At 65.8% G+C, this 57,671-nt stretch carries 49 protein-coding genes (2 of these 49 cut by a window edge); 28 read left to right on the top strand and 21 right to left on the bottom strand.

The window, feature by feature from the left end; genetic code table 11:
* A protein-coding gene (gene hemL, locus BM113_RS12985; RefSeq protein WP_089788501.1) for a glutamate-1-semialdehyde 2,1-aminomutase crosses the window boundary here: on the top strand, positions 1-348 show its 3' end. 999 nt of this gene lie to the left of the window's left edge; 348 of the gene's 1,347 nt are visible here — the last part of the coding sequence; the start codon falls outside the window, past its left edge; the stop codon is at positions 346-348.
* Positions 349-454: 106 nt separating this feature from the next.
* Positions 455-1,147, top strand: a complete 693-nt coding sequence (locus tag BM113_RS12980; RefSeq protein WP_394327719.1) for a hypothetical protein — start codon at positions 455-457, stop codon at positions 1,145-1,147.
* Positions 1,148-1,155: 8 nt separating this feature from the next.
* On the opposite strand, the gene BM113_RS12975 is transcribed toward BM113_RS12980, so the two are convergent.
* From BM113_RS12975 to BM113_RS12960, 4 genes are all read right to left on the bottom strand, one after another.
* Positions 1,156-2,001 (bottom strand): ABC transporter permease, encoded by an 846-nt coding sequence (locus tag BM113_RS12975; RefSeq protein WP_089788500.1) that lies wholly within the window; start codon positions 1,999-2,001, stop codon positions 1,156-1,158.
* Positions 1,998-2,957, bottom strand: coding sequence for an ABC transporter ATP-binding protein (locus BM113_RS12970; protein WP_089788612.1), 960 nt, complete (start codon positions 2,955-2,957; stop codon positions 1,998-2,000). The genes BM113_RS12975 and BM113_RS12970 overlap by 4 nt, the downstream gene beginning before the upstream one ends.
* 71 nt (positions 2,958-3,028) lie before the next feature.
* Positions 3,029-3,673, bottom strand: a complete 645-nt coding sequence (gene merB, locus BM113_RS12965; protein ID WP_089788499.1) for an organomercurial lyase — start codon at positions 3,671-3,673, stop codon at positions 3,029-3,031.
* 77 nt (positions 3,674-3,750) lie between these two features.
* Positions 3,751-6,066, bottom strand: a complete 2,316-nt coding sequence (locus BM113_RS12960; RefSeq protein WP_089788498.1) for a nitric-oxide reductase large subunit — start codon at positions 6,064-6,066, stop codon at positions 3,751-3,753.
* A gap of 403 nt (positions 6,067-6,469) precedes the next feature.
* Between BM113_RS12960 and hemC the strand changes: the two genes are divergently transcribed.
* The 5 genes from hemC (at position 6,470) to BM113_RS12935 (ending at position 11,968) form a co-directional block, all read left to right on the top strand.
* Positions 6,470-7,603 (top strand): hydroxymethylbilane synthase, encoded by a 1,134-nt coding sequence (gene hemC / locus BM113_RS12955; RefSeq protein WP_089788497.1) that lies wholly within the window; start codon positions 6,470-6,472, stop codon positions 7,601-7,603.
* Position 7,604: 1 nt separating this feature from the next.
* A complete protein-coding gene (cobA, locus tag BM113_RS12950) occupies positions 7,605-8,444 on the top strand; it encodes a uroporphyrinogen-III C-methyltransferase (protein WP_089788496.1) in 840 nt (279 codons plus the stop codon).
* A gap of 1 nt (position 8,445) precedes the next feature.
* The gene (locus BM113_RS12945; protein ID WP_089788495.1) at positions 8,446-9,198 is read left to right on the top strand and encodes a uroporphyrinogen-III synthase; all 753 of its coding nucleotides are present in this window, start codon (positions 8,446-8,448) and stop codon (positions 9,196-9,198) included.
* Positions 9,199-9,325: 127 nt separating this feature from the next.
* Positions 9,326-10,417, top strand: a complete 1,092-nt coding sequence (locus tag BM113_RS12940; RefSeq protein ID WP_089788494.1) for a CapA family protein — start codon at positions 9,326-9,328, stop codon at positions 10,415-10,417.
* 81 nt (positions 10,418-10,498) lie between these two features.
* Positions 10,499-11,968, top strand: coding sequence for a RecJ family nuclease (locus BM113_RS12935; RefSeq protein ID WP_089788611.1), 1,470 nt, complete (start codon positions 10,499-10,501; stop codon positions 11,966-11,968).
* A 27-nt stretch (positions 11,969-11,995) separates the two neighbouring features.
* Here BM113_RS12935 and BM113_RS12930 read toward each other — a convergent pair whose 3' ends face one another.
* On the bottom strand, positions 11,996-12,748 hold the full coding sequence (locus BM113_RS12930) for a CehA/McbA family metallohydrolase (protein ID WP_089788493.1): 753 nt from the start codon (positions 12,746-12,748) through the stop codon (positions 11,996-11,998).
* 727 nt (positions 12,749-13,475) lie between these two features.
* Positions 13,476-13,871, bottom strand: coding sequence for a hypothetical protein (locus BM113_RS12925; protein WP_029601430.1), 396 nt, complete (start codon positions 13,869-13,871; stop codon positions 13,476-13,478).
* Between the two features lie 106 nt (positions 13,872-13,977).
* Here BM113_RS12925 and BM113_RS12920 point away from each other — a divergent pair, with 106 nt between their 5' ends.
* Positions 13,978-14,295 carry a DUF5783 family protein gene (locus BM113_RS12920; protein ID WP_089788492.1) on the top strand — a complete coding sequence of 106 codons (318 nt, stop codon included), beginning with the start codon at positions 13,978-13,980 and terminating at the stop codon, positions 14,293-14,295.
* A gap of 475 nt (positions 14,296-14,770) precedes the next feature.
* On the opposite strand, the gene BM113_RS12915 is transcribed toward BM113_RS12920, so the two are convergent.
* Entirely contained in the window at positions 14,771-16,039 is a 1,269-nt protein-coding gene (locus BM113_RS12915; RefSeq protein ID WP_089788491.1) for an amidohydrolase, read from the bottom strand.
* 186 nt (positions 16,040-16,225) lie between these two features.
* Here BM113_RS12915 and BM113_RS12910 point away from each other — a divergent pair, with 186 nt between their 5' ends.
* The gene (locus BM113_RS12910; RefSeq protein WP_089788490.1) at positions 16,226-17,671 is read left to right on the top strand and encodes a metallopeptidase TldD-related protein; all 1,446 of its coding nucleotides are present in this window, start codon (positions 16,226-16,228) and stop codon (positions 17,669-17,671) included.
* 43 nt (positions 17,672-17,714) lie between these two features.
* Here BM113_RS12910 and BM113_RS12905 read toward each other — a convergent pair whose 3' ends face one another.
* From BM113_RS12905 to BM113_RS12880, 6 genes are all read right to left on the bottom strand, one after another.
* Positions 17,715-18,764 (bottom strand): ABC transporter ATP-binding protein, encoded by a 1,050-nt coding sequence (locus BM113_RS12905; protein WP_089788489.1) that lies wholly within the window; start codon positions 18,762-18,764, stop codon positions 17,715-17,717.
* A 1-nt stretch (position 18,765) separates the two neighbouring features.
* Positions 18,766-19,818 carry an ABC transporter ATP-binding protein gene (locus BM113_RS12900; protein ID WP_089788488.1) on the bottom strand — a complete coding sequence of 351 codons (1,053 nt, stop codon included), beginning with the start codon at positions 19,816-19,818 and terminating at the stop codon, positions 18,766-18,768.
* On the bottom strand, positions 19,819-20,802 hold the full coding sequence (locus BM113_RS12895; protein ID WP_089788487.1) for an ABC transporter permease: 984 nt from the start codon (positions 20,800-20,802) through the stop codon (positions 19,819-19,821).
* Positions 20,803-20,804: 2 nt separating this feature from the next.
* Complete coding sequence (locus BM113_RS12890) at positions 20,805-21,782, bottom strand: ABC transporter permease (protein ID WP_089788486.1); 978 nt, start codon at positions 21,780-21,782, stop codon at positions 20,805-20,807.
* A gap of 51 nt (positions 21,783-21,833) precedes the next feature.
* Complete coding sequence (locus tag BM113_RS12885; protein ID WP_245758049.1) at positions 21,834-23,495, bottom strand: ABC transporter substrate-binding protein; 1,662 nt, start codon at positions 23,493-23,495, stop codon at positions 21,834-21,836.
* Positions 23,496-24,337: 842 nt separating this feature from the next.
* Positions 24,338-25,732 carry a M28 family peptidase gene (locus BM113_RS12880; protein WP_089788484.1) on the bottom strand — a complete coding sequence of 465 codons (1,395 nt, stop codon included), beginning with the start codon at positions 25,730-25,732 and terminating at the stop codon, positions 24,338-24,340.
* Between the two features lie 445 nt (positions 25,733-26,177).
* On the opposite strand from BM113_RS12880, the gene BM113_RS12875 reads away from it, so the two are divergent.
* The gene (locus BM113_RS12875) at positions 26,178-26,543 is read left to right on the top strand and encodes a NifU family protein (RefSeq protein ID WP_089788483.1); all 366 of its coding nucleotides are present in this window, start codon (positions 26,178-26,180) and stop codon (positions 26,541-26,543) included.
* Positions 26,544-26,628: 85 nt separating this feature from the next.
* On the opposite strand, the gene BM113_RS12870 is transcribed toward BM113_RS12875, so the two are convergent.
* The 4 genes from BM113_RS12870 to BM113_RS12855 form a co-directional block, all read right to left on the bottom strand.
* On the bottom strand, positions 26,629-27,552 hold the full coding sequence (locus BM113_RS12870; protein ID WP_089788482.1) for a ketopantoate reductase family protein: 924 nt from the start codon (positions 27,550-27,552) through the stop codon (positions 26,629-26,631).
* Between the two features lie 170 nt (positions 27,553-27,722).
* Positions 27,723-28,061: a DUF7130 family rubredoxin-like protein gene (locus BM113_RS12865; RefSeq protein ID WP_089788481.1), complete on the bottom strand. Its 339-nt coding sequence runs from the start codon at positions 28,059-28,061 to the stop codon at positions 27,723-27,725.
* A 144-nt stretch (positions 28,062-28,205) separates the two neighbouring features.
* Entirely contained in the window at positions 28,206-31,859 is a 3,654-nt protein-coding gene (locus tag BM113_RS12860; protein ID WP_089788480.1) for a DNA polymerase II large subunit, read from the bottom strand.
* Between the two features lies 1 nt (position 31,860).
* Complete coding sequence (locus tag BM113_RS12855; RefSeq protein ID WP_089788479.1) at positions 31,861-32,280, bottom strand: PPC domain-containing DNA-binding protein; 420 nt, start codon at positions 32,278-32,280, stop codon at positions 31,861-31,863.
* 495 nt (positions 32,281-32,775) lie between these two features.
* Between BM113_RS12855 and BM113_RS12850 the strand changes: the two genes are divergently transcribed.
* The 13 genes from BM113_RS12850 to BM113_RS22330 all read left to right on the top strand — a co-directional run bounded on the left by BM113_RS12850 (position 32,776) and on the right by BM113_RS22330 (position 48,337).
* Positions 32,776-34,404: an ABC transporter substrate-binding protein gene (locus tag BM113_RS12850; protein ID WP_245758048.1), complete on the top strand. Its 1,629-nt coding sequence runs from the start codon at positions 32,776-32,778 to the stop codon at positions 34,402-34,404.
* Between the two features lie 153 nt (positions 34,405-34,557).
* Complete coding sequence (locus BM113_RS12845; RefSeq protein WP_089788477.1) at positions 34,558-35,631, top strand: ABC transporter permease; 1,074 nt, start codon at positions 34,558-34,560, stop codon at positions 35,629-35,631.
* On the top strand, positions 35,631-37,364 hold the full coding sequence (locus BM113_RS12840; protein WP_089788476.1) for an ABC transporter permease: 1,734 nt from the start codon (positions 35,631-35,633) through the stop codon (positions 37,362-37,364). The genes BM113_RS12845 and BM113_RS12840 overlap by 1 nt, the downstream gene beginning before the upstream one ends.
* Positions 37,364-38,806: an ABC transporter ATP-binding protein gene (locus BM113_RS12835; RefSeq protein ID WP_089788475.1), complete on the top strand. Its 1,443-nt coding sequence runs from the start codon at positions 37,364-37,366 to the stop codon at positions 38,804-38,806. Before BM113_RS12840 ends, BM113_RS12835 begins: the two co-directional genes overlap by 1 nt.
* A gap of 8 nt (positions 38,807-38,814) precedes the next feature.
* A complete protein-coding gene (locus BM113_RS12830; protein WP_089788474.1) occupies positions 38,815-40,152 on the top strand; it encodes an ABC transporter ATP-binding protein in 1,338 nt (445 codons plus the stop codon).
* Positions 40,153-40,205: 53 nt separating this feature from the next.
* Complete coding sequence (locus BM113_RS12825; RefSeq protein WP_089788473.1) at positions 40,206-40,682, top strand: DUF7555 family protein; 477 nt, start codon at positions 40,206-40,208, stop codon at positions 40,680-40,682.
* Between the two features lie 102 nt (positions 40,683-40,784).
* A complete protein-coding gene (locus tag BM113_RS12820; RefSeq protein ID WP_245758047.1) occupies positions 40,785-41,336 on the top strand; it encodes a DUF7529 family protein in 552 nt (183 codons plus the stop codon).
* Between the two features lie 236 nt (positions 41,337-41,572).
* Entirely contained in the window at positions 41,573-43,243 is a 1,671-nt protein-coding gene (locus BM113_RS12815) for an ABC transporter substrate-binding protein (RefSeq protein ID WP_089788471.1), read from the top strand.
* Positions 43,244-43,354: 111 nt separating this feature from the next.
* Positions 43,355-44,353: an ABC transporter permease gene (locus BM113_RS12810; protein ID WP_089788470.1), complete on the top strand. Its 999-nt coding sequence runs from the start codon at positions 43,355-43,357 to the stop codon at positions 44,351-44,353.
* 2 nt (positions 44,354-44,355) lie between these two features.
* Positions 44,356-45,351, top strand: a complete 996-nt coding sequence (locus BM113_RS12805; RefSeq protein WP_089788469.1) for an ABC transporter permease — start codon at positions 44,356-44,358, stop codon at positions 45,349-45,351.
* A gap of 7 nt (positions 45,352-45,358) precedes the next feature.
* Complete coding sequence (locus BM113_RS12800; protein ID WP_245758046.1) at positions 45,359-46,570, top strand: ABC transporter ATP-binding protein; 1,212 nt, start codon at positions 45,359-45,361, stop codon at positions 46,568-46,570.
* 64 nt (positions 46,571-46,634) lie between these two features.
* Positions 46,635-48,020 (top strand): ABC transporter ATP-binding protein, encoded by a 1,386-nt coding sequence (locus BM113_RS12795; RefSeq protein ID WP_177209170.1) that lies wholly within the window; start codon positions 46,635-46,637, stop codon positions 48,018-48,020.
* 161 nt (positions 48,021-48,181) lie between these two features.
* Positions 48,182-48,337: a hypothetical protein gene (locus tag BM113_RS22330; RefSeq protein WP_177209163.1), complete on the top strand. Its 156-nt coding sequence runs from the start codon at positions 48,182-48,184 to the stop codon at positions 48,335-48,337.
* A gap of 54 nt (positions 48,338-48,391) precedes the next feature.
* On the opposite strand, the gene BM113_RS12790 is transcribed toward BM113_RS22330, so the two are convergent.
* On the bottom strand, positions 48,392-48,976 hold the full coding sequence (locus BM113_RS12790) for a DUF7974 family protein (RefSeq protein ID WP_089788466.1): 585 nt from the start codon (positions 48,974-48,976) through the stop codon (positions 48,392-48,394).
* Positions 48,977-49,042: 66 nt separating this feature from the next.
* The gene (locus BM113_RS22325) at positions 49,043-49,204 is read right to left on the bottom strand and encodes a DUF7556 family protein (protein ID WP_007141198.1); all 162 of its coding nucleotides are present in this window, start codon (positions 49,202-49,204) and stop codon (positions 49,043-49,045) included.
* 162 nt (positions 49,205-49,366) lie between these two features.
* Between BM113_RS22325 and BM113_RS12785 the strand changes: the two genes are divergently transcribed.
* The 3 genes from BM113_RS12785 to BM113_RS12775 all read left to right on the top strand — a co-directional run bounded on the left by BM113_RS12785 (position 49,367) and on the right by BM113_RS12775 (position 52,738).
* Positions 49,367-50,218, top strand: a complete 852-nt coding sequence (locus BM113_RS12785) for a CBS domain-containing protein (protein ID WP_089788465.1) — start codon at positions 49,367-49,369, stop codon at positions 50,216-50,218.
* The gene (gene glyS / locus BM113_RS12780) at positions 50,211-51,989 is read left to right on the top strand and encodes a glycine--tRNA ligase (protein ID WP_089788464.1); all 1,779 of its coding nucleotides are present in this window, start codon (positions 50,211-50,213) and stop codon (positions 51,987-51,989) included. The genes BM113_RS12785 and glyS overlap by 8 nt, the downstream gene beginning before the upstream one ends.
* Before the next feature lie 158 nt (positions 51,990-52,147).
* Complete coding sequence (locus tag BM113_RS12775) at positions 52,148-52,738, top strand: diacylglycerol/polyprenol kinase family protein (RefSeq protein WP_089788463.1); 591 nt, start codon at positions 52,148-52,150, stop codon at positions 52,736-52,738.
* A gap of 19 nt (positions 52,739-52,757) precedes the next feature.
* Here the strand turns inward: BM113_RS12775 and BM113_RS12770 are convergent, their stop codons facing one another.
* A complete protein-coding gene (locus BM113_RS12770; protein WP_089788462.1) occupies positions 52,758-53,417 on the bottom strand; it encodes a helix-turn-helix domain-containing protein in 660 nt (219 codons plus the stop codon).
* A gap of 84 nt (positions 53,418-53,501) precedes the next feature.
* Between BM113_RS12770 and BM113_RS12765 the strand changes: the two genes are divergently transcribed.
* Together BM113_RS12765 and BM113_RS12760 are read left to right on the top strand one after the other, a co-directional pair.
* Positions 53,502-54,491 (top strand): hypothetical protein, encoded by a 990-nt coding sequence (locus BM113_RS12765; protein ID WP_089788461.1) that lies wholly within the window; start codon positions 53,502-53,504, stop codon positions 54,489-54,491.
* Positions 54,492-54,567: 76 nt separating this feature from the next.
* Complete coding sequence (locus tag BM113_RS12760) at positions 54,568-57,048, top strand: DEAD/DEAH box helicase (protein ID WP_089788460.1); 2,481 nt, start codon at positions 54,568-54,570, stop codon at positions 57,046-57,048.
* 46 nt (positions 57,049-57,094) lie between these two features.
* Here BM113_RS12760 and BM113_RS12755 read toward each other — a convergent pair whose 3' ends face one another.
* On the bottom strand, positions 57,095-57,671 hold the 3' portion of the coding sequence (locus tag BM113_RS12755) for a phosphatase PAP2 family protein (RefSeq protein WP_089788459.1). The gene runs 281 nt beyond the window's last position; only the last 577 of its 858 coding nucleotides appear in the window; the start codon falls outside the window, past its right edge — the gene reads right to left on this strand; its stop codon occupies positions 57,095-57,097.

Genomic DNA, 57,671 nt, shown 5'->3' with positions numbered 1-57,671 from the left:
CTGACCGAGATCGTCGCCGACCAGGCACCCCAGTACACCGTCACCGGCACCGACAGCATGTTCAAGGTGATCTTCACCCGGGACGGCCCCGGGGCGAACGCCCTCGAGGAGCAGTGCGAGGCCGGCTGTCGGCAGGACCCCACCTGCCCGCGCTACGATTACTGTCCGAAAAACGCGGGCGACGTCAAGAACGCCGACACGGACCGCTGGCGGCGGATCTTCTGGGGCCAGATGAAAGAGCAGGGCGTGTTCCTCTCGCAGAACCAGTTCGAGTGCCAGTTCGTGAGCTACGCCCACACCGAGGAGGACGTCGAGCGGACGCTCGAGGCGTACAAGGAAGCGCTGTAGCGGTGCGGGCCAGACGGCCCTCCCGTCCCTCACGGCGGAACCGGAGCGGGCCCCAACGGTTCCCGCTCTCGCGACCCCGACCCGACGGTCGCACGGTCGAGATTCGATGATTCAGGTGCCGACGCACGTCGACGACATCGGCTGGGCCCGGCTCGCGGAGCGGCTCTGCTATCTCTTCCCGCCGGTCGTCGGCGTCGGCGCCGTCGGCGTGCTCGAGGACCTCGACCCCGGCGTCCCCGGTCTCTCGTGGGGGCTGTTCCTCGTCGGGACGGCCGGCTACACGCTCCTGACGCTCGGGATGACGCTGGCGCTGTTCTTCGACGCGGACCGGATCCGGCGCCAGCCCCGGGCGAGCGGTAACTGGCGTCCGCGGCCGTGGATCAACGCCGCGTTCGCGCTCCTGTGGGCGCCGGCCGCGGGCGTCGTCTACCTGGCGCGACGACACCGCCGGTTCGGGACGCCCCCGGGGTGGTCGGGCTGGTGGGTCGTCGTCGCGCTGTCGCTCGCGACGACGCTGTTCGGGCTCGTCGCCGCGGGCGTCTCGATCCTCCTCTCGATCCCCGGCCTGCTGGTGACCGGGGCCGGGCTCGCCGGTGCGGTCGCGTTCGGGGCGTTTCCGGTCGCGATCCACCGGGACGCGGCCTACGTCTGTACGGAAAGCGACTCGTGGCGACCCAATCCGGGGGTGTACCTCGCGCTGGCGTTCCTCTCGCTTTCGGTCCCGCCGGTCCAGCCGGCCCTCGCGGGGTACTACCTGTATCACCGTCGCGAGGCGATCGGTGTGCCGGCCCTCGACTGAGGCCGTCGTCAGGTGATGTCGGCCCGCTCGAACCGGTACCAGCCGATCGCCACCGGAACGACCAGCCACCCGAACAGGATCGCGACCGCGATTTCGGGCTGGACGTACCAGGAGAGCGACTCGCGTGCCGGGAGGCCGATCGCCTCGGTGAGTTCCGCGGGGAGCACGAGCATCGTCGACGCCAGATAGGCGCGGGTCGGGTTCGAGAGAATCCCGAGGAACTGGATCGCGTCCGCGCCGAGGCCGAGGCCAAGCAACTCGTTCGCGACGTACTCGAGCGCCGCCAGCCCGGAGACGTCGTCGAACAGCGTCACCAGGTTCGTCGCGAAGTAGAACCCGATCGCGCCGGCCATGGCGCGCGCTCGAGTGGCCGTCGACGCGGAGACGGCGATCGCGACCGACACGTACGCCAGCGCGTACAGCGTCGTCAGCGCCGCCGTGCCCGCGAACACGGCCGGATCGAACGCGGGGAACCAGACCGCGGCGAGGCCGGCCGCGATCGTGAACGCGACGGCCAGCGACGCAGCGACGACGACCGCCCGCGAGACGTACTTCCCGAGGACGACGTCCCGGCGGCTGACCGGCGTCGACAGCAGGGAGACGATGCTCCCGGATTCGCGCTCGCCGGCGATCGCGAGGTACGCCGACACGAGCGCGATCGCGGGGATGAACGCCGCGCCGACGACGACCATGTTCCAGACGGCCATCCTGGCGTCGGACGGCCCGCCGGTTCCAAACCGGACCTGCGCGAACAGCAGTACGATCAGGGTCGTGTAGAGGCCGCCGACGAACCGGACGGTCCTGGCCCGCCGGACGTCGAGGAAGTCCTTGGCGACGACGGTGCGGACGCTCATTCCTCCACCTCCGCGAGCCGGGAACGGTCGGCCGACTCCGCCGATCGCTCCGTCGAACCGGCCGACGTGTACGTGGCGAACAGTCGCTCGAGCGACGTCCCCTCCGAGCGGACGTCGAGGACGCGAGCGTGCCGGGCGACGCGGGCGACGACCTCGCCTTTCGCCGTCGCGTCCGCGAGGTCGACCCGCAGCGTGGTCCCGTCGACCGCGACCCCGTCGACGCCCGGCACCGCCTCGAGCGCGAGGTCGGGGGGCACGCGTTCGACCTCGAGGACGATCGACGCGTCGAGGTCCAGTTCGGCCCGCAGTTCCGGGATCGTCCCCGTGGCGACGAGTCGGCCGTCGGCCATGATCCCGACCCGGTCACTGACCGCCTCGACCTCCCCGAGCACGTGACTGGAGAAGAACACCGTCCGGCCGTCGTCGGCCTCCTCGCGGACGATCTCGCGGAACCGTCGCGAGCCGGTCGGATCGAGGCCGGCGGACGGCTCGTCGAGGATCAGCAGGTCGGGGTCGCCGGCGAGCGCCATCGCCAGCGAGAGCCGCTGGCGCATTCCCGTGGAGTAGCCGCCGACGGGCCTGTCGCCCGCCTCGAGCGGGAGGCCGACCCGCTCGAGCAGCGCCGTCGCGTCGACGGCGACGTCGTGTGCGCGGGCGGTCCACTCGAGGTGTTCGCGACCGGTCAGCCTGTCGTAGAGCGGGTTCCCCTCGGGGACGACGCCGGTCCGTCGGCGGATCCGGTCGGCGTCGGTCCGCGGGTCGTGGCCGAGAACCCGGACCGAGCCGGCTGTCGGCCGGACGAAATCGAGCAGGACGTTGATCACGGTCGACTTCCCGGCCCCGTTGGGGCCGAGGAAGCCGAACACTTCTCCCTTCCACACTTCCAGGTCGAGCGAGTCGACGGCGACGACGTCGTCGAACCGTTTCGTGAGGCCGTCGGTACGGATCGCTGGCATCATACACTTCGTACAACGGTGATTCGAAAGGGCCGTTTGCCGGGTATGGTGGGACGGTTTATACCGCCGGGTCACTCGACGAGCGCCTCGGCCAGGTCCGTCGCGCCGGCGAGCGGCATCGCCACGGTCGCGGCCGGGGCTCGCGACGCCCACCGGTCGTACGCCTCGCGGTCCGGGAACGCCCTGACGTACGGGCAGACGGTCGCGTAGACGTCCTCGAGGGTCGGCTCCGCTTTCGCCCCGCCTCCCGGCCGGTCGACGTCGGTCTCGACCCCGAACGAAACGACGGCGCTCGGCGGGGTCGGGGTCACCTCGTCGCCGGTCGCGCGGGCCTCGATCGGCGTCCCGTCGGGGCTCTCGGTGTGGATACGGACCGGTTCGTCGGCGACCGCGGCCAGGATCACGGCGTCGTACACGCACCGGAAGTCGTATCGTTCCCCGCCCGCACCGCCGAGTTCGCCCCAGTGGGCCGTCTCCCCCTCGGCGTGACAGAGCTCCTCGAGGCCGATGCCGCCGGTCAGCCGGCGACACTCGGCGACCCACTCCTCGAGGGTGGCGACCGGGTCGGTTCCGACGAGTCGTCCCAGCGCCGTCCCCAGGTCGTCCGGGATCGGCGCCTCGAGGGTCGGCTCGGGCCTGTCCGGGAGCCAGCGTCCGGAATCGGCGCTCGGTTCGTCGACGTCGGGATCGCTACGATCGGTACGATCGTTCCCCATACTCGGCTATACCGGGCGGAGCGACACCCGCGTGACTCCCACGATAGTGGGAGGGTTTAAAAAGGACAGCGGAGCCGTCAGTCGTCGTCGCTAACCGGCTCGACGGGCTCGTCGACCGCGAAGATCCGGTCGGCGATGACGTGGTCATCGGTCGTCGAGTCGGTCGGCTTCCGCTGGAACAGCAGCTTCGCGGCGACGTCCCAGGCGAAGACGACCGCGCCGAGGATCAACAGCGTGTCGCCGGGCATGCGCAGCCAGAACAGCGTCTGGATCAGCCCACCCTCGTAGAACTCGAGGGCGCGGGCGGCGGCGTACCCCTCGGTGAACGCGACCTCTAGCTGGAGGAAGCCGACGGGCAGCAACGACAGGAACAGCATGAGCGCCAGCCCGGCGTTACAGAGCCAGAACGACCAGCGCAGCCGTTTCTCGGACCACTTCTCGGACCGGGTGGTCACGCGCAGGATGTAGACGGCCATCCCCATCGCGAGGAAGCCGAACGCGCCGAACATCGCGCCGTGGGCGTGGGCCACCGTGAGGTAGGTCCCGCTCTGGAAGTAGCTGATCACCGGCAGGTTGATGAAGAAGCCGATGACGCCGGCCCCGAAGAAGTTCCAGACGCTCGAGGCGACGATGAAGTAGAAGGCCATCCGGTAGGGGAACGACTTCCCGGCGCCGCTCATGGCGCGGTACTGCCCCAGCGCCTCGTAGAGGATAAAGAGCAGCGGGATGAACTCGATGGTCGAGAAGACGCTGCCGATCGGCAGCCAGACCTCGGGGAGGCCGGCCCACCAGTAGTGGTGGGAGACCCCGATGATGCCGCTGCCCATCACGAGGGCGGCCTGGAAGATGACCGCCTTCTCGGCGGACTTCTTCGAGAGGAGGTTCATCGAGACGAGCGTCAGGGCGATGACGACGAGGATGAAGAACTCGAAGACGCCCTCGACCCACATGTGGACGACCCACCAGCGCCAGAACTCCGTCATGACGAAGTTCGTCTCCGGCGTGTAGAGGAACCCGGCCATGAACAGCAGGCCGATCGAGCCGCCCGCGTAGACGATCATGTGGGCCAGCCCGTAGCGCGGTTCGCGATCGAGCAGCGGTTTGAACCCGCGGGCGACGAGGGCCGTCCAGCCCAGGAAGCCGACCAGCAGGCCGGCCTGCCAGACGCGGCCGATCTCCAAGTACTCGAGGCCTTCGTTACCGAGCAGCCACCAGAACTGGCCGTCGAAGGCGTTGTTGATACCGAGCCAGATGCCGGCGAGGCCGCCGACGGCGACGACCAGCAACGCGCCGATCAGGCCCTTGACGTACAGCGCCTGCCGGCGGGGTTCACGACCGGTCAGCAGCGGCGCGAGGAACAGCCCTGCACCGAGCCACATCGTGGCGATCCAGAGGATCCCCAGGTCGACGTGCCAGGTGCGGGCGATCGTCCACGGGAGGAACTCGAGGATGTCGATCCCCAGCACCTCGTGGAGCCCGAAGAAGTCGTTGCGCTCGACGTAGTAGTGGGCGAGCAAGCCGCCCAGGAACGTCTGGAGGACGAACAGTAAGGCCCCGATGAGGATGAACCGCGTGCTCAGGAGCTGGCTCGGGGTCAGGTCGATCTCCTTCGGGTGGGGGATCGTGACGCCGTCGGCCTCGGGTTCGGGGAGTTCGATGGCCCGGTAGAGCCAGATCGCGAGCCCCGCGCCGCCGACGAGCAGGACCATCGCGATGACGCTCCAGGTCATCACGGGGCCGCCGGCGTCGTTACCCGCGGCGGGCGAGTACGGGAAGTCGTTGGTGAAGGAGGCGTCCGAGTCCGGACGATCGGTGTGGGAGATCCACGCGGTCCACAGCGCGAAGTCCGCGAACTGCTCGGCCTCCTCCTCGGTCGGGATCAGCCCCTCCTGAACCCCGCGTTCGCGGTCGCCCTCGTGGTAGCGCTCGACGTACTCCTGGCGCACCTGTTCGTGGGCGTAGGCCTCGGCCGCGGAGTACTCGACCTGCTCGCCGGGAGTGCTCGACTGGAGTTCCTGGCGAACCGTGGCGTCGATCGCTGCTTGTTCCGAGTTCTCGAGGTCCGCGTAGGCGGTTCCGTGTTCCTCCTGCGCGTAGTAATCGCGCATGTGCTCGGTCTTCAACTCGAGGCTGTCGGCGGTGTAGTCGACGTCGTAGTAGCTACCACGACCGAGCATCGACCCCTGGTTCATCAGCCCGTTCTCCTGGAAGACCATCTTCCCCTCCTGGACGTCGGCGCTTGTGGCGATGGTCTCGCCGTCCGGTCCGACGACCGTCTCCGGAATATCGGGGGAGTTCTGGTAGGAGAGCCACGCCCCGCCGCCCATCACGATGAGGTTCGCGACGAAGATGGCCGCGAGGAACGTAGCCAGTTGTTTTCTGGTTACTTTCATAGCCGACGTTCGACGGCCCTTTATAGTTAAACCGGACAGCAGTTCCTATACGCTGGAAAAGCCAGCGAACGTGTTCGGCGAGCCGGCTACGGGGCTCGAGGCGTTGGTTTGCTAGCGGCGACAATTTATTTAATGGTAGATCATGCAGTAGAGAGCGTCGGCGAAACGAATCGAACTCGTCGGACCGTCGGCCGTGTGGTCGTCTCACGGAAACGGTCATATGGACGGTCTTGATGGTTCGAGAAGGGAAAACCGAACATAGTGGTGAAAAAATACGTGCCGAAGGCCGTGCCACGATGACCTGCGGGGGACCGTACCGGAGACGAACCGACCCGAGGAGCCACGCTCGGTCGTCCGGCGGGCAAGCGTGCGCTTTTCATACCCGAGGCGAGGACTATCGGCCATGAAAACGCGCGGGACGCTACGACTTGCGACGCGGGGATCCACGCTGGCCCGACGACAGGCCGGGCTCGTCAAGGAGGCCCTCGAGGACCGGCGGTACGAGGTCGAACTCGTGACCGTCGAGACGACCGGCGACCAGATCAGGGACGAACTCATCCACCGGCTCGGCAAGACGGGCGCGTTCGTCCGCGAACTCGACGAACGCGTCCTCGAGGGCGACCTCGACGGCGCGATCCACTCGATGAAGGACATGCCGACCGAACAGCCCGACGAACTCGTCACGGCTGCGGTCCCCGAGCGGGGCCGGCCGGGCGACGTCCTCGTCACGCCCGACGGCTCGAGTCTCGAGGAGCTGCCGGAGGGAGCCACCGTCGGGACCTCGAGCCTGCGCCGGCGCGCGCAACTGCTTTCCGAACGGTCGGACCTCGAGGTCGAGCCGCTGCGGGGCAACGTCGACACGCGCCTCGAGAAACTGCTCGCACCCTCGCTGCAGGAGGAACACCGGAAACGGTCGGACGCCGAGGAGGAGCGAGAAGAGAGCGACGGGGACGACGAACCCGAGGACGAGTACGACCGCACCGTCGACGAGTGGTTCGACGACCTCTCGGAACTCGAGCGCCAGGCGCTGGGCCGGGAAGTCGAAACCGAGTACGACGCGATCGTACTCGCGGCCGCCGGCCTCGAGCGCACTGGACTGGCCCACTCCGTCGACTATCAGGAGTTGCCGACCGACACGTTCGTCCCCGCGCCCGGCCAGGGCGCGCTCGCGGTCACGGCGGCCGACGGCGAAACCGCGCGAGACATCCGCGAGGCGATCGATCACCCGCGCAGCCGCGTCGAGACGACCGTCGAACGGACTCTGCTCGCGGAGTTAGGCGGCGGCTGTATCGCGCCGATCGGCATCTACGGCGTCATCCAGGGCGAGTACGTCCGCACGAACGTCACCGTCTTCGACCGCGACGGCGAGGAGTCGGTCGTCGCGAGCCGGGACCTGCCCGTCGAGCGCCACGCCGAGGCGGCCCGGGAGTTCGCGGCCGACCTCGCCGACCGCGGCGCGGCCGACCTCATCGAGGCCGCCCGCGACGCAGCCGAGAGCAACGACACGACAGATACCGACCCACCGGAGGGGAAATGAGATGGAAATCGAGTACCACGGAGGCGAACCGGAACCCGGAACCGTCTACCTCGTCGGGAGCGGCCCCGGCGACCCCGGCCTGCTGACGGTCAAGGCGAAACGACTGCTCGAGCGAGCGGACGTCGTACTCCACGACAAGCTCCCGGGCCCCGAGATTCTCGGGGATCTCCCCGATGAGCGATGCATAGACGTCGGGAAGCGTGCCCACGGCGACCGGACGCCCCAGTCGGAGATCAACGAGCGACTGGTCGAACTCGCCGACGAGGGGAAAAGCGTCGTCCGACTCAAGGGGGGCGACTCGTTCGTCTTCGGTCGCGGCGGCGAGGAGGCGGAGTACCTCGCCGAGCACGGCGTCCCGTTCGAGGTCGTCCCGGCGGTCACCTCGGCGGTCGCCGCGCCGGCCGTCGCCGGCATCCCCGTGACCCACCGGGACCACGCCTCGTCGGTCTCGTTCGTGACCGGCCACGAGGACCCGACGAAGGAGGACTCGGCGGTCGACTGGGACGCGCTCGCCACGGCGGGCGGAACGATCGTCGTCCTGATGGGCGTCACCCGACTGCCCCAGTACGTCACGGCGCTGCGGGAGGGCGGGATGGACCCCGAAACGCCGGCCGCCCTCGTCGAACGCGGCACCTGGCAGGAACAGCGGGTCGCGACCGGGACCCTCGAGACGATCGTCGATGCCCGCGACGAGGTCGGGATCGAACCGCCGGCCGTGACGGTGATCGGCGAGGTCGCCGCCACCCGCGAGTCGGTGGTCGAGTTCCTCGAGAACGAACGAGAGCCGGGTCGGGCGGAATCCGAAACCGACGCCGTCCCGGCGGACGTACCCGACACCTAGCATGAAAGACGCCGCCGACAGCCCGACCGTAGCCGTGTTTCGCCCCGACGACGAACGCATCGAGGACGCGATCGGTCGCCTCGAGTCGCTCGGGGCCGAGCCCGTCCCGGACCCGATGCTCGCCGTCGAACCGACCGACGCGACGCCCCGGACCGACGCCGACTACGTCGTCCTGACGAGCAAGACCGGCGTCGAACTCGTCGCCGACGCCGGCTGGGAGCCCGGCGATGCGACCGTCTGTGCGATCGGCCCCGCGACGGCCGACCGGCTCCGGACGGCGGGGTACGCCGTGGATCTCGTCCCCGAGGAGTACACCTCGAGCGGCCTCGTCGCCGCGCTCGAGGGGCAGGTCGACGGCGCGCGCGTCGAGGTCGCTCGCAGCGACCACGGCAGTCCAGTGTTGCTCGAGGGGCTCGAGGCGGCGGGCGCGTACCTCCACGAGACGATCCTCTACCGGCTCGTCCGTCCCGAGGGGAGCGGCCGCTCGGCCGAACTCGCCGCCGAGGGCGAGCTCGACGGTCTCTGTTTCACTTCGTCGCTGACCGTCGAGCACTTCCTCGAGGCGGCCGCTGACCGCGGCCTCGAGGAACGGGCCCGCGACGGGCTCGCGGACGCCGTCGTCGGCGTCATCGGCGAACCGACGGCCGAGACGGCCCGCGAGCACGGCCTCGAGGTCGATCTGGTCGCCAGCGAGGCCACCTTCGAACGGCTCGCGACGGAGACGGTCGACGCGGCGTCGGCCGACGGCGAGTGACCTCCCGGCGGGCTATTTCAACCGGGAGCGTGAACACGGGATCGATGAGTCGAGGGCAGCGAACGCCAACGCGAACGGGGAGACGGGGAGACACCGGCGCGGTCCCACGGCCGCGACCGGCGAACCGATGACCGGGAGCCGCCGCCGGTTCCTCGCGGCAGCGGGAGCCGCGGTCCTCGGCGGCTGTACCGCGCCCGCGGCCGGGCCGATCGAGTTCGAGGCCCACGAGCGCCACGGGACGACGATCGGGTTCGTCGGCGACGCCATGCTCGGGCGCGACCTCGAGGACCGCTACGGGAGCGGTCGAGCCGATCCGGCGAGCGTCTGGGGCGATCTTCGACCTCGATTACAGTCGCTGGACGGGGTCTGCTGTAACCTCGAGTGTTGCCTGTCGACGCGGGGCGAACGGTTCCCCGACCGGACCTACTACTTCCGGGCCGATCCCGACTGGGCCGTCCCGGCCCTCGAGGCGGGGAACGTCCGGTTCGCGTCCCTGGCGAACAACCACATCCTGGATTTCGGACCGACTGCGCTTCGGGACACCGTCGACGCGCTCGCGGACGCGGGGATCGGGTTCGCGGGGGCCGGCGAGCGGCCGGCGGCGGCCCGCGCGCCCGCGACGGTTTCCATCGGCGACGTCGACGTCGCAGTCGTCTCCCTCGCGGACCACTACGCGGAGTACGGCGCGACCGACGACCGCCCGGGGACCGCCTACGTCGAGACCGATCCGGACGTTCCCGACACCAGGCGACTCGTGAGCGCGGCGCTCGAGCGTGCCCGGGAAACTGAGCCCGACCTGCTGGTCGCGTCGGTCCACTGGGGGCCGAACTGGGTCGAGTACCCCGACGACGATCTGCGGGCCTTCGGCCACTGGCTCGTCGATCAGGGCGTCGACCTCGTCCACGGCCACAGCGCCCACGTCGTCCAGGGGATCGAGCGCTACGGCGACGGCCTCGTGCTCCACGACACCGGGGACATCGTCGACGACTACGTGATCAAGGAGGACCTGCGGAACGATCGCACGTTCCTCTTCGAACTCGGCCTCGAGGACGGGAGCCCGGCGGAACTCCGCCTCGTCCCCGCCGTCATCGACGATCTGACGGTCTCTAAGGCCGACGAGGACGAGGCGGCGTGGCTCCGGGAGACGATGCGCGACCGCTCCGCGCCGTTCGGGACCGAGTACGAACGCGACGGCGACACGCTCGTCCTGCCGCTGTAGGCGGCCGAGGGTCGTTCCCCGTTCTCGGCGCTCGAGGGGCGATCCGCGGGTTTATGAGCAATGCCGCCCCAGGGTGTTCCGATGCCAGGGCCGGTTCCCGAACTCGAGGATCGTGCGGTAGCGTGCGCCGAGCGCCTGTGTTCGGCCGACCGCGTGTTGCTCGCTTCGCATATCGACGCCGACGGGCTGACCAGCGCCGCGATCGCCGCACAGGCGCTCGAACGTGCGGGACTGCCCTTCGAGACGGTCTTCGAGAAACAGCTCGACGAGGACGCGATCGCCGCGATCGCGGCGACCGACTACGACACCGTCCTCTTTACGGACTTCGGGAGCGGCCAGCTCGACGTCATCGGCGACCACGAGGACGCGGGCGCGTTCACGCCCGTCATCGCGGACCACCACCAGCCCGCAGATCGGGAAACGGAGTACCACCTCAACCCGCTGCTTTTCGGGATCGACGGCGCCTCGGAACTCTCGGGTGCCGGCGCGAGTTACGTCCTCGCGCGTGCACTCGCGGACGTCACGGAAACGACGACGGCGGTCGCAACCGACGGCGGCGCTGCGAGCACGGCGGCCCGCGCGGACAACCGCGACCTCGCCGCCCTGGCCGTCGTCGGCGCCGTCGGCGACATGCAGGCCTCCGGCGGCGAACTCCGGGGCGCGAACGAACGGATCGTCGAGGAGGGCGTCGACGCCGGCGTCCTCGAGACGGGCAAGGACCTCGCGCTTTATGGAAAGCAGACCCGGCCCCTGCCGAAACTGCTCGAGTACGCGACCGACGTAGGGATCCCGGGAATCTCCGGCGACGAGGACGGCTCGCTGCGGTTCCTCGAGGATCTCGACCTCGAGTTGCGCCGCGAGGACGGCGAGTGGCGCCGGTGGTCGGGGCTGACCAGCGAGGAGAAACAGACCGTCGCCAGCGCCCTGGTCAGGCGCGCCGTCTCGCGTGGAGTTCCCGCGAAGAAGATCGACCAGCTGGTCGGGACCAGCTACGTGCTCAGCGCGGAGCCGGTCGGTACCGAACTCCGGGACGCAAGCGAGTTCTCGACGCTGCTCAACGCGACCGCCCGCTACGAGCGCGCCGACGTCGGCCTTGGGGTCTGCCTGGGCAACCGAAGCGACGCGCTCGAGCGTGCACGCAAACTCCTGCGGAACCACCGCCGGAACCTCTCTGAGGGGATCGACCTCATCACCAGAGAGGGCGTCACCCACGAAGAGCATCTCCAGTGGTTCCACGCGGAGGATCGCATTCGCGAGACGATCGTGGGCATCGTCGCCGGGATGGCGATGGGCAACGAGGGGATCAGCCGCTCGAAGCCGATCGTCGCGTTCGCGGAGAAAACCGACGATGAAGTGAAAGTGTCGGCCCGCGGGACCCACGGTCTGGTCCGGGACGGCCTCGACCTCTCGACGGTGATGACCGAGGCCTCGCGGGCCGTCGACGGCGACGGCGGCGGTCACGACGTCGCGGCCGGGGCGACGGTCCCCGCCGGGCGCGAAACCGAGTTCGTCGAACGGGCCGACGAGATCGTGGGCGAACAACTGTCCTGACGACTGCTACCGCTATACCGTATACCGCTACGTCCGGTCCATCGAGGCCGGAACCGTCGGAACGAGCGGCGCACGCGAGGTCAACACGTACGCCGACTTGCGAACGGCACCTTTCGCGTACTGGACCGTGCTCTTGTGAATCGGCGTGCGCTTCCCGCGGATCTGGGTGCGGCCCTCGAGGATGGCCTCGACGAGTTCGTCGCCGTCGATGTCCGCCTTCGTGGGGTTCTGGGCGTCCGGCGAGACGAGTATCTCGGTATAGGCTTTGCCGACGTTCGGCAGGTAGTGGGCGTCGCTCGCGCCGATCTCGGGGTATCCCCGTCGGCGGGCGAACGTCCGCGCTCGCCGGTTCCGGTAGCCGGTAAACAGCATCGAGTTGTAGGTCTCGATCGCGTCGACGCCGTCGACGTGGCGTTTCCGGACGCCGTGGCGACTGCGCTGGAAAGGATGAGGAACGACCGCGATCCCCCCGAGTTCCCGGACCGCGTCGACGGTTTCCGAGAACGGACGCCCCGGATCGGGCCGCTTTTCGACACCGATCGCGAGGAGGTGGCCGTGTTTCGTCGACACTTCGACGCCGGGGATGCCGATCAGCCCGTATTCCGGAGCGATCTCGGCCGCACGGAGGGATTCGGCGATCCGGTCGTGATCCGTGATGACGATTCCGTCGAGTCCGATGTCCGCCGCGTGTTCCAGGATGAGTTCGATCGGTTCGTGACCGTCGTAGGACTCGTCGGAGTGGACGTGAAAGTCGATCGCAAACGGAATGTGGGTCGTCATAGCGGGGTTGATTACCGCTAATAGCCCGTTGCCCCGCATAAACACTCTGTTGCCGGTCGCGGACGGATTCGATATAGCAATAGAAAGTTTATGTCGGGGTTGTGCTGCCAGATTGGCCCCGCAGTATCGAACAGCCAGGTTTAGCGGACGGGAGACACACCGCCGGGGAGTGCATGGAACGGCACCGGGAACGCCGATGGCCGCTCGAGGGACGGTGCCCCAGTTCGAAACGCGGAGATCGTTCCCCACGCGAGACATGGCTCTGATTCCGCGGTCAGCCCAGCACTTCGACAGGAACGTCCCCACTGACGCTCGTGGCGTCACTCGACGTGGGGCCACTCGAGGTCGTCGATCCGTCGCCGTCTCGGATCCCCGGTCAGTCCACATTGCGGACATGCACGCGCGATCGAGCCGTTTCCTGACTGATACGGTCTACTGTCCGTCAGTTCCGGCGCACCCACGACCCGGGCGGCGGGTGCGCCGGAAATCGGGACAGCAATCCAAACCCCTGGTTCGTGCGACACACTGGGTAAGCCGAACACGGTGCATGGGACCGCGGTTCGACGGCGCCCTCGAGATGCGCCCGACGAAAACCGAGGCCGTGCAGTCGACCTCGGCTCGGAGACCATCGATCGCCGGCCAGCGAAGCGAACGAGCCGATTTTCGAGCGCTGCACACAGCTCTCCGAACCGGGCCGAAAACGCAGCATAAATCGTATAGAACGATACTAAATGTCCGTCGGCTCCGATGGTTCGTCCGGAACGTGGTCCGAGAGCGAAACCCGATCGAGGACCCGGCGAATCTCCATCGGATCGTCAAGGGACTCGACGGCCTCGTGGACCCGACGCATGCACTCGAGGATGCCGTCGACGGCGGCCCGGCGCGTCGACACGCGGCCGATTTCCTCCGAGACGGACCGATCGCCGAGCGGGTACCGGTACCGGAGTTCCCAGCACTGGCCCAGCCCGAGGCCCGGGTGACAGTGATCGGCGGTCGTCCGGTCCGCGATGAGTTCGAGCGGTGGGCGAGTGTACCGGTACGCGAACGTGCCCTCGCCGAGTTCGGTTTCGCCCCACCCCGGCGGTAACGCCTCCGGGGGAATGGGCGGATTGTCGGCGACCATATAGGGCGAATCGCCACCGCCCGGGGTCATCGTTCCGCTTGCGAATGCAACCGTCGTCTTGACGCCGACCGTCCGACTTTTGTCCTCGCTCGCGTTCGTATCGAGTATGACGACGTTCGATCCCGAGAAATTCGAAGACAAGTACGCCCACTACTTTACCGAACTCCAGCAGGCGTACAAGAACGCGTTCAACCGGATGAACGACCGCTACGACTCCGAACTCGTCCACGCGATCGACCAGCAGGTACTGAACGAGAGCGAACCCTTCTACGAGGGTGACGGCGAATTCCGCGTCGAACTCCCCGAGGACCCGTACGACCGGCTCTCGAACGTGCTCGTCGAGCGAGAGCGGTTCGAGGAAGTGCTCGAGATTCACGTCGAGGAGATCGAGACCGAACTCGAGCGGGTTTTCGAGTTCGACTGATCGAAGGGCCGACAGCGCGGTTTTGGAGTTCCCCGGTCCCGAAGAAGTGACCGTGGTTCGGCGGTTGCTGAGTCGACACGTCCGAAACTGAAACGGTTTCCAGCCGGAAGCTGTGGCGTGTTATCCCCCGAACGAGGACGCCGGCCATGGTGCTGACCCGGCGAGAAACGCAACGTCATCGAGGTCGTGACGACTGGGTCGGAAACGGCAGTGGCTCCGGCTGTCCGGAAAACCAGGCCACTTCCGAGTCTCCGGCGACGCTGCCCCAGTGCCGGGATTTCGGAAGGAAGAACGTTTGAGCAAGTCTGCTCGAGTCCGACCACGGGACCGACCAGTTCGCCCCGCTGACGGTTACGACCAGCACGGCGGAGTCGCGAGTCCACGGATCCACGCCATCGGAACACGACGACGATCAGTTACGTCGTCGTCGGTCTCCATCGTTACCACGCCGCTCGCCGGTTCGAACGCCGCCGGCTCAGGTGAGCAGTTCGACCGTGTCGACGAGCACGTCGACGCCGATGTCGATGGCCGTCTCGTCGATGTCGAAGTACGCCGTGTGGTGGCCCGCGGAATTACTCGCGCCGATACCGAGGTACGTCGCGGTGCCGCCCTGCTTCTGGACCCGGCGGATGAGATACGAGGCGTCCTCGCTGCCGCCGAACTCTTTTCTGATTATCTCGTCGACGGCTTCGGTCGCCCGTGCCGCTGCTTCGACGCGTTCCGTCAGAGCGTCGTCGTTCTCGAACGTCGTCGTCTTTCCGTAGAGGCTCGTCTCGTAGTCCACGTCGTGCATCGTCGCCGCACCATCGATCACCTCGCGTGCACGCTCGAGCATGTACTCGTTGGCGTCGTGGGTTCCGCCACGGACTTCGACGCGCATCGTTGCCTCTTCACAGATGACGTTCTGTGCGTTGTCGGCGCTTACGCGGCCGACGTTGATCCGGGTCCGTTCGTCCCCGTGTCGTGCAATGCCGTACAGGTTTCCGATCGCCGCCGTCGCGGCCTGAAGCGCGTTTCGTCCGGCGTTCGGCTCGCGGCCCGCGTGTGCCGGTTCCCCGTCGAACGTGACGTCGAGTTTGGCGTTCGCGAGCGGTGCGTCGTAACTGGACAGCACCGTCCCGGTCGGTTCGTCGAGTCCGACGTGTACGGCAAGCAGGTGGTCGACATCGTCGAGGTGGCCCGACTCGGCCATCGGCTTCCCGCCGCGACCCCCCTCCTCCGCGGACTGGAAGAAGAGTTTTAGCGTGCCGTCGAATCCGTTTCCGGCGAACTCGCGGGCGACGCCGAGCCCGATCGCTGCGTGTGCATCGTGGCCGCAGGCGTGCATTTCCCCGGGATGAGCGCTCGCGAATCCTTCCCGGGCCGGTCGATGGTCGTCGTCCATCGCTTCCTGCATCGGGAGGGCGTCGATGTCGGTCCGGACTCCGATCACGGGGCCGTCACCGAACGTCTTCGTCGCGATAACGCCGGTGATGTCGCCCATCTCGTCGAGATACTCTTCAGGCGCTCCCTCGTTACGGGCGCGCGCTCGAGCCGCGGCGACGTCGTCCGCCGGCGGGACTCCCAGTCGTTCGTCGGGATCGACCGTCTCCGAACCCAACAGCACGTCGTATCCGAGATCCTCGAGTGCGTCCGCGAGCAGTGCCGTCGTCCGGAACTCCTTCCAGCCCGCCTCCGGATGCGCGTGGAGATCCCGTCGAACGTCGCGAAGAGGAGCCTCAACGAACGTGTCAAGCGTGTCCATGACAGTGACTCTCAGAGGGCGGTGAAAAAACATTGGTTGGCGGCGAGTCGATCGGTACCGGTCGTTCCTGTCGGGCTGGGTCCGGGTTTCCCGTCTGTAACAGGCAAGTTACTGTCCTGTCGTTCCCGACGAGGGTCCCCCTCGTCGTGACGAAGATTCAAGTTTCGAGACCGGAAACGGGGACCAATGAGCGAACGGGGGGACGTCGTTGAGGCGGTCGACGAACTGCTAACCATTCTGGAATCGGACGACGAAGTTTCCTTCGCGGAGGTCGGCGGAATCACGAGGAACGCGACGGAAGTCGTCGTCACCGAAACCGGGGTGCGAAGCGACAGCGAGTGGACGACGACCGGCGTCTGGTGTCGCGTCTTTGCCGGTGGTTCCGCGGCGTATCGGTTCACGAGCGACCTCTCGTCGAATGCCCTCTCCGACGCCGCGAGTCGCGCCACGACCGGTGGCAACCAGCTCGCTCAGTCGGCGCCCGAACGCGTCGACGTCGAATCGAGTCACCGGGGCGTCCACGACGGCTGGGCCCGCGAGTCAGTCACGGACCGCTCCCTCTCGGAGAAGCGTGCGTCCGTGGAGGCCGCCCTCGAGGCGGTCGAGACGCCACTCGACCGCGCCCGAATAACGTACGCCGACGAGCGCGTGGACCACTCGATCGCGACGACCGCGGACAGCGTGGTCCGAACGACGGTCGATCGGGCAAGCGTGGACGCGACGGTCGCACCCGTCGACGGGCCCAAGCTCCGGCGTCATCACGGCAGTACTCGCGGCGCAGCGCTCCTCGACCGCCTTCCGAACCTCTTTGCGGAGATCGACCGCGACGCGAGTACGATCGCGAGCGCAGCCACAGCCGATCCGCCGTCCGGGCCCACGACCGTCGTGTTGAGCCCGTCTGCGACCGGACAGCTCTGTCACGAGATCGGCGGGTATCTCGCGGCCGACGTCGCGGCGTTCGGATTTTCCCCGTTCGAGCCGGGCGACCGGGTGACCGACGCTCCGTTGACGATCGACGATGGAATTCGGCCGGGGTCGTGGGCTGCCACAGCGTACGACGCCGAGGCTCGACCGACCACGCCGGTCCGACTCGTCGACCAGGGGCGAGTCGAGTCGTTCCTCCACGACACGACGACGGCTGCAAAAGCCGAAGAAATCCCGGCCGGCAACGTAATCCCGGCGATCGGGTTCGAGCAGGCCCCCCGAATCCATCACCGCCACCTGAACGTTCACGCTGGAGCGGCGAGCAGGGACGAACTGCTGGCCGATGCGGACGTGTACGTCCGCCGCTTCGGGCCGGCCTTCTACCGCGACGAGTTCGAACGAACGCAGCGCAACGGTGCGATGCCACCGAGTTCGCTGTACGCTCACGACGTCGCGGAACGGATGGGCGACTGCCCCGACGCCGGGACGGTCGAACTCCCGATCGCCGAGGGGTTCCTCGTCGAGGACGGCGAACTCGGTCCGGCCGTCGACTCGACGGTGGTCTGGACGGCCGACGCGCTCGAGACGATCGACGGGATCGGTGAGACACGCTCGACCGTGACGGGCGTCGCGTCGAAACACAAGTCACGGCTCCCGTACGCCGTCACGGCACCCGCGATACGGCTCGACGTCCGGTGTGAAAACTGAGTTCTGAGTTCTGAGTTCTGAGTTCTGAGTTCGCGATCGAGGGCTACGATCGCTCTCCACAACTGTCGTACAGATGACAGGCGACCTCACGGTCGTCGTCGAACTCCGCCTTCCGTTCGAGCGAGGGCGACTCTGTCTCGCAGATGTCGCCGATGTACTCCGAACACCGGCCGTGGAACCGGCAGCCGGAGGGGACGTCGATTGCGTCCCCGACCTCCCCGGCGAGTTCGACGCGCTCGCGTCCCACGTCGGGGTCGGGAACGGGCACCGCGTTGATGAGCGAGCGCGTGTACGGGTGCTGTGGGTTCTCGATGATGTCCTCGGTGGCTCCTTTTTCGACGATCTCGCCCATGTACATGATCGCGAGTCGATCACACATGTGCCGAAGCAACGAGAGGTCGTGACTGATGTAGACGACGGACAGGTTGAACTCCTCGGTCATCCGCTCCATCAGCGACAGCACGCCCGCGCGCAGCGAGACGTCGAGCATGCTGACGGGTTCGTCGGCGACGACGAAATCGGGATCCAGGACCAGCGCTCGAGCGATGGCGACCCGCTGTCGCTGGCCGCCCGACAGTTCGTGGGGGTACTGATCGAAGTACTGGTCCGGTGGCTGGAGTTCCGCGAACTCCAGGGCTCGCCGGATGCGAGCGGTTTCGTTCTCGATGTCGTGGATCCGCAGCGGCTCGGCGAGGGTGTCGTACACCGTCATGCGGGGGTTCAACGACTCGAACGGATCCTGAAAGATCATCTGTGCGTTCCGTCGGAACTCGTCGAGTTCCTCGTCGTTGGATTCCGTGAGGTCCATCCCCCTGAACTCGATCCGGCCGTCGGTCGGCTCGTGGAGTTTCACGAGGGACATTCCCGTCGTCGTTTTGCCACAGCCTGATTCGCCCGCGAGCCCGAGCGTCTCGCCGCGCTCGAGTTCGAAGCTCACGCCGTCGACGGCGTGGACGTAGTCCGCTTCCTTTCCCATGGTCGCACGGAGGAGGCTGGATATCAGACCCTCGTCGACCTGGAAGTGTTTCTGTAGCCCCTCCACCCGAAGGAGCGGGTTCTCGTCCGCGCCGTCGGGAGATTCAGCGTCGCTCATCTCAATCGTTCACCTCCGCGGCCGTCCGGGCGGATCGAGCGGCCTCCGTGTCCCGCCACGTTTCGGGGTCGTCGGCCCGCGAACGGAAGCCGTCGTCTATCTCGTCGGCGTAGTGGCAGTACGTCCGGAGGTCGCCCTGGTGGTGCGGCTCGGGCTCGGTCGTCCGACACTCGGTAGTCGCCATCGGACATCGCTCCGCGAAGCGACAGCCCGACGGGGGGTCGGTCAGTTCCGGCGGGTAGCCGGCGATCGACAGCAGATCCTGATCCGACTCGCGAATGTTCGGGAACGCCCGCTTGAGACCGATCGTGTACGGGTGATACGGGTTCCCGAATATCTCTTCGACGGGACCCTCCTCCGCGATCTTGCCCGCGTACATCACGATCACGCGGTCGCAGGTCTCCGCGACCACGCTTACGTCGTGGGTGATCACCATCATCGAGGAGTTGATGTCCGACTGGATCTCCCCGATACGTTTCAGGATCTGGTCCTGCATGATCACGTCCAGTGCCGTCGTCGGCTCGTCCGCGAGCACGAGCGACGGTTCGAGTGCAAGCGCCATCGCGATCATCGCACGCTGTCGCATCCCGCCGGAGAACTGGTGTGGATAGTCGTCCGCTCGCTCGGGGTCGAGACCGACGAGATCGAACATCTCGGCGACGATCTCGTTGGCCTCCGTTCGGCCCGTTCCGGGGCGATGCGTCTCGATCGCCTCGACGATCTGCTCGCGGATCGTGTAGACGGGATCGAGCGCGTTCATCGCCGACTGGGCGATCATCGATATCTCCTCCCACTTGTGCCGACGCCGTTCCGCGTCGGACATCTCCGTGAGATCTTCACCCTCGAACTCGATCGAGCCGTTGTTGACGTAGCCCTCGTCCGGGAGGATGCCGATGATCGCCTTCGCGAGCGTGGTCTTTCCACAGCCGGATTCGCCGACGATACCGAGGTTCTCCCCTTCTTCGATGGTGAACGAGACGCCGTCGACCGCCTGTGCCGGTGCCGTTTCCGTTTCGTAGTAGACTTCTAGATCCGAAACGTCGAGTACTGACATTTATCTGAGCTCCGGGTTCGTGATCTCTTCGTACCCGCGGCCGATCAGGAACCCACTGATGACCACGAGACCGATGCAGATGCCTGGCGGAATGAACCACCACCAGGCACCGAAGTCGAGCGCGGAGTACGCGCGCGACGACTGCAGCATCGTCCCCCACGAGACGGTGTTGGGATCGCCGAGACCGATGAACGAGACTCCGGCCTCCGCGAGGATGGCCCACGCGATGGCGAATGCCCCGTAAAGGAACGACAGTGGGAGGACGTTCGGTGCGAGATGCCTGGAAATGATGTGCCAGTCGCTCGCACCGGCAACCTGTGCCGCCTTGACGAAGGGGCGCTCCCGCAGCGACAGCGCCTGTGACCGGATCACCCGCGCCGTCGACCGCCACTGGAGCAGGATGATCGCCAGGAGGATGTTCCACAGGCTCGGCCCCAGCAGGGCGACGAGAATGATCACCGTCGGCAGGAGCGGCATCCCGTACAGGAAGTCGACGATCCGCATCAGCGTGTCGTCGATCTTGCCGCCGTAGTAACCCGCCGTCAGCCCGACGAGAGTGCCGATTCCGGCGGTGAACACTGCCGCCACCAGTCCGACCAGCAGGGCGGCACGGGAGCCGTACACGAGTTGACTGAAGATATCGAACCCTTCGGCGGTCGTCCCGAGGAGGTACTCCGACTCCGCCGACATGAACGACGGCTCCGCCCAGTCGACGATGATGATCCCCGCATCCCCCTCGTACTGTCGGGTGAGCGGCCCGTGGGGCGCGATGAACGGTGCGAACACGGCGACGGCCATGAAGAAGGCGATGGTGATCATGGCCAGCCGAACCATCAGGTCATCCGTGAGCATACGCCACTGTTCCGTGAGCGTCTCGCGCCACAGCCGCAGGTTTCGCCTCCAGCGGTCGACGCTTTCGTCCTCCTGGTCGACGTCTCCGTCGTCGATGTCCGCGAAGATCGATGGTTTGTCCTGTGTTGCCATGGTTACTCGTAAGTCACCCGTGGATCCAAGTAGCCGTACAGCAGGTCGGCGACGAAGTTCAGGATGATTATCGTCGCGGCGAGCACCATGAACGTGCCCTGCGCGACCGGGAAGTCACGCCGCAACACGGCGTTGACCATCTCCCGTCCGAGCCCGGGCCACCCGAAAACCGTCTCGATGAGGACGCTTCCGCCGACGGCGTAGCCGAGCGCGATCGCCGCAGCCGTGATGATCGGTAGCAACGCGTTCCGTGCCGCGTGCTTGAACATGATCGCCCGCTCGCTGAGCCCTTTCGCGCGGCAGACGTCGATGAAGTCCTGCGAGAGCACTTCCATCATGCTCGAGCGCATGATCAGGAGCGGGTAGCCCATGTAGTAGAACGCGAGCACCGCTGCGGGAGCGGCGAGGTGATGCAGGAAGTCGAGGGTGAAGATCCGGGCCCAGAACGAGTCGTACGTCTGCCCGGCCGCCCCCATTCCGCTCATCGGGATCACACCGAGCGTCGCGCCGAAGAGCCACAGCACGATGAGCCCCACGTAGAAGGTGGGCAGGCTCCGTGCGGTCAGCGCGGTCACGACGGTCGTCTTTTCGAATCTGGAGCCGCGGTACCATCCGGTGAGCACGCCGAGGACGATACCGAGGATGTACGCGACGACGAACGCGGACAACATCAACACCAGCGTGTTCGGGAGGTACGTCCAGATCACTTCACGGACCGGTTGGTTGGTGTGGAACGACTGCCCGAAGTTGAGAGTGAGCGCGTTCTCGAGGAAGCGCATGTACTGGACGTACAGCGGCTCGTTGAGGCCGTAGCTCTCGATTACCTGTTGTCGTGCCTCCGGCGTCATCTGCGCGGAGACGACGAACGCCGTCGGATCGCCCGGCATGAGACGGAACAGGAAGAACAGCACGGTTCCGACCGCCCAGAAGGTCACGCCGAGCTGGAGCAGCCGTCGGACGACGAAACTTGCCTTACTCATATTCGATCGTATGTATTATCATTAAATCTGAATCGCACCGCAGTCGGGTTCCTATTCAGCCAGGAAGTGAAGCATGCCGTCCTCGTCGTACCCGTAGCCGGCATCCTGGAGTCGTTCGATCGCGACGTCGACACCCTCCTCGTACCGGGGAACGTCGTCCGTGTGGAGCGGACCGAACGCTTCGGTAACCACGTTGAACCCGGGCTCCGGAACGCCGAAGAGGATCTGGTCGACGATCGCCGACCTCGGAACTGCGTTGAACGCTGCCTTCCGGACTTCGGGATCGTCGAGTCCGTCGCTGCGCTGGTTGGGCGTGCAGTGCCAGAACGAGGTGGCCGGGAGCGACTCGACGCTGATCTGGTCTTCATCCCGGTTCTCGTCGAGTTGGCGGTCGATCCGGCCGAACGGCTCGTAGTTCAGATCACCGTTACGGAGGTTCTCCCACACCGTGGACGTCTCCGGAATGATCCGCCAGAACCGCTGCTCGAAGTCGACCGGCGCGAAGTGGTCGTCGAAGCGTTCGAGGCCCAGTTCGGCACCCTGATCCCAGTAGTCGAACTGGAGCGGGCCCGAGCCCACGGGCTCTTGGACGTTCACCTGGCTCGGTTCGTCGCGGTCGGCCCACCGGTGTTCGGGAAGGATCGGGATCTGCGTGCCGACGAGCAGGTTGAACGGACCGAGGGGGTTGTCATCGGGCATGTGGATCCGGACGGTGCTGTCGTCGACCACTTCCGCTTCGTCGATGAAGTTCGACTGGACCGAGTACACCGGCACCTCGTTCTCGCTGATGTAGTTGTAGCTGAACGCGACGTCCTCGACGGTGAGTGGCTCGCCGTCGTGGAAGGTGTGGTCGCGGATGGTGTACTCCATCGTCGTCGCATCGACCCGCTCGTAGTCGGTTGCGAGACTCACGTCGGTGTTGATCTCGCCCTCGTTATCGAGGCGGACGATGCTGTCGTACATCACCGAGAAGTTGTACGTATGCTTGTTCTCGTCGTTGTGACCGAGAACGTTCATCGTGTCGAGCGCCTCCGGCCAGTACCCCTTCAGGGTGTCCTCGCCACCCTGCATCTCGAGGTTGATCATGGTCCAGTAGGAGTTGAACCCGAGCGGAAGGTCGGCCTCCCAGTTGTCGACCTCCTCGTTGTTGTACACGGCCAGGAACGGCATGTCGACGACCGGCATCTGCGGCAGATCCTCCATCAGCGTCCGCTGGAGATCGTGGATCAACTCGATCCGAGTGTCCGCGTCGGGCTCCTCGAGGTACTGATCCATCAGGTCGTCGGCGTCGGGGTTCTCGTAGCCGGCGAAGTTCCCCTCGCCCGGATCGGTGTTCTCGGAGTACATCGTCGAGTTGAGCTCGAGCACCGGGTCGATGGTGAAGAACGTGTGCCACGTCGAGAAGTCGTAATCGTACTCCACGTCGACGCGATTGAACAGGGTCCCCCACTCCAGCACCTCGACCTCCATGTCCAGCCCGATCTCCCCGAACTGGTCCGCCATGAGGTTGATCGCGTCGTGGCGTGGCGGATTGTAGCTCTGTGCGTTGTTGAGAAACTGGTACGTCGGCAGTTGCTCGCCGAGTTCGTCGGGATCGGTCGCCTCGACGTCGGCGCCGCCGTCCTCGTCTTCCTCTTCGTCATCCCCGGCACCGAAACAGCCAGCAGTCACGGTAAGCCCGACCAGGCCCGCCGTTGCGCCTGCTTTGGTCAAAAATTTTCTTCGGTTGGTTGCTTCCTTGTATGACATACTCTATCAAACCAGTGTTCCTGCGGTTAATAAGTCTACCGATCAGAATGTCAAATGTACTTAAACAGTGGGGGATGGCTGAAAGAGTTTTAAGATATTATATATGATGCAGTAGTACTTTTGGTGAATATATTACTGCACCGCACTATCGTCTACTCAGTTACGACCCATATCGTCCTCGACATCGCTTTCGGCCCGTGCGGCCCGCCTGACGTCCACGAGGTGTCGGCGATACTCCCAGTATCCGCCGCCCAGCAACAGCCCTCCCAGTACAGCCCCGGTGACGGGGTCACCGCGAAACCAAAACCAACCGACTGCAGTCGCTGCAGCAAACACCGAGAGACCAAGAGCGATCTTCGCACGGCCTCTACTGCGTGCAACGTCTACCATATCACTCGCTATGCCTCTCGCGTCGTCGGTCCTCGTTTCGGTTCTCCGGTCGGGATTCCCGCAGACGGGTTTCGGTACTCCTCGGGCGTCGCCGGACTCGGGGAACGGATCCGCTCCATGATTTCGGTATTCCAGACTCCATCAGGTAAACTCCTCCGCCGTCGGTCGCCGAAGACGAGGCCATCACACCACCCTCGAGCTCTCCGTCTCAGGGAAAGCCGGACGTGGGGCTGTTCGTCTGCCAGCCTACGATCGTCCGGGCCCAGAACGATGCTCGCGGTGCAACCCATTCTCCAGTTTGTCATCTAGTTGACTATTTACTATCGATTTCTACTGAACGCGTACGCCTGACTGCACGGCGTCATTGCGGTCACAAACCGTTTGAGCGGCCACTGTACAGTTTCGGCGCCAGGCACTCACTCGGTCCGGTCGCTCCACGGCCACGGACGTGGCTCACCCCACGGCCACGTTGCCGTCGCCTTCATTCCGACGTCGTACCCTTCCTCGATCGCCTCGGCGCGGATCTCATCGCTCGGCCGGGCCTCGACCGGCCGATCCACTTCTGCAAGCTTCGCAACTCCGGCAGCAGACAACACTGACAGGTCACGCAGGTCACGAGGATCGAGTTTGTCGAACGTGTCCCCGTGTGTGTGTCCCCATCCCCGACCGCTGCCGTCCGACCTCGATCTGGCCTGGGCGCCGGCGACGCCCCGCTGAACGAACGGCCAGTGATCGCTGTGGGGACGCAATCCGTCCTCGATCTCGATCGGGATCGCGAACTCGTCGCTCACCTCCGCAAAGGCCTCTCCGATCGCTTCGATCCCGTGCGTGTGGATCTCGAGATTTCTCGAGTAGCCCGCCCCGTCGGCGTTGACCACGCATTTGACGCGGTCGAGATCGTGGGTGTGGGTCCAGTAGTACGACCCGTACAGCCCGGTTTCCTCCGCGCCGAAGACGACGAGTCGCACGCGGGTCTCGAGGTCCTCCTCGATCGACGCGAGGATCCGCGCTACGCCGACGACGAGTGCGGATCCGAACCCGTTGTCGTTCGCACCGGTGCCGACGTCGTGTGCGTCGACGTGAGCGGTAAACAGCACTTCTTCCTCCGTGTCGGGGCCGACGACCGCCTCGACGTTCGCGGAGGTCGCGGGTTCGTTTCGTGCCTCGACCGACAGCGTCGCTTCGATCCCACTGTCCCCCTCGGCGTCCTCACAGTGCCGAGCGAGACGTACCCCAACCTCCTTGCTGAGGCCGACCGCCGGAATCGGTCCCGGGCCGTCGACGCGTCCGATACCGCCGGTCGGCGGGAGTGCACCCTCGATGTGATTGTAAAAGAGGAACGCCTCTGCCCCCGATTCGGCCGCGTAGCTGTACTTCTCGCTCCGGTGAACCCATCGACCGTAGTCATCGGGGGTAAGGCTCGACGCCATGGCGATCGATCCCGAGAGATCGACCCCTTCGAAGTCCTCCGGAAGCCCGTACCCCATGTCGACGATCTCGCCGGTAACCTCACCCGAAGGCGTCCCCGGCAACTCGACCAGTTCGTGCGAATCAGCGAAGGTACTGTCCCGACGTCCGTGATGAACGCTCAACGATGCCGTCCCGCGCCACCACCCCGGGATCGGAAACGACGTCTTCGTGACGTCCTCGAGTCCGGCTTCACGAAACGCATCCGCGATCAGATCCGCACCGATCCGCTCACCCTCGTGGCCCGGCATTCGGTCGTCGAGATCCGAGAGATCGGCAAGGAGGTTCCATGCCGTCGTATCCGTGTACGCCTCACCGATCACCGATGTGGGAAGGAATGTCATGAGATGTGAGATATAGCTGGCGTTGATTTCAATCTACCGGACCATTTTAAATCGCGTCCAAGGAACGGAGGGACGGTCGCCAATTCTGTATACCGATATGAGATATATCCATTGCCGACTACATCGGTTGGCGTTTCGTAGTTACCGTTGCGTGTTCGTATACTAACCACTCATGATCGTATCGACCGGCCTTCAACGACTTTCCGGTCAGTGCGGTCGGCTATCCTCTACCGATTTTTCGTGTCCAACGACGATCCGAGAGCGATCGAACACCGAGGGAAGAACGGCTCGGAGCGAACGCCCTCGTCCAGTTTCCGAGTCCAACGGAATCCCGTGGACGGAACAACTCGGGCGGGTTCGCTCCCCTCCGCAAGGACTTTCCGGGGTTGTTCGTCAGGGAAGACCGGACGGAAGGTTTAGGGGCTCCGGTACCCAAGGCCCGTTCATGAGCACCGAGTCTCAGAACGACGGGGACGACCTCGAGGACCGCGTCTCGAACTTCCTGCGGCGGAATTTCCCGCAGATCCAGATGCACGGCGGTAGCGCAGCGATTCAGGATCTGGACCGCGAGACCGGCGAAGTTACGATCGCGCTCGGCGGCGCCTGCAGTGGCTGTGGTATCTCCCCGATGACGATTCAGGCGATCAAGAGCCGAATGGTCAAGGAGATCCCCGAAATCGAGAAAGTAAACGCCCACACGGGTGCCGACGGCGGCGACATGGGCGGCGGTGGCGGCATGAGCCCCTCCTTCCCCGGCGAGACCGTCGACGACGACGGCGAACCCGACGAAGGGCCCGAAGCGCCGTTCTAAGTTCTCGAGTTCGATCACCGACGTTCGTCGACTCCCGCTTTCTCCCTTCGAACAGTCACTGGACCGGGTTCGCTGAAGCGGCGAGTCACTCCTCCCCCGGCTCTTCACGGAGCCCTCGACCCTCCTCCCAGGTGCGGACGAGAGCCGTGAGGTGGCGGTTCGTCGGCACCTCGAGACCGGATTCTGCCGCACGATCGACGACGTAGCCGTTGATCGCGTCGATCTCCGTACGGCGTTCCTGCCGGAGGTCCTGGGCCATCGAGGACGTGTTTGCCGCCGTCGCCTCGGCGACGGTCTCCATCGCGTCGACCGCCTCGCGGTTCGACAGCGCGACGCCACGCTCCCGAGCCACCCGCGCGGCCTCCCGGGTCGCCGCCCGGGCGAGGTCCCGCGCCGGGGGCTCGAGGACGGCCCCGTTTGTCGTCCCGGTGAGCGCGGTGACCGGATTGATTCCCGCGTTGACTGCGAGTTTCTCCCAGAGCCAGCGCGGCATATCGTCGACGACCGCCGTCTCGAGGCCGGCGGCGGTGAAGGCCTCGCCCACGGCGTTGGCACGATCGGACGCGCCGCCATCGCGGTCGCCGAGGACGATCTCCCCGCGCCCGGTACACTCGACGACCCCGGGTTCGCGAAGGACTGCGCCGTAAGTCGCTGTCCCGGCCAACACCGGTGTCCCGGGCTCGAGTCGCTCGGCGAGAACCGCCTCGTTCCCCATCCCGTTTTGTAACGAGAGGACGGCATCGAACGACCCCGTCGCGAGTGCGGCGGCAGCCGACGCCGTGTCGAAGGACTTTACCGCGACGACGGCGAGGTCGGCCGCGAGGTTCCGGCCGTCGGTCGTCGCGTTCGGAACCACCCGCTCGTCGAACTCGCCGCAGACGCGGAGGCCGGACTCGCGGACGGCTCGAGCGTGGTCCTCGCGGGCGACGAGCGTTACGTCGTGCTCGCGGGCGAGCAAGCCGCCGACGAGACTTCCCAGGCTGCCGGCACCGAAGACGACCGTGTCCATGGTAGGGAGGGGAACCGGCGCAGTAAAAACGGTTTTCGTCCTTTATCCACGGAGAGAGCCTCTCGAGCCACGTCCGTCGACGGGTCAGTCCTGGCAGCGATTTCCTCGTATACGACCCAGTAAACCCAATGTCGATATATCGAATCGCGTCGATGCGCCGATGGGAGCACTCAGTCCTCCGTCCAATACATCAGATCTTCGCGACCGGTCTGACAGTTCGGACACTCGTCCGGGAGGTCGGCGGTGATCCCGCCCATCTCCCCACACTCCATACACCGCCACATCAGGTGTGCCTCGCCGAACTCGTGGCCCGACCGCGCGTGTTCGATGCTCATCGCCTCGGCACCCTCCCGCGTGGTTACGAAAAAGCCGCTCTGCTCAAAGCTACGGACGCGGCCGAGAACGTTCCCGTCTTCGTCGTAGACGGTCTGGCCGGACGTGACCTCGTGGACCTCTTCGAGAGCTTCTTCGTCGTCCGCTCTGGCTGGCGTCTCACCCGTTTGAACCATAGGGGTGACCACCTCGAGGAGGGGGATAAACCCCGGGTGCGCATTGCTCGAGCGGCCGCTCGAGGGGGTCAGACGGGCGACGAGCGGTTCTAATCGAGCGAACCGTCGATAAGGGCAACGAGGGGCCGAAACCGCCCGGGTAACTCACATGAAGTCCTCGATACCCGACTGCTTGTTCTTGTCGTTCTCGAAGATGCTCTCGAGGGACTTCTCCAGCACCTCGAGGCGCTGTTTCGTGTAGGGCCGGCAGTCGTACTCCTCGGCGACCTGGATCGCGGTCTGCATGTACTTGTTGACCGAGCCCTGGTGGACGGTGAGGTTGACCCGGCCCCCACACTCCCGGCAGTCGCCGGTCAGTGGCATCCGGCGGAACTTCTCGCCGCAGTCGAGACACCGGGTCTCCTGGCGCGAGAAGGCCCGCAGGTTCCCGATCAGGTCCGGCAGGAAGTGATACTCGATGACCCGCTCGGCGACGTCGGTCTCGTCGACGGCCTCGAGTTTCCGCGAGAGCTCGAGTTGGGCATCCATCTTCTCCATCATCGAGCCGAGCGTCTTGTACGCCGAGAGGTCGGGCCCCATCGCGATGTCGGTGGTGTCGTGGGTGTGCTCGAAGCCGGTGTACTCGCCGTCGGTGCCGAGCGTGTCCTCGCCGATCTGGATGTCGACCTCCTCGGGATCGGCCTGCTCTCGAGTGGCCTCGTAGAACTCCCGGGGGTACTGGGAGACGATGTCCATGTTGTGGGCCTCGTCGTCGATCTCGGAGGGGTCGATCCGGGAGGACATGACCAAAGGCGCGTCCATGCGCCCCCCTCGCTTATCTGGCAAGAAACTTATACTGAAGTTCAACAAACCGTCCATGAGGAGCATTACACAGTCCTCGTCACCGTCGCAATTTCGGCGCTTCGCGGCGTGAAAGTACGGATGAGCATATCCGACCGCAGCACTCGTGAAACCAATCACCCTTCCGACAGTTGCGGCGCTCGTGTGGGGTGCCATCCCGAAAACCAGTTCGCCCACGAGGTCCTGGCGATCCTCGAGTTCGTAGAACGGCTCGAGCCCGTAGTACTGCTCGAGGAGGTCGTCGATGAAGTCGGCCGTCTGCATCATGTGCTCGGCCGCGCCGTCCGAGAGGACGATGTCCTGGACTTTCAGCTCCACGAGCTGGTCCTCGTGGGTCAGCGGTTCGCCGTGGATGTCCTCCTCGTAGCCCAGCGCCTGCAGTTGGCCGACGTCGACGTCGAGTTCGCTCGCTCGAACGGACGTCACGGGGAGGTCGGTCATGTCGTAGCGGACGGTGCCGTCCTTGAACGCCGAGACGTCGTGTTTCGCCCGCAGGATCCCCTTCTCGATCGGTTCGGGGATCTTGTTCGTCGAGGAGAGTCCCTTGACGCCTTTCAGGATCTCGAACGCGTTCTCGCGTTCGCCGACCGACTCCAGCGCCGACCGGTACTCCTCGTTGACGTCGATCTCTCGGGTTTCGACGCAGGTGCCCTCGATCTCGCAGCGGTCACACTCGACCCGGCCCGCGTCGTCGGGCTCGAGCGCCCGGTCGCAGTCCGGACAGCGATAGTCGGGCTCGGTCCGCTCGTTGCAGTCGGGACAGCGGTTCTTGAACGTCTCCGTCTCGCAGTTCGGACACCGCTGGCGTCCGACCTGCAGTTCGACGACGCCGGGCGTATCGGACATCGTCTCCGCGTGTTTGGCCGCGTCGGCGACGTTGCGCTGGGCGCCGCCGGCCTCACCGATCGGGAAGAGCGTGTGAACCGGCGGGCTCAGGTCCCGGCGCTCGGACTTCTCGGGCCGGCCCATCCGGTTGCCGATCCGGGTGGGTGCGCGTTCCCGCACTTCGAAGGGAGCGACCTCGTTGACCGCCTCGACGGCGTTGTCGCCGTCCTCCTGTCCCCAGGTTCGGGCGCGCTCGGAGAGGTCGTCCTCGCTCCAGGTCCGCTCGAGTTCGACTGCCGGTTCCCCGTCGCTCTCATCGTCGACCTCGGGTTCGAGGGCCGCGCCGTCGGCGACAGCCCGCCGGGGCTCACAGCCGACCGAGCGGACGAACGGCCGCCAGTCGTCGATCTCGATGCGGTCGTCGCCCGGACGCTGGCGGTGTTCGAGAACGATCGTCTCGAGCGCGTCCGCGACGTCGTCGGCGTACTCGAGGACGAGGATGCTGTCGTCCCCGTTCCCGTTCACGCTGCCGTCGCCGTCCCCCTCGATCCGACCCTCGGCGACGGCGTCGGCGAGATCACAGAAAGCCGCCACCGAGAGGTCGTGCCAGAGGTAGGTGTACTCGGGGTGTAACGGCGCGTCGTGCTCCGTGGCCCACTCGAGGGCCTCCTCGGGGTCGGGGAACTCGAGGTCGATCCGGGGGTCGTCCTCGAGCGCCTGGACGTCCGTGCCGGCGGCCTCGAGGTCCTGGACCCACCACTCGTAGGTGTAGGAGGCCGGCGCGAGCGGGTGGTTGTTCTCGACGAACTCCCCGTAGTTGACCAGGTACTCGCCGAGGTCGAGGATCTTCTCGACGCCGTTTCTGATCTCCGTTGCCTCCTCTGGGTCGTCGATCCGTCGCACGTCGCCGTTGGCCAGTTTGACCGTCGGCCCCTCGATGGAGTCGACGGGGACGACGCCGGCCGCCTTCCCGGGCCGTTCGGTCTTGATCTGGGTCCCGGTCGCCAGGAAGTCGTCGACCAGGTGCATGGCGGCGGGGTGGACGCCGGCCGTCGCGAAGCCGTGGTTGCGAGCGCGTCCGTATCGCAGTCGGAACCCGCCTTCCGCGCAGGGGTGGGAGAAGACCGGCCGGCCGGCGATCAGGTCCCGGAGGAACTTCTTCGATTCGTCGACGCGCGGCGGCCCCTCGGGTTCGTCCGGTTCGGACGCCTCATCGTCGGCGTCGGCGTCTTCCTCCTCGCCGTCGTCGTCACCGTCCCCCTCGTCGGCCGCTTCCTCGTCGCCCGCGTCGTCGTAGTAGGTGCCATCGATCAGGTCCTGGAGCCACGGCCAGTCGACCTCCTCGAGGTTCCGGGTGTATCGCTGGATCTTCGGGGCCTTCAGCGCGATCCCCTCCGCAAGCACCAGACACATCCCGCCGCGGGCGCTGTTGGTGTCGACCCGCTCCAGGTCGCGGAAGCCGGAGACCTCCTCGTCGCCCGTCGCCTCGCCGTCGAGCATGATCGGCATGTGCTCGGCGATGAACTTCGTCTCCTTGTCCTTGGGCGTGTACTGGAGGCCGGTCTCCTTGTCGTAGAGGGCGATCTCCTCGGCGTAGCGTTCGATCTCCTCGTCGCGGGCCTTGTACTGATCGATACCGACGAGTGCGCGCGTGTAGTCGGCGACCAGCACGGACAGCGCCTGGGCAGTCCCCCCCGCAGAGCGGATGGGACCGGCGTAGTAGACGTTGACGAACTCCGTGCCGTCGTCGTTCTCTAAGATCTCGACCTTGTCGATCCCCTCGATCGGTGCCGCGACGACACCCTCGGTCAGCAGGGCGACCGCCGTCCGAACGGCCCCCTCGACCTTGCCGGCTTTCGTCTCGTAGTCGCCGACGCGGCCCTCGGCGAAGTCCTTCGCGAGTTCGAGGGCCGCTTCCTCGCGGGACATCTCCCCCTCGAGTTCCCGCACCCGCTCGGCGACCCCGTCGATCCCCAAAATGTTCTCGACGCGGTCGGCCATGTCCCGCGCCGTCGGGATCTCGACTTCGGGTTCGGGATCCGCGCCGCGTTCCTTCGCCGTCTCGGCGACGTCGAAGGCCTCCTCGAGCTGGGACTCGAGCCGCTTGAAGTACCGTTCGTCTTCCTCGCGCATCTCAGAGCCAGAGGTCGAGTTCGGTGGTCTCGTCGTACTCCCGTTCGAGCGGTTCCTCGAAGACGCGCATGTGGACCTCGCCGGCCCAGACCGTCGCCTCGTTCAGGTGGCCGGCGTAGGCGACCCCCTCGTCGTCGGAGAGCACGGCGTGGGTGTGGGCGAACCGATCGCCGTCTAAGAGGGAGACGTTGCCGACGCAACTCGCCACCTCGAGCGGTTCGTCGAACTCGACCGGGTAGTACTCACACTCGTCCTGATCGTAGAACCAGAGTTCCGCGTCCTGGACCGCGCCGAGCGCGGTGAACCACGCGGCGTCGGCCTCGGCCTCGTCCGCGAGGGACTCGATCTCCGCTCGCCAGTCCGCTCCGGTCTCGAGGCGGGCCACGTACTCGCTGGCTGTCTCGACCTCGCGATAATGCATACCCTCACGTGAGACTGAGAGACGCAAAAAGGTTGAGGAAGGTCGGCCGGCGAGTGACCAGAAATATTCATGATCGATCGGGGACGACCATCAGCGGGCGAGAAATTATAGATTTACACTCTGGGTCGCGATTCTACGCACAACGGAACTAGTTTCGAGAATTTCGCGGAATATGATTCGATATCAATCAGTGATACGAAATAAACAGCCAGCCATTACGCAGGGTGAAGCCGTAGTATCTCGGGGAAGAGCCGATGACGATGCTGATTCCGCGAGTAAGTCCCCGATAAATAAGTAACGATGGATTTACTTGGTGGTTCGATTAAGGGAAACTGTATCATGATGGATGGAGACGAACTGGAACGACGTTCGTTCCTGAAGGCAACTGGTGGGGCTGCTGGTGCACTAGCTCTCGCCGGGTGCGTTGGTGAAGAGCCCGACGATGGTAGTGACGAGGACGAGAGTAGTGGTACTCTTAACCTCATTAACGGAACGATGACGTCGCTCGACCCGATTCAATCGACGGATACCGAGTCGGGTCGCGTCATTCGCCAGATGTACGAACCGCTGACGCACTTCCCGAACGGGACGACTGACGTCACGAACCAACTCGCCGAAGGGTACGAACTGTCCGACGACGGCCTGACCTACACCTTCGAGCTCAAAGAAGGTGTTCAGTTCCACAACGGCGAGGAAATGACGGCGGATGACTTCGTCTATTCGTTCCGTCGACTGGCCGAGTCCACGAACAGCGAACGTGGGAACTTCATCGTCGGGTCGCCGACATTCCTCAACGTCTCGGCCGAGTTCGACGACGAGGGCGGCGTCGTTCCCGAGAGTCTCGCCGTCGAGGCCGTCGACGATTACACCCTCGAGATCACGCTCGAGACGCAGGCTCCCTCTGCGCTCGAAATTCTCTCGTACGACGCGTTCTCGGTCGTTCCGGAGGGCATCGTCGGCGATATCGAAGGCTACGACGGCGAAATCGACCACAGCGAGTTCTCCTCGAGCGAGCCGGTCGGGACCGGTCCCTTCGAGTTCGAAACCTGGGAGTCCGACGCCGAAGCGGAGGTCGTTCGCTTCGACGACTACCACGGCAGCGTCGCTAACGTCGACGCCGTCCACTGGCAGATCATCGAAGACGACGAAGCCCAGTACACCTACGCGATCGAGGGCAACGCCGACATCTTCGAACTGCCGACCGCCCAGTACGAATCCAGCCTGGTCGACGCGGAGACCGACGACCGCGGCCGTGAAATCGGGACGTACGGCCCGATGGAAAACGGCGAGACGGTCGATTACGTCGGCGCGCCGCAGCTGAGCACGTACTACTTCGCGTTCAACGTTCCGTCGGTCCCGCGTCCGGTCCGACAGGCGATCGCGTACGTCATGAACCGCGAGACCCTGATCCAGACCCTCTTCGAGGGCCGCGGACAGGAAGCGTACACGTTCACCCCCTCGGCCATGTGGCCCGGCGGCAACGACGCCTACGAGGACTTCATCGCGGACTACCCCTACAGCCGCGACGAGGCCGACCGCGAATCCGCACGGGAAGTCCTCGAGGAGGCGGGCTACACCGAGGACGACCCCTACGAGCTGACGCTCACTACCTACGAGTCGGACGTCTTCCAGGAAGCGGGCCGCGAGCTCCGCGACCAGCTGTCGGGCCTGGGCGTCGAACTCAGTCTCGAGCAGTCGCCGTTCGCGACCCTGATCGAGCGCGGTGAGAGCGGTGACCTCGAGTTCTACTCGCTGGGCTGGACCTGGAGCTGGCCGGACCTCGGGTACGGACTCTTCGGGTTCGAGCCCGAGAACACGGACACCTCCCGAATGCCCGAGGAGACGAACGGCTACTACCTCGACTGGCACCAGGCGGACACCGACGCCGTCGAAAAGGCGCAGTCGGCCTGGGAACGTGCCTCGTCCAATTCGGATCCGGAAGACGAAGACGTCCGTAACGAGGCCTACATCGAAATGGAGGAGGCCGTCTGGGACGACGCAGTCTGTCTCCCGCTCTATCACGACCTCCAGGAACTGTTCTACTACGATCACGTCGACATCGAGCCCTTCGGGGCGATGGGAGAGTACTTCCAGGTGTATAACGACGTGACGCTGGACGAATAACCGACCGCGATACTCGTCCGGCCTTCCGTCCGCCGTCGACGGATTCGACGGCGGACGGTTCGTTCATCCCGCTCAAAACAACGTTCATATGGCACTTAGACCAGATATACACACATTGATACGCATACGCACTCGAACGCCGGGTGATCTCCGATGAGTCGCTGGCGCTATCTGCTTCGCCGCGTCCTGCTGTCGATCCCGGTGATCGTCTTCGGGCTGACGATCACGTTCGTTATCGTCCGCATGGGACCGATCGATCCCGTCTCGGCAATCCTGGGACCGGAAGCGGGTGCGGCACAACGGACGCGGATCGAAGAACGGCTCGGATTGAATCAACCGCTGTGGGAACAGTACATCGACTTCATGACCGACATGCTGGTTCCGTGGTCGTTCGACCTCGGCCAGTCGTGGGTCATCCAGCCCGGGACAGACGTGACTGCGCTTCTTTCGAGCTACGCGCCTCGAACGCTGTGGCTGGGCTTTTGGTCCATCCTGATCCCGATCTTCGTCGGAATCCCGCTCGGGTTCTACGCCGGCCTCAACTCGAACTCCTGGGGCGACTATCTCGCCTCGTTCGGCGGGATCGTCTGGCGGGCGATGCCGAACTTCTGGCTGGCGATCATGCTCCTGGCGTTCCTGCGCCTGAGCGACAAGTTCCTGTTTGGCTTCCGGTGGGACACGTTCATCGTCGAGATCGACAGCCTCGTCGGACAGCCACCGCTCGATTTCATCGCCGTCACCGACTGGGTCAGCCTCGGTATCATCAGCATCCCGGTCGGGATCTACTTCTCGGCGACGACGTTCCTGGCCTCGTTCAAGCAGATCCTGCCGGCGGCGATCGTTCTCGGCTCCTCGCTGATGGGCAACGAACTCCGTATCAGTCGTACCGCCGTCCTCGAGACGATCAACTCCAACTACGTCGAGACCGCGAAGGCGAAGGGACTCCGGAGCCGAGTGATCGTCTGGAAGCACGTCTTCCGTAACGCCTTGATCCCGCTCGTGCCGGTCATCACGAACGAGGCGTTCGTCCTGATCGGCGGGTCGGTCATCGTCGAGGTCATCTTCGGGATCAACGGCCTCGGCTACCTGTTCTACCAGGGTGCCATCCAGGGTGACTTCCCGCTCGTCTCCTCGCTGATGTTCATCTTCATCCTGGTGATCGTGTCGATCAACATCCTTCAGGACTTCCTCTATACGATCCTGGATCCGCGCGTGGGGTATCAATGATGAGCGTAGAAAACGAATTCGACGACAAGACCCTTCGAGAACGTATCGCAGAGAACCCACGACCGGCCATGCTGTGGGTCGCCGGACTCGTCGTCCTGATGGCGCTCGAGCTCGGCTCGATCGCGGCCGCCGTCCTCCGGGTCGGCAGCGTGGTCAAATTCGCGATCGGCGGAATCGCGAACACACCGTCGTGGATGGCCGGGTTCGTCTCCGAATCGCTCGGGTCGATCGGCGGGACGATCGCCTACGGCCTCACGGCGCTTGCACTGCTCGTGATCGCAGCGATCGTCGTCAAGTGGCTGTTCGTCCCGTTCTCGATCGTCGATCGGCTCGGGCTCGAACTGGGCGTCGGCAAGGCCGACGTCGTCGAGCGGGCGATCGTGACCGCCGTCGTCGGCGTCGTCACGCTGCTTTTCGTCGCGACGCCGCTCGGCGCCGCGGTCGACGCCGTGATCGGCGCGCTCACGCAGGGTCTCGAGTCGATCAGTTCCCTCCAGACCCTGACGAGCCGCGAGACGATCCCCAACCAGGGGTACCAGCTGCCCGACGGAAGCTGGGAGGGGACCTGGCTCGGGCTCTCGCCCGCGATGGCGTGGGGCGCTCGCGTGCTTCTCATCTACGCCTACGCGTTCGGTCTCCTCGCGTGGTTCTGGAGGGGGTACAACGTCTTCCGGAACCACTACCGCGAGGCCGACTGGACGCCCCGTGACGACAGCGTCAATCGGTTCCGGAACCACTACTGGGGGGTGTTCGGGTTCGTCGTCGTCTTCGTCTTCGTCGTGATGGCCCTGTGGGCACCGGCACTCAGCCCGGTCACTGCGGAAGCGAACCTCTACAGTCCGTACGAACACGAAGTACAGTACTACGACGAGGAGATCGAAGACGTCGCCTCGATCCCTCACGGTGAGGCGAACCTCGAGACGCGGTCGGTCGGCGGCGACAGTAACGTCGGCCTGATGAGCTACGACAAGTACGACAGGTTCCATCCGGCGGGGACGAATCAAGACGGGAAGGACCTGTTTACCTTCCTCGCGTACGGATCACAGGTGTCGCTCGTCATCGGTCTACTCGCGACCGGGCTGATGACCCTCGTTGCGACGGCGCTTGCGCTAATGACGGCCTACTACAAGGGGCTGCTCGACCTGCTCACGGTGGTCGTCAGCGACTCGATCATCTCGCTGCCGCGGTTGCTGGTCGTGTTGCTCCTCTCGGTCGTGTTCATGGAAGCGAACCATCCGATCGCAACGATCTACGACGGCGGCTTACTGCTGGCGTTGATCTTCGCGGCGACCGGGTGGCCGCTGCTGTGGCGTGCGGTCCGTGGTCCGGCGCTGCAGGTCGCCGAGGAGGAGTGGGTCGATGCCGCCCGGAGCTACGGGCAGAGTCCAGTCGAAACGATGAAAAAGCACATGTCGCCCTACATCGCGGGCTACATGCTCGTGTACGCGTCGATGACCCTCGGCGGGGTCATTATCGGCGTCGCCGCACTCTCGTTCCTCGGGTTCGGCGTGCAGCCGCCGACGCCCGAGTGGGGACGTGCGGTCTACGAGGGTCGACCCTACGTTCCGACCTCGTCGTGGCACACCGCCACGATTCCGGGGCTGATGGTCGTGTTCCTCGTCACCGCGTTCAACGCGCTGGGCGACGGCATCCGCGACGCGATCGACCCCGAAAGTGATGCCAGCGGCGACGAGGCCGGAACCAGTGCCGCCGCAAGCGGAGGTGGTGGCTGATGTCGATGGAAGATCCGATCGAAACGACGAACGACGACGCGAGTACAGCGACGACGAGCGACTCGAGTTCGGAGCCGATCGTGACCGTTCGGAACCTCCAGACCGCCTTCTTCACCGAGAAGGAAGTCATCCGCGCGGTCGACGGCGTGAGCTTCGAGATCGAGGTCGGCGAAACCGTCGGCATCGTCGGGGAGAGCGGTTCGGGCAAGAGCGTCACGGCCCGCTCGATCATGGGCCTGGTCGACGACCCCGGCCGCATCCTCGAGGGAAGCAGCATCCGCTACCACCACCCCGAGACCGTCGAGAACTACGCCGAGGAGTACCCCGACCACACGGTCGATCTCGCCGCCGCACGCGAGGAGTTCGATCCGGCGGACCTCCTCGAGGATCCGACCCTCGACGCGTCCGCAGCGGAGTTCGCCGACGCCGGCGAACCGGTGCCGTCGGCCGACGATATCGACGTGGCCGACGATATCGACGTGGCCGACGTCATCGACGCGGGTTACGGCGAGGAACTCGGACTGGTCGACGAGGACGACTTCGTCTTCGTCGATCGCTCGAGCGCCGACCGCGAGGACAACTACGTCGACGTGACCCGAACCAGCGGGGAGTCCCTGCGCAAACTGCGGGGCGGGAACATCGCGATGGTGTTCCAGGACCCGCTGACGAGTCTGAACCCGGTCTACACCGTCGGCAACCAGATCAAGGAGGCCCTGCGGCTCCACCAGGGCATCACGGGCAAGGAGGCCACCGAGGAGGCGATCGAACTCCTCGAGGCCGTCGGCATCCCGGACGCCCCACAGCGAGTCTCGGAGTATCCCCACCAGTTCTCCGGCGGGATGCGCCAGCGCGCCGTCATCGCGATGGCGCTTGCCTGCGATCCGGAGTTGCTGATCTGTGACGAGCCGACGACCGCCCTGGACGTGACGATCCAGGCCCAGATCCTCGAGTTGCTCGAGGACCTCCAGGAGGAACGGGATCTCGCGATCATGTTCATCACCCACGACATGGGTGTCATCGCGGAGATTTCCGACCGAGTCAACGTCATGTACGCCGGGGAGGTCATCGAGTCGGCCGACGTCGAGACGCTGTTCGCCGAGCCGTCCCATCCCTATACGCAGGGGCTGCTCGAGTCGATTCCTGGCAGACAGGTCGGCGCCGATCGGCTCTCGACGATCGAGGGCGACGTTCCGACGCCGAACGAGCCGGCGACCTACTGCCGGTTCGCGCCGCGGTGTCCGAAGGCGTTCGAGGCTTGCGACCGGGTCCACCCCGAGTCGGTACCCGTCGACGACGGGGCCGAGGACCACCGCGTCTCCTGTCTGCTCTACCCCGAATCCGAATCCGAAGCCGACCGGATCGCGTTACACGACCGCCTCGGCGATCCGGAAAGCGATCCCGAGGGCGCGGGCGACGCGACCGAGGGAGGTGAGAGTCGATGAGCCAGCACATGTCCGAATCGGAATCAGAACCGCGACGCGATGCCGACCGACGCGTATCGAGCGACCAGCACGGCGAGACGCTGATCGAAGTCGACGACCTGAAGACCTACTACGAAGGTAACGACTTCTTCGGCGGACAGCCCGTCAAAGCCGTCGACGGTGTGAACTTCGAGATCGCCCGCGGCGAGACCCTCGGGCTCGTCGGCGAGTCCGGCTGTGGGAAGACCACCCTCGGTCGGACGCTGATCCGCCTCGAGGAGGCCACCGACGGCGAGGTCCGCTACGACGGCACGGAGGTGACGAGCCTCAGCGGCTCCGACCTCAAGCAGTGGCGTCGGAACGCACAGATGGTGTTCCAGGACCCCCAGTCGAGCCTGAACGACCGGATGACGATCGGCGAGATCGTCCGGGAGCCCCTCGACGTCCACGACTGGAAGACCCCTCGTGAACGACGGGAACACGTCCGCGACCTGCTCGAGACGGTCGGTCTCCAGAAGGAACACTACTACCGGTACCCCCACCAGTTCTCCGGGGGGCAACGCCAGCGTATCGGGATCGCGCGGGCGCTCGCGCTCGAACCGGAGTTCGTCGTCCTCGACGAACCCGTCTCGGCGCTGGACGTCTCGGTCCAGGCGAAGGTGCTGAACCTGCTCGAGGATCTGCAAGACGAGTTCGGGCTCACCTACCTGTTCATCGCCCACGACCTGAGCGTCGTCCGGCACATCTGCGACCGGGTCGCCGTAATGTACCTGGGGAACATCCTCGAGATCGGACCCACCGAAGAACTGTTCGAGAATCCGGCGAACCCGTACACGCACGCGCTGCTGTCGGCCATCCCGGAGCCGGATCCGACCGTCGACCGGGACCGGATCATCCTCAACGGGACGCCGCCGAGCCCGCGGGATCCGCCCTCTGGCTGTCCGTTCAGCACGCGCTGTCCGGCGAAGATCCGGCCGGAGGAGTACGCGGATATGGACGACGACGTCTGGGAGGCGATCAACCTCTTCCGGGTCCTCCTGGACGAGCGGGCGCGGGCCGACCTCTCGATCCGCGATCGCGTACGCGAGTTCCGCGGGAAGAACGTTCGCTTCGACGAGATCACCGAGGTTCGAAGCGAACTGTTCGGCGATCTCGATCTGTCGGCGGACGTCGAACGCCACGTCGACCAGGCCCAGGAGTACGTCGAAGCAGGCGAGTTCGACCGCGCTCGCGAGTACCTCGCCGAGGAGTTCGATAGCATCTGCGACCGCGAGGCACCGTCCCTCTGTACGGTCGGCGACGCCGGGCGCTCGAGCGCCTGTCATCGCCACGACGACGAGTACGCGTCGCCCGACGAAGAACTGTAACCGTCGGTAACTAACCCCATCGTCCTTCCGTCTCCGATCCCAGATTTTCGACTATGTCTCGAACCCGTCCCGACCCCGCGACGCTCGCATGGACCATCGTCGACGCCGTCGCCTACGCGGTCGCCTTCGCGGCCCTCGTCGTCGCCGTAGTGACGCCGGTCGCGTACGTCGCGACCCGCGGCGAGTGGGCGGGCGTCAAGGTCGCCCTCTTTCTCGTCGGAATGGCCCTCTTCGGCTACGGGAGCCTCAGACTGTGGTTCGCGTCCTCCCAGCAGCAGTACGACGCGGAACAGGAGCGACGGCACGGGTCCGGCGGACCCGCGGGCGCGTCGAGTTCCATGTCGGCGTCGGGAACGGCCCTCACGACCGAACAGGACTCCCGGCTCCAGACGGCACTCGATGGCCGCTCCTGGTACCCGACGGATCGGCTGCCGCCGACGGGACGGGTGTCGCCGTCCACGAAGCTGTTTCTCGGGAGCCTGCTCGTGCTCGCGGTATCGTTCGCGATGGAAACCGTCTTCGGGATTTGAGATCGCCTCGCCGTCCCGACGCCGTCCCGACGCCGTCCCGACGCCGTCCCGTCGCCGTCCCGAAGAGAAAAGTAAACCAGTGTCCCGTGTGAGACACACTGTATGACCGATGTCGGGAACGGCAACGACAGTCGCGGGCAGCGAACGCCCGGCGGAGCAGCGGTAAAAGAAGCGTGGCAGCGCACGCTCGAGGACATGGACGCGCTCGCGGCGGAACGCGAGCAGCAGGGCTGGGACGTCGTCATTGCCAGGGCGGGCAACACGGCTCCGACGGCCCCGGCAGAGCGCGACGACGACCGGTTCGGTCCGTCCTTCGTCGTTCCGAACAACGACGCGGAGGAGTTCGCCGAGGCGTTCGAACGCGGCGACTACCCCCTCTACGAGGTGTACCGGGAGACCGTCGAGGACAACGTCTTCCTCGTCGTCGAGTACCGCGATCCCGACGCCGAGACGGTGATCATGATCGCCGGCCAGTACCGCCTGCGCGACGCTCCCGGAATGGCACAGGCCGCGATCGACGAGGACGTCATCTACACCCGGGTTCGAACGCTCGACGGGACGGTACTCGGCTCGTTCAAGCACGACGACTACGAGAAGTTCGTCCCCGACATCGAGCGGGTCGCGAACTGGCACGGCGACGGCACCGAAGACTGACGGCCGCAATCGGGCTCCGACTCGAGCCCGAACGGCACCACGAGCGAGAACAGGCGTTGTGGTGGCCGGTTCGAATCGACCGACACACCTGTACGGTCGCGATCAGGACCGGGTAGTCCCCGACACGTCAGTACTTTTCAAAACGAGATTACCGCGGGGAGACCCTAGGTACAACGATTATTCGCGTTATTTGGTAGAGGATAACAAAGGGCGCTCGACATCGTACCCACGAGGAGATGGTACGACAGTCACTGCAGCCGACCCGTCGGCGAGTCCTCGCCTCCGGGGCGGCTGTCTCCGCAGCGGCCATCGCAGGGTGCATCGGTGAGGATGGTGGCGACGGCGACGGGAACGGCGACGACGTCGCCGACATTAGCGAATTCCAGTACGATAGGGAAGAACCGGACGACGGGGACCGGAGCGACTCCCTCGAGTTCCTCCAGCCGGCGGAACGGGACGAGGACTTCGACCCGGTCGTTTCGTTCGACTCCTACAGCATGCAGGTCGCGAACCTCGTGTTCGACGGCCTCTACGAGTGGGACGACCAGCTGGAACTCGAGCCCAAGATCGCAGACGGGATGCCCGAGGAGGAAGACGACGGCGAGACGTACATCTTCGAGATTCAGGAGGGCATCGAGTTCCACAACGGCGACGAGGTGACCGCCTCCGACGTCGCACACTCCTTTACGGCTCCGGTGGAGGAGGAGACCCAGAACGCGGCGACCTACGGGATGATCGAGTCGGCCGAGGCGATCGACGACTACTCCCTCGAGGTCAACCTCGAGTTCCCGTACGGACCGTTCACCCTGTCGACGATGGCCGTCCCGGTCGTTCCGGAAGAGGTCCGCACGGAGGACCGCGAGGCGTTCAATACGGATCCGATCGGGTCCGGCCCGTTCCAGTTCGCGGACTTTCAGGCCGGCGAGTACGTCGAACTCGAGCGGTGGGACGACTACTGGGACGATCCGCAGCCGTACGTCGCGGACATCCGGTTCGAGGCCGCGCCGGACGACGCGAACCGTATCGCGCAGGTGCTTGCGGGGGACACCGACGTCATCGACACCGTTCCCGCGACGGAGTGGGACGAAGTCGAGGGCGCGGACGGCGTCCGGATCCACGGAAGCCGCAGTCCGTCGTACATGTACCTCGCGTTCAACTGCAACGAGGGCGAAACGACCGATCCCGACGTCCGGCGTGCGGTCGGTCACTCGTTCTCGATGCGGGAGTTCGTCAACGAACACCTCGGTCCGGCGGCCGATCCGCTCGAGAGTCCGGTTCCACCGATCACGAACGAATCGGGGAACTGGGACTTCCCGATGGACGAGTGGGAAGGGATGATGCCCGAGTACGACCCCGATCAGGCCGAGCAACTGCTCGCGGACGCTGGCGTCCCCGACGACTGGGAACCGCGGATCATCGCGCCGGAGGGCGGTCCGCGCGAGGCCCTGGCCGAGCGCATCGGGTCGCGCCTGACCGAGATCGGCTACGGTGCCGACGTCCAGGGGATGTCGTTCGCGACGCTGGTCGATACGTACAACACCGGGAACGTCGACGACTACGAGATGTACCTGCTTGGCTGGACCGGCGGTCCGGACCCCGACGTCTACTACTACAACCTGTTCCACGAGAGTCAGGAAGGCGTCGCACAGGGCCACTTCTACGAGGGACAGGGCGAGTTCCACGACAACATCCTGAACGCCCGCGAGAGCGCCGATCAGGAGGAACGACGGGAGTTGTACATCAGCGTTACCGAAGAAATCCTCGAGTACCTGCCCGTCCTCCCGGCGTACACCGAGCACAACACGATGGCCGCACGGGAGGAGGTCAAGGACCTCCACGCGCACCCGTCGGTCAGCTACAACCCGCGAATCGTCTCCGACTACCAGAACACCTGGATCGACGAGTAGGGTCGACGTCGCCGGGGTCGGCTCCGGACCGACTCGGCTCTCTCGACGACACTTCGATATGAACCCGACAAACGGCACCGCCCCTCGAAGATAGGCAGGTGGTTTCAAACCATGGGACTCCTTCGCTACACGACGTACCGGTTCGCTCAGGCGATTCCCGTCCTGATCGGCATCTCTATCCTGACGTTCGTTCTGGCGAATCTGACGCCGGGGGATCCGGTCAGGCTCATGTTACAGGGCGTCGAGGCCGACCAGGAGATGATCGAGCAGATCGAGGCCCAGTACGGCCTCGACAGGCCGCTGTACGAGCGATACCTCGACTACATGGCCGGCCTGGTCCAGGGCGATATGGGTCACAGCTTCCACCGGAACCGGTCGGTTTCGGAACTGATCGCCAGCCGGATCGGGCCGACGCTGTTGCTGGTCCTGTCGGCGTACGCGTTCGCTCTCGCCACGTCGATCCCGCTCGGGATCATCGCGGCCAAGCGGCGCAACGAACCGTTCGATCACGTCTCGAGGATCGTCGCTCTGATCGGGGTGAGCACTCCCTCGTTCTGGATCGGGATCATGCTGATCCTGATCTTCGCAGTCCAGCTCGGCTGGCTCCCCTCGGCGGGGCTCGTCTACCCCTGGTGGTCGCCCGAAACGTACGGTCACGACGGCTACGTCGAGCACTTCGTCGAAACGATACGTCACCTGCTGTTGCCGATGATCGCGCTGGGCACGCTGCAGATGGCGACGCTGATGCGCGTCGAGCGGACCCAGATGATCGAGTCGCTGCAGGGCGAGTACGTCAAACTCGCACGGGCGTACGGGGTCCCCGAACGGACAATCCTGCGGAAACACGCGTTCCAGGTCGCACAGTTGCCGATCATCACGATCGTCGGCCTCAACCTGTCGACGGCGCTCGGGGGTGCCGTCCTCACCGAGTTCGTCTTCAACATCAACGGGCTGGGACGGCTGTTCTACGACGCGATCGTCCAGTTAGATTACCAGGTTATCATGGGTATCACGATGATCATCGCGACGATGTTCGTGATCGGCGTCATCATCACCGACATCGCGTACGCGTACATCGATCCGCGCGTCACCTACGGGGAGGCTGAGTAACGATGGCGGTCGGAGAAACCCAGGTCGAGAGCGGGGCCGAACCGGCCACCAAGGAGACCGAGACCGGCTGGCGAAACACCTTGCGGAAGATCAAGCAGGACACGACCGCGCGATGGGGACTGTACGTCATCACGATCGTGCTTGCCATCACGGCGTACACGCTCATCGACGGTAACCTCTCGCGGCTCACGTTCGGGGCCGTCTCGGATTTCACGATGGCGGAAACGCTACCGATCTTCGAACACCCCGAGCGGCTGCCGCCGCCGGGCGAGGCGGAGACGAACCTGCCGCCCGCCTTCCACGCCGACGGAACGATGTCGCACCCGCTTGGCACCGATCCCAACGGCCGGGACTACTTCACCCGGATCGTCTACGGGGCCCAGGTGTCGGTCAGCGTCGGCATCGCGGCGACGTTCCTCGGACTGCTCGGCGGGACGATCATCGGTGCCGTCGCCGGCTACTACGGCGGCTGGGTCGACGACGTTCTGATGCGAGCGATCGAGACCGTCTACGCCATCCCGCCGCTGATCCTCATCATCGTGTTCACGGTGTTCGTCAGCGGCGGCAGTCCCGACGTCATGTACGCCATCGTCGGCGTCGGGATCGCGTTCATCCCGGTGTTCGCCCGGATCATACGCAGCGAGGTACTGTCGGTCCGCGAGATGGACTACATCGAGGCCGCTCGAGCGGCGGGGGTGAAAGACCGAGACATCATCCTGCGCCACGTCATTCCGAACAGCTTCGCGCCGGTGCTGGTCTACGCGACGCTGCAGATCGGTGTGACGATCCTGATCGTCGCCGGCATCTCGTTTCTGGGCTTTGGCGCACAGCCGCCGACGCCCGACTGGGGCGAGATGCTCAACACCTCGCACGGCTACATGCACTCGAACGTCTGGCTCTCGATCTGGCCGGGGCTGGCGATCATGATCACCATCATGGGCTTCAACCTGTTCGGCGACGGCCTGCAGGACGCGCTCGATCCACGTATCAACGAGTAAGATGACGATGAGCTCCGAACCACTACTCCGCGTCGAAAACCTCAAGACGCAGTTCTTCACGGACACCGGTACAGTACGCGCAGTCGACGGCATCTCCTTCGAGGTCTACGAGGGAGAGATCGTCGGCCTCGTCGGGGAAAGCGGCGCGGGCAAGAGCGTCGCCTCGATGAGCCTGCTCCGACTCGTCGAGAACCCCGGCGAGATCGTCGGCGGAGAGGTCACCTACAAGGGCGAGACCATCTTCGGCCTCGAGGAGGGGCCGGACGGCGAGTTGCGAAAACGCGATGATATGCTCTCGAACGAGGAAATGCGCGACCGCATTCGGGGCAACGAGATCGCGGTCATCTTCCAGGACCCGATGGAGTCGCTGAACCCGGTCTTCACCGTCGGCGGCCAGTTGCGGGAGTTCATCGAACTCAACCGCGACCTCTCGCGGGAGAAAGCCCGCGAGGAGGCGGTCGACATGCTCAGGGAGGTGGGTATTCCCGATCCCGAGGAGCGATACGAGGAGTATCCACACCAGTTCTCCGGCGGGATGCGCCAGCGGGTCCTGATCGCGATGGCGCTTGCCTGCGAGCCGAACCTGATCATCGCCGACGAGCCGACGACCGCGCTCGACGTCACCGTCGAGGGACAGATCATCGATCTCGTGGACGACCTCCAGGAGAAGTACGGGACGAGTTTCATCTGGGTTACCCACGACCTGGGTGTGGTCGCGGAGATCTGCGATCGGGTCAACGTGATGTACCTCGGCGAGATCGTCGAGCAGGCACCGATCGACGAACTGTTCTACGACACGAAACACCCCTACACCGACGCCCTGCTGGACTCGATTCCCCGGCCCGACCGGACGGTCGGCGAACTCGATCCGATCGAGGGCGTGATGCCGGAGGCGATCAGCCCGCCCTCCGGCTGCCGGTTCCACCCCCGGTGTCCGGACGCCCGGGAGGTCTGCCGGCGCGTCCACCCGGAGAACAGGGTCGTCGACACGACCGAGAGCGCGGAGCCACACCGCGCCGCCTGCGTCAAACACGACGCGTTCGACGTCGGTTACGACGAGAGCCCGCCGCTCGAGAAGGAGCCGCAGGTGACCTCGGAGCCGGATGCGGATACGGAGGCGGGCGTGACGGGTCCCGGCCCCGGCCCCGGCCCCGGCACCGGAACCGGGACCGGCACCGGACCCGGCTCGAGCGGCGGCGGAGGTGAGGGCAGTGAGTGATACGGTCCAGGATCCCGGCTCCGATCGGGACCCGGACGGGGACCGCTCCGTGATCGGCTCCGAGATGAGCGGCGAGGACGTCGCACACGGCGAGACGCTCCTCGAAGTCGACGGGCTGAAGAAGTACTTCAGTCAGGAGTCGGGGCTGCTCAGCGGGGTTTCCCTCGATCCGAGCCAGTTTCCGCCGATCGAGATCGGGCGGAACCGGGTCAAGGCGGTCGACGACGTGAACTTCGAGATCCGCCGGGGCGAGACGCTCGGTCTCGTCGGCGAGTCGGGCTGTGGCAAGAGTACTCTCGGACGGACCATCCTGCGACTGCTCAAGCCGACCGACGGGAACATCTACTTCAAGGGCCAGGACCTCGCGGATCTGAGCGGCGAGGCGCTCCGACAGAAGCGCGCGGAGATCCAGATGATCTTCCAGGACCCCCAGTCGTCGCTGGACCCGCGGATGAAGGTCGGACGGATCATCGAGGAGCCGATGCGCGCCCACGGCATGTTAGACGACGAGGGACGGGAGGCGCGGGCGAAGGACCTGCTCGAGAAGGTCGGGCTCGATTCGCGCCACTACAACCGCCACCCCCACGCCTTCTCGGGCGGCCAGCGCCAGCGGGTCAACCTCGCGCGGGCGCTGTCGGTCAATCCGGACTTCATCGTCTGTGACGAACCAGTCTCGGCGCTGGACGTCTCCATCCAGGCCCAGGTGCTGAACACGATGGAGGAACTCCAGGAGGAGTTCGGGCTCACCTACCTGTTCATCGCCCACGACCTCTCGGTGATCCGGCACATCTCCGACCGGGTCGCGGTGATGTACCTCGGGAACGTCGTCGAACTCGCCGAGAAGGAAGAACTGTTCGAGAACCCCCAGCACCCCTACACGGAGGCGTTGCTCGAGTCGATCCCCGTTCCCGATCCCCGACAGCGGGACGCCCGCGGCGTCCTCGAAGGGGAGGTCCCCAGCCCGGTGAACCCGCCCTCGGGCTGTCGATTCAGGACGCGGTGTCCGCGGCTGATCGCGCCGGACGAATACGCCTGGACCGACGAGGAGTGGGCCCACACGCGGGCGTTCCTCCGTGCGGTCAAGCGACGGACGTTCGAGCCGATGACGGCCGCGGAGATCGAAGCCGAGTTCTTCGGCGGGGAGCTCCCGACCGGCGACGCCGGCGAGATCGTCCGGCGAGCGATCGACCACGTCGCGACGGACCGGGGGGACGCCGGGGCCGGGGTCGGGGCCGAGACCGGGTCCGGGACTGAGACCGAGAGCGGTTCCGACACCGCGGGGGGCCCCGAGGGCGTCGGCCATCCGAACGTGGACTGGGCGGACGCGACCGAACTGTTGCTCGAGTCCTTTGCCAGGCAAAGCATCTGTGCACGCGAGCGGCCGGCCTACGAGGTCGAACCGGAGTACGGGACCGAACCCCACTTCGCGGCGTGTCACCTCCATCGGTAGCCGCGTCCAGCCGGATTCTGCCCGCCGGCTCCCGTATCGGTTTTTCACAGCCTCCAACCGGAACGGCGGTGCGGTACCGTCCCGTTCGTCCCGAAATATTATACGCCACGATTCTTCATCGTAAAAAGGCTTAAGAGGTCGAACCAACTATTTACTCATGTATGAGTAAGATTATAGCCGTCCTCGCGACCCACAGCGGAATCGCCGCGAAAGCACAGCGTGCAATCGAACACTCCCCCGAGTTCTCCGGGGTTCAGACGAGCGACCGCGGGCAGCCGGATCGACAGGTCCCTGCCGGTGGTTTCCTGACAGGGTGAGACGGCGCTCTCGAGATACGGTGCGGTATCGGCCTTCGCTCCGTTCCGCTCACCTTAGCTGATTCTGATCGTCGTCGCGTCGCTGGGACTGAACGCGTCTTCGTGAGTCGCGACGAACGCGCGGATCTCGTACTCGCCGGGACTAGGGACGACCGATTCGTGACGATCGCCGTTCCGGACGCGCTCGAACCGACCGTTCCAGGTGAACGACGCGCGCTTCGTCTCGCCGCCGCGAAAGCTAAACGACGACGGGTTCGCCCGCGTGTACCGGCGCTCGTCGCTTGCCTCGAGTTCGCCGTCGACGGACCACCCCCAGCGGCGCTGTTCGGGGGTCGGAACCTCCACGGGGACGGGGAGCCGGTTCTCGAACTCGACCGTGATCTCGACCGGCTCGTCGCGGTCGTAGACGGTCCGATTGGTCTCGACCGAAACCGAGATCGCACGCCGGCCGATCGACGTCGGGAGCAAGGCGGAGAGGAACGTCGCGGCGGTGTATCGGGAGCGGTCGCTCGAGGAGCCGTCCCGATCCGACCGGCCGTTGGGGCGCTGGTTCGAGTTCGGGGCCGACCGGCCGAACCCGGAGCCGCCGCTCGAGCCCAGTTCCGACGATCCGCCGTCCCGCGGTCGCGAACCGACCATGAGGGATCGAACGACGGTGAGAAACTAAAACGGTCCGCTGATCGTCGCCCCACGCGAGGGGCGTCGTCACCGCCAGGCCGGAAGCGTCGGTGCAGCGTCGGCTTCCATCGAGAGCCAGGCGCCGTCGGCGGAGATGTCGGCGATGACGTACTCGTCGCTCGAGTCGGTCGTATCGATCGAGCCGACGACCGTGTCGGCGGGCGTCGTGGCGTGGGGGTTCGTCGCCATGTATGTGAGTGACAACCACTCACGTATAAACTCATCGGATCGAACTGTCTCTCGATCCGACCAGACGGGAGAGGGAGTCGGCGCGAGGGAGCGACCCCCCGGGCGGGTGTGCACGGACGGGAAGCACGGGGTTTATACTGATTTTCGCCCTACCGTGGGGATATGAACGTAGCCGACGCGATGACGCCGCGCGAGGACGTGGTGACCGTCGACCTGCCGGGTACCCGGTCGGACGTCCTCGAGTACCTGCAAGAACAGTCGTTTTCGTCCGTACCGGTCGTCAAACCGACCGACGACGGCCCGGAATACCGCGGCCTGATCTCGCGGGACGCGCTGATCGAACAGCCAGACGAGGACCAGCTTGTCATGCTGATGGACGAGGTCCCGACGACGACGGCCGAGACGTCGCTCGAGGAGGTCGCCCGAACGATGGTCGAGGAGGGCGCGCGCCGCGTCCCCGTCGTCGACGGCGAGTTCGAGGGGATCGTCACGGTGACCGACGTGATCCACGCGATCGCGACCGGCGACCAGGAGACCGAGGGGACGGTCGAGGAGTACGTCAGCGAGAACGTCAACACGACCTACGAGGGCGCGCCGCTGCCGGTCGCCGAGCGGGAACTGTACTACGCGAACGTTCCCTACACGGTCGCGCTGGGTGACGACGGGCGGATGAGCGGCGTCCTCACCGAGGTCGACATCCTCGACGTCGCCCGCATCGTCGAAGGCGAGGAGGAGACCGGCGACAACTTCCCGGATCAGGACTCCGACTGGTCCTGGGAGGGGATCAAGGGCGTCGGAAGCCGCTACCTGCCGACGCGAGACATCGAGCTCCCGGCCGGCCCCGTCAGCGAGTTCATGAGCGACGACGTCGTGACGGTGTCGGGCGGCGCGTCGATCCAGGAGGCCGCACAGCGGATGATCAGCAACGATATCGAACAGATCCCGATGGTCACGGCCGAACAGCTCACCGGTATTATCCGTGACGTCGACATCCTCGAGGCGCTCTATGAGTGAGCAGACCCGATCCGAAACGGCGGAACAGACGAGCGAGAAACTGGTCGAACTCGCGAAGCGTCGCGGCTACTTCTTCCAGTCGTCGGGTGCCTACGGCGGCGTCGGCGGCTTCTACAGCTTCGGGCCCCAGGGCGCGGCGCTGAAGGGCAACGTCGAGGACGCCTGGCGGGACCGGTTCGCGGTCCAGGAGGGCAACATGGAGATAGACGCCCCGACGATCATGCCCGAACCGGTCTTCGAGGCCTCGGGCCACCTCGACGGGTTCGACGACATGCTCGTCGAGTGTCCCGACTGTGGCGAGAGCCACCGCGCGGACCACGTCGTCGAGGACAACACCGACTACGAGGACGCCGAGAGCCTCCCGATCCCGGAGGTCGAGGAGGTCATCGCCGAGCACGAACTCGTCTGTCCCTCCTGTGGCGCGGGGCTTGCTGGTCAGGCCGTCGAGGCGTTCAACCTCATGTTCGAGACGAACATCGGCCCCGGCGACTCGGATCCGGGCTACCTCCGTCCCGAAACCGCCCAGGGCATCTTCGTCGAGTTCCCGCGGCTCAAGGAGTACGCCCGCAATCAGCTTCCGTTCGGCGTTACACAGATCGGCCGGGCCTACCGCAACGAGATCAGCCCCCGGCGCTCGATCATCCGGACCCGCGAGTTCACCCAGGCCGAACTCGAGTACTTCGTCGACCCCGAGGAAGACGAACCCGACCTCGAGAGCGTCGAAGACGTCGAGGTGACGCTGTACCCCGCCAGCGAGCAGAACAGCGAGGACGGCGGCGAACTCGAGATCACGATCGGCGAGGCCGTCGACGAGGGCATCATCGCCAACGAGTGGGTCGCCTACTACCTCGGCGTCGCCAAGCCGTGGTACGGGGCCGTCGGCGTCGACATGGACCGGTTCCGGTTCCGCCAGCACCTCTCGGGCGAACGCGCCCACTACGCCGCGGACTGCTGGGACGCCGAAAGCGAGATCGACGGCAACTGGATCGAACTCGCCGGTTTCGCCTACCGTAGCGACTACGACCTCTCGAAACACGACGAGTACTCCGACGACCGGTTCACGATCTTCAAGCAGTACGACGAGCCCAAAACCGTCGAGCGCGCGACGGTCGACCCCGACATGAGTTATCTGGGTCCGGAGTTCGGCGGCGCGGCGGGGGACGTCGTCGACGAACTCGAGACCCTCGCAGAACGGGACCGCTCGGCCTTCGAGGGCGACGTCGTCGAGATCGAACTCGAGGACGAGAGCGAGACCCACGAGATCCCCGTCGAGAAGACCGGCTTCTCGGTCGACGAGGAGACGATCGCCGGCGAACACATCGTCCCCCACGTCGTCGAACCCTCCTTCGGCGTCGATCGGCTGGTCTACACCGTCCTCCACCACGCCTATCGCGAGGACGAGGTCGACGGCGAGGAGCGCACGTATCTCGAACTCGAGCCCGAGGTCGCCCCGACGTTCGTCGGCGTCTTCCCGCTGCAAAACGACGACGACCTCGAGGCAGTCGCCGACGATATCGTCGACGACCTGCGGGACGCAGGCCTGTCCGTGACCTACGACGACTCGGGCAACATCGGCCGGCGCTACCGCCGCCAGGACGAGGTCGGCACGCCGTTCTGTGTGACGGTGGACTACGAGACGATCGAGAACGAGGAGACGACGGTCACGGTCCGCGAACGGGACACGACCGACCAGAAGCGCCTGCCCGTCGAGGACCTCGCGGAGACGCTCGCCGCGATCCGGGAAGGCAATCTCGAGTTCGAGGATCTGTAATCGATAGAGCGACTCGCGGCCACTTGTATTGGGTTTCGATCGACCTTTTACCGAGGGACGGCGGGCTGTGTGGCGAAGCCACCAGCGCGACAGACCGCAGAGTAACGGGTCGGAGGTGATCGACGGACTGAAGGTCGCCACCTTCGACGGGAGACGTGATGGCCGACGAACTGAAGCGTCGTCTCGTCCACGCCAGCGGGTCGGGACTGGTCGCGCTCTATCTGCTCGCCGACTACCTCGAGGCGGGGCTCACCTGGGACCGGTTTCGGCTCCTGATGGTCGTCCTCGCCGTCGGTGCGCTGGCCCTCGAGTTCGTCCGGCTCCGCGTGGGGCTGGACTGGTGGATCTACGAGAAGCTGACCCGGGAGTACGAACAGGAGAAGGTCGCCGGCTACGGGCTCTACATGATCAGCATGACCGTCGTCGTCCTCCTGTTCGACCCTCCGATCGCCTTGCCGGCGATGTTGATGCTCTCGCTCGGCGACCCGATCAGCGGCGCGGTCTCGGAGAACAGTCTCAACCGGGTGAAGGGGCCGAAGGTGCTGGTCACGATGTTCGTCGTCTCGGCGCTGCTCGCCGTCCCGTTCCTGCGGGAGTACCCGCTCGCCGTCGTCGCGGCGGCGCTCGGCGCGACCGTCGCCGACGGGATCACCCACGAGATCCGGGGGTACATCGTCGACGACAACCTGACGATCCCGATCTACGCCGCGGTTCTCGCCCGACTGACGCTCGAGTTCGTGGCGACTTGACGATTGCAGCGGACTGATTCTACCGGGTGGCCGGCGATTCGAGTATCCCTTCGATCGCCCGTGCCTCCCCGCGCCGGAGGAGGGCCGACGCCGTCGAGACGGCACAGCTGAGTTCCGCCGCGACCGACTCGATGCCGTTCCGGCGTGGAACCTCGTAGTAGCCGAGTTCCCGGGCGGCCTCGAGCGCCTCCCGCTGGCGGGCCGAGACACCGCCGCCCGGGGCTCGAGCGGAGAGGTCGTCCCCAACTCGTTCGACGACGAGGGAGACCCCCGGCGGCGTCTCCTCGAGGACGATCCGGAGGTCGTCCGGATGTCCCACGAGCGTCAGTTCCATCGTTCGGTCGGCGCAAACCTCGATCGGCGGAACGACGACCACGGTCTCCTGTGCGAGCGCGTTCAGTAGCGACGTTCCCTCCGGACCGAGTTCCTGCCGGAGATAGAGGAAGAACCCGTCCTCCGCCGGAGTGACGGCGTACTCGAGCACGCCGTCGCGGTCCTCGAGCAGCGCCTCGTAGGCCGCCGGCTCGCCGACGACGAAGGAGGTGATCGTCTCGACACCCTCGACCGCGTGTCCGCCGAGGATGACCTCCCGCTCGAGGTCGGGATCCGTACAGATCCCTTCGTGGAGGGGCGACAGCGCCTCCGGATCGTACTGGAGTTGGATACGGGCGGCTTTCACGTCCCCGGCGTTATCCGTCCGTACACTTAAAGACACGATAGGGTTCGGGATCAGGACGATCCCGCTCGACGGTCAACGAACGGTATGGATCTGCCGACGCCGTCAGGATCGTATCGCCGTCTCGTGTTCGGTGTGGCCGCCGTCGCAGTCGGAGCCGGCTACCTCCGGTACCGACGGGGAACGCGAGGGGACGCCGGACACGAATCGACCCGAACGCCCGAGACCTCGACGGGGGCCGTCATCACCGAGCGCCACGCGACTGCGGCCCTCGTTCGACGGCGGGTCGATCCCGACCAGCTCGAGTCGGTCCGCGAGCGCGCAGCGAGTCTCGCCGACGACGGTCCGGAGAGCCTCCTGGGCCTCGAGGGCGCGAGTACGGCGTCGCTGTTTCTCGATACGGAGGAGACACCGGAACTCGTCTGGTACGTCGAACTCCCGCGGTCCGTGATCGACGACCGGGACGACCCCGACCGGACGGATCTGCGGGCGAAACTCGAGGCGGAGTTTCCCGTTTCGCTCGCCGACGAGGAGCGTGCCACCGCGCCGGACGAACGGTCGGTCGAACTCGAACTGCTCGTCCACGCCGCCCATCCCGAACGGCCCCGGACCGCGGCGAACGGGGCCGACGGCCCCCTCGTCGTCGCCGGGTCGGACGACCGGTGCGACCGGGACGTCGAACTGGTTCGCATATCGCTGAAATCCGGACTCCCGGAGCGGCTGGCGGATCGATTCGCCGGAATCACCCGCCGAGTCGAAGCCGGCGAACTCGAGCTGGGGCCGCTCGAGACCTGGAGCGCCGAGATGCTCGAGGCCGAGGAGATGTACACCGAGTCGATCTTCCTGGAACGGCGTGCCGACGGCTACGACCTCCTCCAGTACATGGAGACCGAGGACATGGACGGCGTGTACGAGGCCTACTACGACACGTGGAACCCGGTCGCTCGACTCTCCGAACTGGTGGTCGGACGGGTCCTCGAGGAACCCGATCGGGTCCTGTCCCTGCCGCTGGGGTCGGAGAGGGAACTGCTCGCTCACGCGGTCGCCCCGGACCGGCCGCGACGGCCGGCGGAGTAGCGACGAAACGAGGGCCGGTTTCACTTTCGCCGCGGTACGAGAACCCTTAACCGCGACGCCGGTGAACCACCGGGCAATGTCACGGACGGACGAGGGAACGCCGTCGATCGAACACCCGTTGCTCGAGCCCGACTTCCTCGAGCGCCGACTCTACCAGCTGAAGCTCGCGGGGACGGCGGCCGACCACCACACGCTCGTCTGTCTCCCCACGGGGCTGGGGAAGACGACCGTGAGCCTCCTGGTGACCGCACGCCGGCTCGAGGAGGTCGGCGGGAAGTCCCTGATGCTCGCCCCGACGAAACCGCTCGTCCAGCAGCACGCGACATTCTACCGGGAAGCGCTGCAGATACCCGACGAGGAGATCGTCGTCTTCACCGGCGACGTCAGCCCGGACGACCGCGCCGCGACCTGGGAGGAGGCGACGGTCGTGATGGCGACCCCGCAGGTCATCGAGAACGACCTGGTCGGGAGCCGGATCTCGCTCGCCGACGTCACCCACCTGACGTTCGACGAGTGTCACCGCGCGACCGGCGACTACGCGTACAACTACATCGCCGAGCGCTACCACGCCGACGCGACCGATCCCCTGGTGACCGGGATGTCGGCCTCGCCGGGCGGCGACGAGGAGGCCATCCTCGAGGTCTGTGAGAACCTCGGCATCGAGGAGGTCGAAGTGATGACCGAGGAGGACGCCGACGTCTCGGAGTTTACCCACGAGACCGACGTAGAGTGGGAGCGGATCGACCTCCCCGAGGAGGTCCTCGAGATCCGCGACGCCCTCAACGAGGTGATCAAAGAACGCCTCGAGAAGCTCAAGGAACTCGGCGTCGCGAGTTCGACCCAGCCCGACCAGTCCCAGAAGGAACTGAACGCGATGCGGGCCGAACTCCAGAAACTGATCAACAACGACCAGTCCGAGGGGTTCGAGGGGATGTCCATCCACGCGGAGGTGATGAAGCTCCGCCAGGCGGTCACCCTCGTCGAGACCCAGAGCGTCGAGGCGGTCCGGCGGTACTTCGAGCGCCAGCGCAACCAGGCCCAGTCCTCGGGCGCGTCGAAGGCAAGCCAGCGGCTGGTCTCGGACCCCCGCGTGCGGGAGGCGATGCGCAAGGCGGAGGACTTCGACCAACTGCACCCCAAGTACCGCAAGACGCGGATGCTGCTCGCGGAGACGCTGGGCCTCGAGGACGGCGAACGGGTGATCGTCTTCACCGAGTCCCGCGACACCGCGGAGGCCCTGACGGAGTTCCTCTCGGAGAGCTTCGAGGCCAAGCGGTTCGTCGGCCAGGGCGACCGCGAGGGCAGCGACGGGATGACCCAGACGGAACAGCAGGAGGTCCTGGACGACTTCCGGGCGGGCGAGTTCGAGGTGCTGGTCTCGACGTCGGTCGCCGAGGAGGGCCTGGACGTGCCGGAGGTCGACCTCGTGCTGTTCTACGAACCCGTTCCCACGGCGATCCGGTCGATCCAGCGCAAGGGTCGAACCGGCCGCCAGTCCGAGGGCCGGGTCGTCGTCCTCATGGCCGAAGACACCCGCGACGAGGCCTACTTCTGGATCTCCCGCCGTCGCGAGAAGGAGATGGAGTCGGAACTGCGCGAGTTGAAGGGGATGACCGACGACCTCGAGGAGGAACTGGACGATTCCCAGCGGGCGCTGACGGAGTTCGAGAGCGAAGCGGAAGTGAAATCCGAAGGCGGTGACCCCGACGCTGTCACCGGATCTTCCAGCGGAAGCGAAGGGGTTGGCGAGCGGCCCGGGTTACAGGAGTTCACCGGGAAGGGGGAGGGCAACGGCGACGATGACGACGGAACCGAGAGGGCTGACTCGAGCGACGACGGACCCGAACCCGGGGAACCGGACCGCGAGGTCGAGACCCACGAGCCGTCCGCCGACGGCGAGGGGATCGAGATCGTCGCCGATCAGCGGGAGATGGACGCAAACATCGCCCGGGACCTCTCGAAGCGCGAGGAGATCGACGTCCGCCTCGAGACCCTCGAGGTCGGCGACTACGTGTGTTCGGATCGGGTCGTCGTCGAGCGCAAGTCCGTCGCCGACTTCGTCGACTCGCTGGTCGGCGGCGACCGATCGATGTTCGAGCAGGTCGGCGCGATGGCCCGTCACTACTCCCGCCCCATCGTGATCGTCGAGGGCGAAGGGCTGTACGAGCAGCGGGACGTCCACCCCAACGCCGTCCGCGGCGCGCTCTCGAGTCTGGCGGTCGACTTCGACGCGAGCGTGCTACGGACCGAAGGCGAGGACGAGACGACCGAACTGCTCGCGGTGATCGCGGGCCGGGAACAGGAGACGGCCGACCGCGAGGTATCGGTCCACGGCGAGAAGCAGTCGAAGACGCTGGCCGAACAGCAGGAGTACGTCGTCTCCTCGATCGCCGAGATCGGTCCCGTCACCGCGCGGTCGCTGCTCGAGGAGTTCGGCACCGTCGAGGGGATGATGATCGCGAGCGAGGAAGAGCTACAGGAGGCCGACGGGGTCGGCCAGGTCACGGCCGAGCGGATCCGGGAGGTCGTCGGGAGCGAGTACACGGGCTCGAACTGAGTGATCGCCACACCCGATCCGGGCGGCGATGAGCACCTCAGGCGGCTCAGTCGTCTGTTTCGGACGTGATCGCGACCGGACCGTCATCGGACGCGGTCGGCGGGTCGCCACCCTCAGCGCGGTCGACGATTCTCGAGGCGGCAACAGCGCTCCCGATGCCGAGCGCGACCCCGGCCACGACGTCGAACAGCCAGTGGATGCCCAGGACCATCGTCGAGAGGACGACGCTGCTCGCCACGAACGTGGCGATCGAGGACCATCGGGGATAGGTCCCGTGGGTCCGCCAGGCGAACAGCAGGACGACGACCGACAGCGAGGTGTGAAGCGACGGGAAAACGTTCGTCTTCGCCGACACGGCTGCGGTGACCTCCTGGGTCTGTGGATACAGGTCGTAGAGCACCCCGTCGACACGCGCCGGAATCCAGTTGCGCGGGCCGTACGCGACGAACAGAGTGTAACAGACCGCCCCGAGCGAGTAGTTGAGCAGGTAGGCGACGAGCAGTTCCTTGAAACACCGCTGGGACGGCAGTGCGAACGTCAGGACGGCCGCGGTGAACAACAGGTACGAGAACCCGAACATGTAGATCCCGGAGAAGAAGCCGTACAGCGAGGGCGGGATCAGA

This window comes from Natronobacterium haloterrestre (genome assembly GCF_900112205.1).
Taxonomy (GTDB): domain Archaea; phylum Halobacteriota; class Halobacteria; order Halobacteriales; family Natrialbaceae; genus Natronobacterium; species Natronobacterium haloterrestre.
The sequence above is the reverse complement of the archived record's forward strand: the minus strand, read 5'-3'. Positions and strand labels throughout refer to the sequence as shown.

Bases quoted from the DNA above. Each gene is read 5' to 3' on its own strand.
- BM113_RS12825 (WP_089788473.1), top strand. From the start codon at position 40,206: ATGTCTCGAACCCGTCCCGACCCCGCGACGCTCGCATGGACCATCGTC.
- BM113_RS12935 (WP_089788611.1), top strand. From the start codon at position 10,499: ATGCCAGGGCCGGTTCCCGAACTCGAGGATCGTGCGGTAGCGTGCGCC.
- BM113_RS12930 (WP_089788493.1), bottom strand. From the start codon at position 12,748: ATGACGACCCACATTCCGTTTGCGATCGACTTTCACGTCCACTCCGAC.
- BM113_RS12980 (WP_394327719.1), top strand. From the start codon at position 455: ATGATTCAGGTGCCGACGCACGTCGACGACATCGGCTGGGCCCGGCTC.
- BM113_RS12975 (WP_089788500.1), bottom strand. From the start codon at position 2,001: ATGAGCGTCCGCACCGTCGTCGCCAAGGACTTCCTCGACGTCCGGCGG.
- BM113_RS12915 (WP_089788491.1), bottom strand. From the start codon at position 16,039: ATGGACACGCTTGACACGTTCGTTGAGGCTCCTCTTCGCGACGTTCGA.
- BM113_RS12815 (WP_089788471.1), top strand. From the start codon at position 41,573: ATGGTACGACAGTCACTGCAGCCGACCCGTCGGCGAGTCCTCGCCTCC.
- BM113_RS12805 (WP_089788469.1), top strand. From the start codon at position 44,356: ATGGCGGTCGGAGAAACCCAGGTCGAGAGCGGGGCCGAACCGGCCACC.
- BM113_RS12775 (WP_089788463.1), top strand. From the start codon at position 52,148: ATGGCCGACGAACTGAAGCGTCGTCTCGTCCACGCCAGCGGGTCGGGA.
- BM113_RS12870 (WP_089788482.1), bottom strand. From the start codon at position 27,552: ATGGACACGGTCGTCTTCGGTGCCGGCAGCCTGGGAAGTCTCGTCGGC.
- BM113_RS12800 (WP_245758046.1), top strand. From the start codon at position 45,359: ATGAGCTCCGAACCACTACTCCGCGTCGAAAACCTCAAGACGCAGTTC.
- BM113_RS12760 (WP_089788460.1), top strand. From the start codon at position 54,568: ATGTCACGGACGGACGAGGGAACGCCGTCGATCGAACACCCGTTGCTC.
- hemC (WP_089788497.1), top strand. From the start codon at position 6,470: ATGAAAACGCGCGGGACGCTACGACTTGCGACGCGGGGATCCACGCTG.
- BM113_RS12850 (WP_245758048.1), top strand. From the start codon at position 32,776: ATGACGTCGCTCGACCCGATTCAATCGACGGATACCGAGTCGGGTCGC.
- BM113_RS12845 (WP_089788477.1), top strand. From the start codon at position 34,558: ATGAGTCGCTGGCGCTATCTGCTTCGCCGCGTCCTGCTGTCGATCCCG.
- BM113_RS22330 (WP_177209163.1), top strand. From the start codon at position 48,182: ATGAGTAAGATTATAGCCGTCCTCGCGACCCACAGCGGAATCGCCGCG.
- BM113_RS12840 (WP_089788476.1), top strand. From the start codon at position 35,631: ATGAGCGTAGAAAACGAATTCGACGACAAGACCCTTCGAGAACGTATC.
- BM113_RS12920 (WP_089788492.1), top strand. From the start codon at position 13,978: ATGACGACGTTCGATCCCGAGAAATTCGAAGACAAGTACGCCCACTAC.
- BM113_RS12890 (WP_089788486.1), bottom strand. From the start codon at position 21,782: ATGAGTAAGGCAAGTTTCGTCGTCCGACGGCTGCTCCAGCTCGGCGTG.
- BM113_RS12970 (WP_089788612.1), bottom strand. From the start codon at position 2,957: ATGCCAGCGATCCGTACCGACGGCCTCACGAAACGGTTCGACGACGTC.
- BM113_RS12765 (WP_089788461.1), top strand. From the start codon at position 53,502: ATGGATCTGCCGACGCCGTCAGGATCGTATCGCCGTCTCGTGTTCGGT.
- BM113_RS12865 (WP_089788481.1), bottom strand. From the start codon at position 28,061: ATGGTTCAAACGGGTGAGACGCCAGCCAGAGCGGACGACGAAGAAGCT.
- cobA (WP_089788496.1), top strand. From the start codon at position 7,605: ATGGAAATCGAGTACCACGGAGGCGAACCGGAACCCGGAACCGTCTAC.
- BM113_RS12785 (WP_089788465.1), top strand. From the start codon at position 49,367: ATGAACGTAGCCGACGCGATGACGCCGCGCGAGGACGTGGTGACCGTC.
- glyS (WP_089788464.1), top strand. From the start codon at position 50,211: ATGAGTGAGCAGACCCGATCCGAAACGGCGGAACAGACGAGCGAGAAA.
- BM113_RS12900 (WP_089788488.1), bottom strand. From the start codon at position 19,818: ATGTCAGTACTCGACGTTTCGGATCTAGAAGTCTACTACGAAACGGAA.
- BM113_RS22325 (WP_007141198.1), bottom strand. From the start codon at position 49,204: ATGGCGACGAACCCCCACGCCACGACGCCCGCCGACACGGTCGTCGGC.
- BM113_RS12795 (WP_177209170.1), top strand. From the start codon at position 46,635: ATGAGCGGCGAGGACGTCGCACACGGCGAGACGCTCCTCGAAGTCGAC.
- BM113_RS12810 (WP_089788470.1), top strand. From the start codon at position 43,355: ATGGGACTCCTTCGCTACACGACGTACCGGTTCGCTCAGGCGATTCCC.
- BM113_RS12925 (WP_029601430.1), bottom strand. From the start codon at position 13,871: ATGGTCGCCGACAATCCGCCCATTCCCCCGGAGGCGTTACCGCCGGGG.
- BM113_RS12880 (WP_089788484.1), bottom strand. From the start codon at position 25,732: ATGACATTCCTTCCCACATCGGTGATCGGTGAGGCGTACACGGATACG.
- merB (WP_089788499.1), bottom strand. From the start codon at position 3,673: ATGGGGAACGATCGTACCGATCGTAGCGATCCCGACGTCGACGAACCG.
- BM113_RS12830 (WP_089788474.1), top strand. From the start codon at position 38,815: ATGTCCGAATCGGAATCAGAACCGCGACGCGATGCCGACCGACGCGTA.
- BM113_RS12960 (WP_089788498.1), bottom strand. From the start codon at position 6,066: ATGAAAGTAACCAGAAAACAACTGGCTACGTTCCTCGCGGCCATCTTC.
- BM113_RS12820 (WP_245758047.1), top strand. From the start codon at position 40,785: ATGACCGATGTCGGGAACGGCAACGACAGTCGCGGGCAGCGAACGCCC.
- BM113_RS12835 (WP_089788475.1), top strand. From the start codon at position 37,364: ATGTCGATGGAAGATCCGATCGAAACGACGAACGACGACGCGAGTACA.
- BM113_RS12860 (WP_089788480.1), bottom strand. From the start codon at position 31,859: ATGCGCGAGGAAGACGAACGGTACTTCAAGCGGCTCGAGTCCCAGCTC.
- BM113_RS12905 (WP_089788489.1), bottom strand. From the start codon at position 18,764: ATGAGCGACGCTGAATCTCCCGACGGCGCGGACGAGAACCCGCTCCTT.
- BM113_RS12895 (WP_089788487.1), bottom strand. From the start codon at position 20,802: ATGGCAACACAGGACAAACCATCGATCTTCGCGGACATCGACGACGGA.
- BM113_RS12945 (WP_089788495.1), top strand. From the start codon at position 8,446: ATGAAAGACGCCGCCGACAGCCCGACCGTAGCCGTGTTTCGCCCCGAC.
- BM113_RS12875 (WP_089788483.1), top strand. From the start codon at position 26,178: ATGAGCACCGAGTCTCAGAACGACGGGGACGACCTCGAGGACCGCGTC.
- BM113_RS12855 (WP_089788479.1), bottom strand. From the start codon at position 32,280: ATGCATTATCGCGAGGTCGAGACAGCCAGCGAGTACGTGGCCCGCCTC.
- BM113_RS12940 (WP_089788494.1), top strand. From the start codon at position 9,326: ATGACCGGGAGCCGCCGCCGGTTCCTCGCGGCAGCGGGAGCCGCGGTC.
- BM113_RS12790 (WP_089788466.1), bottom strand. From the start codon at position 48,976: ATGGTCGGTTCGCGACCGCGGGACGGCGGATCGTCGGAACTGGGCTCG.
- BM113_RS12910 (WP_089788490.1), top strand. From the start codon at position 16,226: ATGAGCGAACGGGGGGACGTCGTTGAGGCGGTCGACGAACTGCTAACC.